The sequence below is a fragment of the Roseibium sp. MMSF_3412 genome, assembly GCF_030733265.1.
Lineage (GTDB): Bacteria > Pseudomonadota > Alphaproteobacteria > Rhizobiales > Stappiaceae > Roseibium.
The window spans coordinates 1-56,347 of record NZ_JASHJI010000023.1 but is presented as its reverse complement, the minus strand read 5'-3'; the positions used below and the strand labels follow the sequence as shown (position 1 = coordinate 56,347).

The 56,347-nt window shown below is 59.3% G+C and carries 59 protein-coding genes (1 of these 59 cut by a window edge); 31 read left to right on the top strand and 28 right to left on the bottom strand.

Annotation, left to right across the window (positions count from 1 at the left end; translation table 11 throughout):
- Together RBB49_RS26650 and RBB49_RS26645 are read left to right on the top strand one after the other, a co-directional pair.
- Positions 1-668: the 3' portion of a metallophosphoesterase gene (locus RBB49_RS26650; protein ID WP_306146003.1), read on the top strand. Its footprint begins 82 nt before the window's first position; only the last 668 of its 750 coding nucleotides appear in the window; its start codon lies off the left edge, out of view; it ends in the stop codon at positions 666-668.
- 25 nt (positions 669-693) lie between these two features.
- Positions 694-1,248, top strand: coding sequence for an alpha/beta hydrolase (locus RBB49_RS26645; RefSeq protein ID WP_306146002.1), 555 nt, complete (start codon positions 694-696; stop codon positions 1,246-1,248).
- Between the two features lie 39 nt (positions 1,249-1,287).
- On the opposite strand, the gene RBB49_RS26640 is transcribed toward RBB49_RS26645, so the two are convergent.
- The gene (locus tag RBB49_RS26640; RefSeq protein WP_306146000.1) at positions 1,288-2,097 is read right to left on the bottom strand and encodes an HpcH/HpaI aldolase/citrate lyase family protein; all 810 of its coding nucleotides are present in this window, start codon (positions 2,095-2,097) and stop codon (positions 1,288-1,290) included.
- A gap of 265 nt (positions 2,098-2,362) precedes the next feature.
- Here RBB49_RS26640 and RBB49_RS26635 point away from each other — a divergent pair, with 265 nt between their 5' ends.
- Entirely contained in the window at positions 2,363-2,680 is a 318-nt protein-coding gene (locus tag RBB49_RS26635; protein ID WP_306145999.1) for a hypothetical protein, read from the top strand.
- Between the two features lie 180 nt (positions 2,681-2,860).
- Here the strand turns inward: RBB49_RS26635 and RBB49_RS26630 are convergent, their stop codons facing one another.
- Positions 2,861-3,184, bottom strand: coding sequence for a DUF1476 domain-containing protein (locus tag RBB49_RS26630; RefSeq protein ID WP_306145998.1), 324 nt, complete (start codon positions 3,182-3,184; stop codon positions 2,861-2,863).
- 324 nt (positions 3,185-3,508) lie between these two features.
- On the opposite strand from RBB49_RS26630, the gene purC reads away from it, so the two are divergent.
- From purC to RBB49_RS26600, 6 genes are all read left to right on the top strand, one after another.
- Positions 3,509-4,273, top strand: a complete 765-nt coding sequence (gene purC / locus RBB49_RS26625) for a phosphoribosylaminoimidazolesuccinocarboxamide synthase (protein ID WP_306145997.1) — start codon at positions 3,509-3,511, stop codon at positions 4,271-4,273.
- 182 nt (positions 4,274-4,455) lie between these two features.
- A complete protein-coding gene (locus RBB49_RS26620) occupies positions 4,456-4,911 on the top strand; it encodes a hypothetical protein (RefSeq protein ID WP_306145996.1) in 456 nt (151 codons plus the stop codon).
- Positions 4,912-5,006: 95 nt separating this feature from the next.
- Positions 5,007-5,249, top strand: a complete 243-nt coding sequence (purS, locus tag RBB49_RS26615) for a phosphoribosylformylglycinamidine synthase subunit PurS (protein ID WP_306146046.1) — start codon at positions 5,007-5,009, stop codon at positions 5,247-5,249.
- 15 nt (positions 5,250-5,264) lie between these two features.
- Positions 5,265-5,372 (top strand): phosphoribosylformylglycinamidine synthase-associated small membrane protein, encoded by a 108-nt coding sequence (locus RBB49_RS26610; protein WP_306145994.1) that lies wholly within the window; start codon positions 5,265-5,267, stop codon positions 5,370-5,372.
- A 17-nt stretch (positions 5,373-5,389) separates the two neighbouring features.
- Positions 5,390-6,058: a phosphoribosylformylglycinamidine synthase subunit PurQ gene (purQ, locus tag RBB49_RS26605; protein ID WP_306145993.1), complete on the top strand. Its 669-nt coding sequence runs from the start codon at positions 5,390-5,392 to the stop codon at positions 6,056-6,058.
- A gap of 23 nt (positions 6,059-6,081) precedes the next feature.
- On the top strand, positions 6,082-6,336 hold the full coding sequence (locus tag RBB49_RS26600; protein WP_306145992.1) for a DUF2164 domain-containing protein: 255 nt from the start codon (positions 6,082-6,084) through the stop codon (positions 6,334-6,336).
- 95 nt (positions 6,337-6,431) lie between these two features.
- Here RBB49_RS26600 and RBB49_RS26595 read toward each other — a convergent pair whose 3' ends face one another.
- From RBB49_RS26595 to RBB49_RS26570, 6 genes are all read right to left on the bottom strand, one after another.
- Entirely contained in the window at positions 6,432-7,865 is a 1,434-nt protein-coding gene (locus tag RBB49_RS26595) for an MmgE/PrpD family protein (protein ID WP_306145991.1), read from the bottom strand.
- Positions 7,866-7,924: 59 nt separating this feature from the next.
- Positions 7,925-9,436, bottom strand: a complete 1,512-nt coding sequence (locus tag RBB49_RS26590) for a tripartite tricarboxylate transporter permease (RefSeq protein ID WP_306145990.1) — start codon at positions 9,434-9,436, stop codon at positions 7,925-7,927.
- A gap of 11 nt (positions 9,437-9,447) precedes the next feature.
- The gene (locus tag RBB49_RS26585; protein WP_306145989.1) at positions 9,448-9,906 is read right to left on the bottom strand and encodes a tripartite tricarboxylate transporter TctB family protein; all 459 of its coding nucleotides are present in this window, start codon (positions 9,904-9,906) and stop codon (positions 9,448-9,450) included.
- A 64-nt stretch (positions 9,907-9,970) separates the two neighbouring features.
- Positions 9,971-10,927, bottom strand: a complete 957-nt coding sequence (locus RBB49_RS26580) for a tripartite tricarboxylate transporter substrate binding protein (protein ID WP_306145988.1) — start codon at positions 10,925-10,927, stop codon at positions 9,971-9,973.
- 165 nt (positions 10,928-11,092) lie between these two features.
- Entirely contained in the window at positions 11,093-11,776 is a 684-nt protein-coding gene (locus tag RBB49_RS26575; RefSeq protein ID WP_306145987.1) for a GntR family transcriptional regulator, read from the bottom strand.
- Positions 11,777-11,832: 56 nt separating this feature from the next.
- The gene (locus RBB49_RS26570; protein WP_306145986.1) at positions 11,833-12,636 is read right to left on the bottom strand and encodes an AraC family transcriptional regulator; all 804 of its coding nucleotides are present in this window, start codon (positions 12,634-12,636) and stop codon (positions 11,833-11,835) included.
- A 109-nt stretch (positions 12,637-12,745) separates the two neighbouring features.
- On the opposite strand from RBB49_RS26570, the gene RBB49_RS26565 reads away from it, so the two are divergent.
- From RBB49_RS26565 to grxD, 6 genes are all read left to right on the top strand, one after another.
- The gene (locus RBB49_RS26565; protein WP_306145985.1) at positions 12,746-13,282 is read left to right on the top strand and encodes a peroxiredoxin-like family protein; all 537 of its coding nucleotides are present in this window, start codon (positions 12,746-12,748) and stop codon (positions 13,280-13,282) included.
- Between the two features lie 174 nt (positions 13,283-13,456).
- The gene (locus RBB49_RS26560; protein WP_306145984.1) at positions 13,457-14,269 is read left to right on the top strand and encodes a bifunctional 2-polyprenyl-6-hydroxyphenol methylase/3-demethylubiquinol 3-O-methyltransferase UbiG; all 813 of its coding nucleotides are present in this window, start codon (positions 13,457-13,459) and stop codon (positions 14,267-14,269) included.
- 188 nt (positions 14,270-14,457) lie between these two features.
- A complete protein-coding gene (locus RBB49_RS26555; RefSeq protein WP_306145983.1) occupies positions 14,458-14,748 on the top strand; it encodes a hypothetical protein in 291 nt (96 codons plus the stop codon).
- Between the two features lie 193 nt (positions 14,749-14,941).
- Positions 14,942-17,140 carry a phosphoribosylformylglycinamidine synthase subunit PurL gene (purL, locus tag RBB49_RS26550; protein WP_306145982.1) on the top strand — a complete coding sequence of 733 codons (2,199 nt, stop codon included), beginning with the start codon at positions 14,942-14,944 and terminating at the stop codon, positions 17,138-17,140.
- Positions 17,141-17,181: 41 nt separating this feature from the next.
- Positions 17,182-17,415 carry a BolA family protein gene (locus tag RBB49_RS26545; RefSeq protein ID WP_306145981.1) on the top strand — a complete coding sequence of 78 codons (234 nt, stop codon included), beginning with the start codon at positions 17,182-17,184 and terminating at the stop codon, positions 17,413-17,415.
- Positions 17,416-17,644: 229 nt separating this feature from the next.
- Complete coding sequence (gene grxD, locus RBB49_RS26540) at positions 17,645-17,980, top strand: Grx4 family monothiol glutaredoxin (RefSeq protein ID WP_306145980.1); 336 nt, start codon at positions 17,645-17,647, stop codon at positions 17,978-17,980.
- 311 nt (positions 17,981-18,291) lie between these two features.
- On the opposite strand, the gene RBB49_RS26535 is transcribed toward grxD, so the two are convergent.
- Positions 18,292-18,471 carry a hypothetical protein gene (locus RBB49_RS26535; protein WP_306145979.1) on the bottom strand — a complete coding sequence of 60 codons (180 nt, stop codon included), beginning with the start codon at positions 18,469-18,471 and terminating at the stop codon, positions 18,292-18,294.
- A 346-nt stretch (positions 18,472-18,817) separates the two neighbouring features.
- Between RBB49_RS26535 and RBB49_RS26530 the strand changes: the two genes are divergently transcribed.
- Positions 18,818-19,099 carry an antitermination protein gene (locus tag RBB49_RS26530; RefSeq protein ID WP_306145978.1) on the top strand — a complete coding sequence of 94 codons (282 nt, stop codon included), beginning with the start codon at positions 18,818-18,820 and terminating at the stop codon, positions 19,097-19,099.
- Between the two features lie 19 nt (positions 19,100-19,118).
- Here RBB49_RS26530 and RBB49_RS26525 read toward each other — a convergent pair whose 3' ends face one another.
- The 8 genes from RBB49_RS26525 to RBB49_RS26490 all read right to left on the bottom strand — a co-directional run bounded on the left by RBB49_RS26525 (position 19,119) and on the right by RBB49_RS26490 (position 26,922).
- Positions 19,119-20,687: a DUF427 domain-containing protein gene (locus RBB49_RS26525; RefSeq protein ID WP_306145977.1), complete on the bottom strand. Its 1,569-nt coding sequence runs from the start codon at positions 20,685-20,687 to the stop codon at positions 19,119-19,121.
- Between the two features lie 83 nt (positions 20,688-20,770).
- Positions 20,771-21,415 carry a GDSL-type esterase/lipase family protein gene (locus RBB49_RS26520; protein ID WP_306145976.1) on the bottom strand — a complete coding sequence of 215 codons (645 nt, stop codon included), beginning with the start codon at positions 21,413-21,415 and terminating at the stop codon, positions 20,771-20,773.
- 194 nt (positions 21,416-21,609) lie between these two features.
- Entirely contained in the window at positions 21,610-22,095 is a 486-nt protein-coding gene (locus tag RBB49_RS26515; RefSeq protein WP_306145975.1) for a DUF427 domain-containing protein, read from the bottom strand.
- A complete protein-coding gene (locus RBB49_RS26510; RefSeq protein WP_306145974.1) occupies positions 22,092-22,481 on the bottom strand; it encodes a DUF4149 domain-containing protein in 390 nt (129 codons plus the stop codon). The genes RBB49_RS26515 and RBB49_RS26510 overlap by 4 nt, the downstream gene beginning before the upstream one ends.
- Entirely contained in the window at positions 22,481-23,356 is an 876-nt protein-coding gene (locus RBB49_RS26505) for an isoprenylcysteine carboxylmethyltransferase family protein (protein WP_306145973.1), read from the bottom strand. The genes RBB49_RS26510 and RBB49_RS26505 overlap by 1 nt, the downstream gene beginning before the upstream one ends.
- Positions 23,346-24,326, bottom strand: coding sequence for an NAD(P)/FAD-dependent oxidoreductase (locus RBB49_RS26500; RefSeq protein ID WP_306145972.1), 981 nt, complete (start codon positions 24,324-24,326; stop codon positions 23,346-23,348). The genes RBB49_RS26505 and RBB49_RS26500 overlap by 11 nt, the downstream gene beginning before the upstream one ends.
- Positions 24,327-24,505: 179 nt before the next feature.
- Entirely contained in the window at positions 24,506-25,930 is a 1,425-nt protein-coding gene (locus RBB49_RS26495; RefSeq protein WP_306145971.1) for an aldehyde dehydrogenase family protein, read from the bottom strand.
- The gene (locus RBB49_RS26490) at positions 25,930-26,922 is read right to left on the bottom strand and encodes an NAD(P)-dependent oxidoreductase (protein WP_306145970.1); all 993 of its coding nucleotides are present in this window, start codon (positions 26,920-26,922) and stop codon (positions 25,930-25,932) included. Before RBB49_RS26490 ends, RBB49_RS26495 begins: the two co-directional genes overlap by 1 nt.
- A 115-nt stretch (positions 26,923-27,037) precedes the next feature.
- Here RBB49_RS26490 and RBB49_RS26485 point away from each other — a divergent pair, with 115 nt between their 5' ends.
- Positions 27,038-27,928: a LysR substrate-binding domain-containing protein gene (locus tag RBB49_RS26485; RefSeq protein WP_306145969.1), complete on the top strand. Its 891-nt coding sequence runs from the start codon at positions 27,038-27,040 to the stop codon at positions 27,926-27,928.
- 25 nt (positions 27,929-27,953) lie between these two features.
- Here the strand turns inward: RBB49_RS26485 and ttcA are convergent, their stop codons facing one another.
- The 3 genes from ttcA to RBB49_RS26470 all read right to left on the bottom strand — a co-directional run bounded on the left by ttcA (position 27,954) and on the right by RBB49_RS26470 (position 31,267).
- On the bottom strand, positions 27,954-28,895 hold the full coding sequence (ttcA, locus tag RBB49_RS26480) for a tRNA 2-thiocytidine(32) synthetase TtcA (RefSeq protein WP_306145968.1): 942 nt from the start codon (positions 28,893-28,895) through the stop codon (positions 27,954-27,956).
- A 160-nt stretch (positions 28,896-29,055) separates the two neighbouring features.
- Complete coding sequence (locus RBB49_RS26475; RefSeq protein WP_306145967.1) at positions 29,056-30,954, bottom strand: S8 family peptidase; 1,899 nt, start codon at positions 30,952-30,954, stop codon at positions 29,056-29,058.
- A 40-nt stretch (positions 30,955-30,994) separates the two neighbouring features.
- The gene (locus tag RBB49_RS26470; RefSeq protein ID WP_306145966.1) at positions 30,995-31,267 is read right to left on the bottom strand and encodes a hypothetical protein; all 273 of its coding nucleotides are present in this window, start codon (positions 31,265-31,267) and stop codon (positions 30,995-30,997) included.
- 371 nt (positions 31,268-31,638) lie between these two features.
- Between RBB49_RS26470 and RBB49_RS26465 the strand changes: the two genes are divergently transcribed.
- Complete coding sequence (locus RBB49_RS26465) at positions 31,639-32,127, top strand: LysM peptidoglycan-binding domain-containing protein (protein WP_306145965.1); 489 nt, start codon at positions 31,639-31,641, stop codon at positions 32,125-32,127.
- A gap of 268 nt (positions 32,128-32,395) precedes the next feature.
- The gene (locus RBB49_RS26460) at positions 32,396-32,923 is read left to right on the top strand and encodes an aggregation factor core (RefSeq protein ID WP_306145964.1); all 528 of its coding nucleotides are present in this window, start codon (positions 32,396-32,398) and stop codon (positions 32,921-32,923) included.
- Between the two features lie 47 nt (positions 32,924-32,970).
- Here the strand turns inward: RBB49_RS26460 and RBB49_RS26455 are convergent, their stop codons facing one another.
- Complete coding sequence (locus tag RBB49_RS26455; RefSeq protein ID WP_306145963.1) at positions 32,971-33,681, bottom strand: glutathione S-transferase family protein; 711 nt, start codon at positions 33,679-33,681, stop codon at positions 32,971-32,973.
- Between the two features lie 121 nt (positions 33,682-33,802).
- Here RBB49_RS26455 and sigZ point away from each other — a divergent pair, with 121 nt between their 5' ends.
- Together sigZ and RBB49_RS26445 are read left to right on the top strand one after the other, a co-directional pair.
- Entirely contained in the window at positions 33,803-34,396 is a 594-nt protein-coding gene (sigZ, locus tag RBB49_RS26450) for an RNA polymerase sigma factor SigZ (RefSeq protein ID WP_306145961.1), read from the top strand.
- Between the two features lie 36 nt (positions 34,397-34,432).
- Positions 34,433-35,182 (top strand): VOC family protein, encoded by a 750-nt coding sequence (locus RBB49_RS26445; RefSeq protein ID WP_306145960.1) that lies wholly within the window; start codon positions 34,433-34,435, stop codon positions 35,180-35,182.
- Positions 35,183-35,264: 82 nt separating this feature from the next.
- On the opposite strand, the gene rpsD is transcribed toward RBB49_RS26445, so the two are convergent.
- Entirely contained in the window at positions 35,265-35,882 is a 618-nt protein-coding gene (gene rpsD / locus RBB49_RS26440; RefSeq protein ID WP_306145959.1) for a 30S ribosomal protein S4, read from the bottom strand.
- 619 nt (positions 35,883-36,501) lie between these two features.
- Here rpsD and RBB49_RS26435 point away from each other — a divergent pair.
- Positions 36,502-38,298, top strand: coding sequence for an EAL domain-containing protein (locus tag RBB49_RS26435; protein WP_306145958.1), 1,797 nt, complete (start codon positions 36,502-36,504; stop codon positions 38,296-38,298).
- A gap of 12 nt (positions 38,299-38,310) precedes the next feature.
- On the opposite strand, the gene murI is transcribed toward RBB49_RS26435, so the two are convergent.
- The 3 genes from murI to RBB49_RS26420 are packed head-to-tail and all read right to left on the bottom strand — an operon-like array spanning position 38,311 to position 40,869.
- Entirely contained in the window at positions 38,311-39,132 is an 822-nt protein-coding gene (murI, locus tag RBB49_RS26430; protein WP_306145957.1) for a glutamate racemase, read from the bottom strand.
- Positions 39,122-39,934: an RNA methyltransferase gene (locus RBB49_RS26425; RefSeq protein ID WP_306145956.1), complete on the bottom strand. Its 813-nt coding sequence runs from the start codon at positions 39,932-39,934 to the stop codon at positions 39,122-39,124. The genes murI and RBB49_RS26425 overlap by 11 nt, the downstream gene beginning before the upstream one ends.
- Positions 39,935-39,987: 53 nt before the next feature.
- Positions 39,988-40,869 carry a LysR family transcriptional regulator gene (locus RBB49_RS26420; protein WP_306145955.1) on the bottom strand — a complete coding sequence of 294 codons (882 nt, stop codon included), beginning with the start codon at positions 40,867-40,869 and terminating at the stop codon, positions 39,988-39,990.
- Between the two features lie 92 nt (positions 40,870-40,961).
- Between RBB49_RS26420 and RBB49_RS26415 the strand changes: the two genes are divergently transcribed.
- The 4 genes from RBB49_RS26415 (at position 40,962) to RBB49_RS26400 (ending at position 46,630) form a co-directional block, all read left to right on the top strand.
- Positions 40,962-42,041 (top strand): L-dopachrome tautomerase-related protein, encoded by a 1,080-nt coding sequence (locus RBB49_RS26415; protein ID WP_306145954.1) that lies wholly within the window; start codon positions 40,962-40,964, stop codon positions 42,039-42,041.
- Between the two features lie 488 nt (positions 42,042-42,529).
- Positions 42,530-43,045: a lysozyme inhibitor LprI family protein gene (locus RBB49_RS26410; RefSeq protein WP_306145953.1), complete on the top strand. Its 516-nt coding sequence runs from the start codon at positions 42,530-42,532 to the stop codon at positions 43,043-43,045.
- Between the two features lie 634 nt (positions 43,046-43,679).
- Positions 43,680-44,261: a hypothetical protein gene (locus RBB49_RS26405; RefSeq protein ID WP_306145952.1), complete on the top strand. Its 582-nt coding sequence runs from the start codon at positions 43,680-43,682 to the stop codon at positions 44,259-44,261.
- A 152-nt stretch (positions 44,262-44,413) separates the two neighbouring features.
- The gene (locus RBB49_RS26400) at positions 44,414-46,630 is read left to right on the top strand and encodes an NADP-dependent isocitrate dehydrogenase (protein WP_306145951.1); all 2,217 of its coding nucleotides are present in this window, start codon (positions 44,414-44,416) and stop codon (positions 46,628-46,630) included.
- Between the two features lie 548 nt (positions 46,631-47,178).
- On the opposite strand, the gene RBB49_RS26395 is transcribed toward RBB49_RS26400, so the two are convergent.
- Positions 47,179-48,441, bottom strand: a complete 1,263-nt coding sequence (locus tag RBB49_RS26395; protein WP_306145950.1) for an OmpA family protein — start codon at positions 48,439-48,441, stop codon at positions 47,179-47,181.
- A 240-nt stretch (positions 48,442-48,681) separates the two neighbouring features.
- Entirely contained in the window at positions 48,682-49,647 is a 966-nt protein-coding gene (locus RBB49_RS26390; protein ID WP_306145949.1) for an AraC family transcriptional regulator, read from the bottom strand.
- Positions 49,648-49,826: 179 nt separating this feature from the next.
- Here RBB49_RS26390 and RBB49_RS26385 point away from each other — a divergent pair, with 179 nt between their 5' ends.
- The 5 genes from RBB49_RS26385 to RBB49_RS26365 all read left to right on the top strand — a co-directional run bounded on the left by RBB49_RS26385 (position 49,827) and on the right by RBB49_RS26365 (position 53,956).
- A complete protein-coding gene (locus tag RBB49_RS26385) occupies positions 49,827-50,198 on the top strand; it encodes a hypothetical protein (protein ID WP_306145948.1) in 372 nt (123 codons plus the stop codon).
- A 216-nt stretch (positions 50,199-50,414) separates the two neighbouring features.
- Positions 50,415-50,900, top strand: coding sequence for a YHS domain-containing (seleno)protein (locus tag RBB49_RS26380; RefSeq protein ID WP_306145947.1), 486 nt, complete (start codon positions 50,415-50,417; stop codon positions 50,898-50,900).
- Positions 50,901-51,273: 373 nt separating this feature from the next.
- Positions 51,274-52,470: an RNA ligase RtcB family protein gene (locus tag RBB49_RS26375; RefSeq protein ID WP_306145946.1), complete on the top strand. Its 1,197-nt coding sequence runs from the start codon at positions 51,274-51,276 to the stop codon at positions 52,468-52,470.
- Positions 52,467-53,159 carry a peptide chain release factor H gene (gene prfH / locus RBB49_RS26370; protein WP_306145945.1) on the top strand — a complete coding sequence of 231 codons (693 nt, stop codon included), beginning with the start codon at positions 52,467-52,469 and terminating at the stop codon, positions 53,157-53,159. Before RBB49_RS26375 ends, prfH begins: the two co-directional genes overlap by 4 nt.
- A 68-nt stretch (positions 53,160-53,227) precedes the next feature.
- Positions 53,228-53,956, top strand: coding sequence for an HAD family hydrolase (locus RBB49_RS26365; protein ID WP_306145944.1), 729 nt, complete (start codon positions 53,228-53,230; stop codon positions 53,954-53,956).
- Positions 53,957-54,007: 51 nt separating this feature from the next.
- Here the strand turns inward: RBB49_RS26365 and RBB49_RS26360 are convergent.
- On the bottom strand, positions 54,008-56,347 hold a 2,340-nt coding region (locus RBB49_RS26360), incomplete at its 5' end, for an Ig-like domain-containing protein (RefSeq protein ID WP_306145943.1).

The window sequence follows — 56,347 nt, the reverse complement described above, 5'->3', positions numbered from 1 at the left end:
CGGACATGATCGTCAATCTCGGCGACTGCGTTTCCGGGCCGCTCTGGCCCGAGGAGACGGCTACCATTCTGCGTGAGACGGACTGGCCGACGGTGCGCGGCAATCACGACAGGTTTCTTCTCGAGGATCCCTTTGAGAAAATGGGGCCGACCGACGCCTTTGCAGCCGAGCGCCTGAGCAGCGAGAACCTTGACTGGCTCAGGACGACCCGGGCGACGATCCGCCTAAGCGGCGACATCTTCCTTTGCCACGGCACACCGGATGACGACAACAGGTACCTCACTGAAAAGGTCGAAGGCCCGAAGGGTCATTTGCCGGACGAAGAGACGCTGCTTGCGGATATCGGCACCGAACGTGCACCCGTCATCTGTTGCGGCCATACCCATATTCCCCGGGTGATTCATCTGAGCGCGACAGGCCAGACGATCCTGAACCCCGGCAGCGTCGGCCTGCCCACTTATGAAGACGATCATCCGCACAGGCACAAAATGGAGGTCGGCAGTCCCCACGCGCGCTACGCAGTGATGACAAAGGCGGGCGAGGACTGGAATTTTCAGGAACGAATCCTCAGCTATGACTGGGACGCCGCCAGCGCGGAAGCGGACAAAAACGGCCGGCCGGGCTGGGCACGCGCACTGAAACACGGCTTCTACGGCCCTCTATCCTAACGGGAACGAACACCGGGATTCGGCAATGAAAATATCAGAGACGGACATCCTGCTTATACCGGGATACGGCAAGACCCTGCCGGGGCACTGGCTGCTGCGCTGGCGTGACAAGATGGCGACGGCGCGTGTCGTCAAACAGGCCGAACTCCACGCCCCGACAAAAAAGGACTGGCTCGACACGCTGGTCCGCGAGGTTGACGGGTGCGATCGTCCGGTTGTTCTGGTGGCCCATTCACTCGGCTGCATTCTGGTGGCGCACGGTGCCCATGTCCTCAAGGACAAGGTCAGGGGCGCTTACCTTGTCGCGCCTTCGGACTGGGACCGGGACGGTCTGGTCGAGGAGTTTGACGGTGGCGACTTCAGGCCGATCCCCCGCGATCCCCTGCCCTTTCCGTCGCATCTCGTTGCAAGCCGAAACGACCCCTATTGCGGCTATGACCGCGCCGAAGAGCTGGCGAATGCCTGGGGTGCGACGTTTCAGGACGCCGGCGAAGCCGGGCACATCAACGTGGAAAGCGGCCACGGCCCCTGGCCGGAAGGCATGATGTCCTTTGCCCACTTCATGAAACGGCTCGGTTAGGCCGGGCCGGTCCTGCAGACCGATCGAACGCAGCCCGGATCAGTATCCGGCCCCGGTTTTCCCCTCAACCCGGTCTTTCAGCCAGCTCACTTCGCCAAGAGCGTTGCGGGCCGCGCCGTCGACAAACAGCGTATCAATGCCGTGGGAGATCAACTGATATCCCATTGAGACGGCCTCTTCGACCTTTTCGCCGCTGAGGCAGAAAATCCCGGCGAGCTTGCCTGCCGCGCGCGCCTTTTCGGCGATCCGGGCACACGCCTCGGCCGTCGCCGCTCCATTCGGATCAAGAGCAGCACCGTTTGATAGCGAAAGGGAAAGATCGCTGGGACCGACGAAAATGCCGTCCAGTTCCGGCACAGACAGAATGTCGTCCAACGCGTCGATGGCATCCTGTGTCTCGACCATGGCAAGCCCGATTGTCTGGGCATTGGACGCCTTCAGATACTCTTCGTTTGACTGACCCGTCAGCATGACTGCGCGCCGGGGTGACCAGCTGCGGTCGCCGAGCGGCGGGTATTTCAGTGACCGCGCAAACGCTTCCGCATCCGCCCTGGAATTGATCATTGGGGCGATGATGCATTCCGCACCCATGTCGATCAGCCTTCCGGCGAGCGCATTGTCACCGACCGGAATGCGCGCGATTCGATGGGCACCGCCCAGCGCGATATGCGTGAAGGCATCCACGGTGGCGTCGAAGTCATACATCCCGTGCTGCATGTCGATCGTCACGGCATCATATCCGGCCCGCGCCAGGATTTCCGGGATCATGGCAGAGCGCAGGAAACACCAGCTGGTCACGACCGGCTTTCCGGAACGCATTTTGTCGGCAAGAAACGTAGTGTCGGTCACGGCTCAACTCCCATTTGTTGCCGCGATCAAACCGTGCGCAGGCCCGGGCTGCAAGCCCAAAGCAGGAGAAAAACGCCCAAACATCAATTTCATTTTGCCCCGGGATTGTTCTGCCAAGCGGCAGAACACAGGCATGGGCGCAGCTTCCGGCAAAAGGGACTGAATTGGTGTCAAACGATCAAAAAGCAGGCTTTTGCCACATTACCCTTGATCGGCACCATCAAGGAACTTACCTAACGTAATATTATTTATTTTTTTGGAAAAAATGTTCAATTCAGTTGCAATACTCGCTCTCATTTCGGCGTTTTTTTACAGCGTGGCAATGGTCGCAATGAAGTCCCTGGCGGAACTTCCAAGCATCGGTCTGGCACTGATCATTGGAGCCGCACTGCTCACGGCGGGCGCTTTTGAAGTGTTCGCCCTGAGACAGGAGAGACTTGGCCTGATCTATATCGGTATTCTTGGTGCCGAAGTCATTTTCATCGGTGCAATGACCCAGTTGCATTTCGGTGAAAGTTACTCGGTCCGCGAACTCACCGGCATGGGGCTGGTCCTGATCGGAACGGCCATCGCCTGGACCTGATTTTCAGGTTCGCGAAAACAAGCGCCCGATTCGTTTTGCTCGGAGCACCCGCAGAGGGCGCGTCTGAAGGGAAAGGTGCGCGCATTTGATGACGCAATCGGAAACCAACCGCCAAATAGAAAAACGCCCACCGTTCCCGGTGGGCGTTTCGCATAAATTCAGCGATTGGGTCGTCGCCGATCAGCCTTCGTTCTGAAGCTGCTCAATCGCCGTGGACATCAGCTCGTCCATGTTGCGGCGGATCTGGTGGTCGGACTGATCGATGTTGTTGGCATCGAAATCCGCGCGGATTTTGCGGAACACGTCCTCGTCGCCCGGCTCTTCAAAGTCGGCGCGAACGACCTCCTTGGCATATTCCTCGGCCTTTTCGCCTTCATAGCCCAGCAGTCCGGCGGCCCAGATGCCCAAAAGCTTGTTGCGGCGTGCGGTCGCTTTGAACCGCAGCTCCTCGTCATGCGCGAATTTGTTTTCAAATCCCTGTTCGCGCTTGTCGAAAGTGCTCATACTCTTCGTCTCCTGAACTGCGTTCATGCACTGCACCCCATATGGGGTTTGTCTGGCCTCTTGCATATCCCCGCAGGGCCTTCAAATCAACGCGATAGATACGCACATGCGCCAAAAGCGGAATAAAGCCGCGATTTCCAGTGCGCATAGGCCTGTCGGAAAAACATACGATTGTACTTTCGTCGCGCTTCGGGTAAGTTCCGCGCCGCAAATAAGGGATTGCCGCCTTGTTGGTAGCTGCCGGTCGACCGGATCAGGTCCCGCAGGACCCGTCACCAGGTGAGCAAGTCCCATCCCCAGGCTTCACAAAAAACGGTATAGCCCATGAACCGCCGTCGGCGCATATACGAAGGTAAAGGCAAGATTCTCTACGAAGGTCCGGAACCGGGTACACTGGTCCAGCACTTCAAGGACGACGCAACCGCCTTCAACAACAAGAAACACGAGATTGTTGACGGCAAGGGCGTTCTCAACAACCGCATTTCCGAGTTCATCTTCAATCATCTGAATGCGATCGGCATTCCGACTCACTTCATCCGCCGCATGAACATGCGCGAGCAGCTGATCCGCGAAGTCGAGATCATCCCGCTTGAAGTGGTCGTGCGCAACGTCGCCGCCGGATCCATCGCCAAGCGCCTCGGCCTGGAAGAAGGCACGCAGCTGCCGCGTTCCATCATCGAGTTCTACTACAAGAACGACGAACTCGACGATCCGATGGTCGCCGAAGAACACATCACCGCGTTCGGCTGGGCAACCCCGCAGGAGCTTGACGACATGATGGCGCTTGCCATCCGCGTCAACGATTTCCTGTCCGGCCTGTTCCTGGGTGTCGGCATTCGCCTTGTCGACTTCAAGATCGAATGCGGCCGCCTGTTCGAAGGCGACATGATGCGCATCGTCGTTGCCGACGAGATTTCTCCCGACAGTTGCCGCCTGTGGGACATCGAGACCAACGACAAGATGGACAAGGACCGCTTCCGCCGCGATCTCGGCGGCATGCTGGAAGCCTATCAGGAAGTCGCCAAGCGCCTCGGCATCATGATCGCCGTCGAGCGCCCGGCCAATTCCGGCCCGACACTGGTGCAATAAGGACACAGCCATCCTGCAATCAGAGGATGAGCCACTGTGTCCGGTTGCAATTCAGCCAGACGCAAACTAAACGCCTCCTTGTAATGCAAGGGGGCGTTTTTATTGTGAATATTCAATCTATTATCAAAACCACAGCCGCAATTCTGCTTTGTGGCATCTTGGCCGCATGTCAGACGACCGGGTTGAAACCGGGCAGCATCCAGACGAACTACGCACCGAGTGGCTGGACCAAGAAATCTTCAAACGGCTTTACCGGCTATGTCTGCGAAGTTCCGAAGTGCAAGTCCGACCGGCTGATCGCTCAGGGTCCGTTGAAGGTAACCGGTGATGCTGAACAGGCGATCAAGGACGGTGTGCTGTCGCGTGAACTCTTCAATGCGGTCGCAAACGTCTACAACATCGCCGCAAAAGACCAAGCCAAGCTGAATATCACCCGGCGTGTCGTCAAAAAGAACTACGCGGGCTTTGATTTCAGCGGCTACCTGAGGGATCGAAAGGGCCGTATCTGGATGACCGGCCGGTTTATCATCCAGGACAACCGGGGCTCCGTGCTCGTCTCCGCCGCGCGAAGCAGGAGCGTCGCCAACACCTATTTCAAGAGATACCTGAACCGGACGACGATCAGACGCGTGCCGTAATTCCCAGCAATTGTGCGCATTGCTCTTTCGCTTCCGGGGCTCCTCGTGTATGGGGAGCCCCAAACTGTTTGTCGCTAGTCCAGCACGGAAAGCCAATCATGAAAGCACGTGTCATCGTCACCCTGAAAAACGGCGTACTTGATCCCCAGGGAAAAGCCATTGAGGGCGCGCTCGGCGGTCTCGGTTTCGGCGATGTCGGATCGGTTCGCCAGGGCAAGGTGTTCGATGTCGAACTGACAGGCGCGAACAAGGACGCAGCCCGGGCGGAACTGGAGCAGATGTGCGAAAAGCTGCTCGCCAACACCGTCATTGAGAACTACGCGATCGAGATCGCCTGAGATCAGGTTCTGACGATGGACGAAGACACCCGCAAAGCCGTGACATTCATGGCGCTCAAGGCGGCGGTTTTCATCCTGCTACCAGCAATAGCGGCACTTATTGCCGTTTATGTCCTGCTCTAGAACTACGGGATTACAAAATGAAAACAGCCGTCATCGTTTTCCCAGGCTCCAACCGCGACCGTGACATGTTCCACGCGCTGGAACTGATAACGGGCGCACGGCCCCAGAGCGTCTGGCACACCGAGAGCACCCTGCCCGATGTCGACCTCGTTGTTGTTCCGGGCGGATTTTCCTACGGCGATTACCTGCGTTCCGGCGCCATTGCCGCCCGCTCGCCGATCCTGAACGACCTGGTCGCAAAGGCCGACAGCGGCGTCTCCGTTCTGGGTGTGTGCAACGGCTTTCAGATCCTGACCGAAGCAGGCCTCCTGCCTGGTGCGCTGATGCGCAATGCCGGACTGACTTTCGTTTGCAAGGAAGTCATGATGGAGACGGTCAACAACGCCACAAGGTTTTCGTCGAAATTCACCGAAGGCCAGGTCTGGCGCTGCCCCGTTGCGCATCACGACGGCAACTACTTCGCGGACGAGGCAACGCTCGCAAGGATCGAGGACAACGGCCAGGTCGTGTTCCGCTACGCCGACGGCACCAATCCCAACGGCTCCATCAACGATATTGCCGGTATCACCAATGACAAGGGCAACGTTCTTGGAATGATGCCGCACCCGGAAAACCTTGTTGAACCGCTGAATGGCGGCCTCGACGGCCGGCTTCTGTTTGAGAGCCTCCTTAACAAGGCAGCCTGAACCACGACCCACGGGAGACCGCCGTGAAGGAACTCAAGCTCGACAAGGAGGTCAGGACGCGACTGACCGCCCAGATCCAGAGATATCTCGACGCTGAGCTGGACCTTGAGATCGGTAACATGGACGCGGAGTTCCTGATCGATTTCCTGAGCGGCTCCCTCGGCGCCCATTTCTACAATCTCGGCCTGAAAGACGCGCAGGCGCTCTTTGCGCGCAAGGCGGACGATGTCACCGACGAGATCTACGCGATGGAGCGCAAGGTCGAAGACCGGAAGTAGTCTGCCGCGCCGCCGACGCCGTGAAACACGGTCATTTTGCGCGTGACACCCCGGCAGGATGCCGGGGTGTTTCTTTTGTCAGATGCGTCGCGAATTCAGGTATCCGGGCTGAGTACGCGAGCCAGGTCGACGGCATCTTCAAGCTTCCTGGCTTTCCAGGCTGTCGCAATCAGCCTGTCCTGCTGGGCGGTTTCCAGCAAGCCGGCGCAGCAGGATCGGACCTTCCCCTCAAGCTCCTGATCACTCAACGGATTTTCGGGACCACCCCGGTATTTTTCATCCGCCCAGCCGGCAACCTCGCTGCCATCGGTCAGCCGGATCGTGATCCGCGAACGCATGACATCGAAGCCCTGGGCTTCGATATCGCTGTCCAGCTCGGTCCGGATGCGCCGCTGCATGGCCTGCATCGGCGCGCTGCGCACGAATTCGTCGGAGAACTCGCGCTTTCCGGCCTGCCGTGCAAGCGCGATCATCGCCAGCGCTGCCGGAAGCGAGAATTTCGCCTGCAGGTGATTGACGGCAATCGGATAGCGGATGGGTTTCAGGATGTTTGTTCCCGCATGAACCGTCACGCTTTGGATCGCGTCCGGCTGAATGTCCGCATCGGTGACAAGCCGAAGCATCAGGTCGATGGTCGGATGGGTGAGAACACCGCAGGGATACGGCTTGATGGATACACCCGGTTCGACAATCGTCCAGGTCCTGCCGAAACCCTGCCCGACTTTCTCCGCACTCACACCGCCGCCCTGCACGGCAAAGAAACCCCAGGGACCGTCCAGCGCCTGCGGATCGGCCGTGTAGCCGCGCTCGGCCAGAAGAGCGGCCGTGATGCCGTTCTCACAGGCCCGCCCGACATGCAGCGGCTTGGTCATCGTGCCGAAATTGCAGCGGATACCTGCAGCCAGTGAAGCAGCGATGCCGAAGCCGGATCTGAGTCGCTCTCCGCTCAGACCCAGAAGCCTGGCAGCCGCGGCGTAGGCGCCGAAGGTGCCGACTGTGCCGCTGGAATGCATGCCGCGCATGTAGTGTTGCGGCAGCATCCATTCGGAAATCTTGCACTCCACCTCAAACCCGGTGAGGAAGGCGAGCATGAAGGCCTTGCCGTCGATCCCGCCAAGTTTCTGGGCCATGACCAGCGACGCCGTCAGCGGCGGGATCGTCGGATGCGTCAGAAGGCCGTAGATATGCGCCGGGTCGGTGCTGACCTGGCTGTCATCCCAGTCATGTGCATGGCCCGAAGTTCCCAGAACCCGTGCCGCCATCGCGGCCGGCACATGCTCAGAATGCCCGAGCAACCGTGCGTCGGGACGCCCGCCGGTCTCCGCTGCCTCGGCCCTCAATATGTCGACCATCTCGTGATCCGAACCGGCCACGAACAGCCCAAGTCCATCCAACACGCATCGCGTTCCGATCCTCAGGGCCTCTTCCGGCAGGTCCTCGTAGCAGACGGTTTCAACGAACTCCGCCGCTGCGGCCGTAACAGCCGTGTCCTCCGGGATATCCGCGTAAATGTTCCTTGCAACGGACATGGGTTGTTTCCTTCTGTTCAAAAAATCCTGACGGGTTTCCGGGGCAAGTGACACCCCGGCTATTCGTTTCCATGGGCGAGTTTGTCCGCGTCCTCGCGTTTGCGCGTCTTGATCAGGCGCCCGATCGGCGTCGAAAACACGCTGACGATGGCAAGCACGAAGAAGAAGACGGCAATCGGCCGGGTGAAGAACTTCCAGGCGTCCTGATCGAACAGGATCATCGACTGCGCGAGCGAGTTTTCCACCAGGTGGCCTAGCACCAGCCCCATGATGATCGGTGCGGGCGAGAAGCCTGCCCGATTCAGGAAGTAGCCGATGAAACCCGCGACCAGCATGATGTAGACATCATTGAGCGATTGACCGACACCGAACGCACCGACGACACACAGGCAGAACACTGTCGGCCACAGGAATTGCCGCGGGATCAGCGAGATCCGGGAGAAGTAACGCGCTCCGACAAGGCCGAATGCGAGGAACACGAAATTCGCCAACAGCATCGCGAAGAAGATCGCGTAGAGCAGGTTCGGCTGGTTTTCGAAGAGATAGGGTCCGGGCCGCAAGCCGTGGATCTGAAGGCCGCCCAGGATGACCGCGGCCGTTGCCGATCCCGGGATGCCGAGCGCAAGCGTCGGCACCATTGCCCCGCCGGTCGCGGCATTGTTGGCAGCCTCGGGGCCCGCGACACCTTCGATTTCGCCCTTGCCGAAGTTGTCCTTGTTGGGAGACCAGCGCTTGGCCTCGTTGTAACCGATCATGGCGGCAACGGTGCTGCCCTCGGCGGGCAGAATGCCGACAAAGGTGCCGATGCCCGAGGACCGCAGGATCGTCTTCCAGACCCGCTTGAAGTCCTCCACGGTCGGCAGCTTCAGCGCCGACATGGCAAATCGCTCCAGCGGCCTGTCTTTCTGTGTCGCCTGGTCGAGCAGTTCGGCCATGGCGAACAGGCCGATCAGAACCGGAATGAAGCTGATGCCTTCGTAAAGCTCCGGCACGCCGAAGGTAAAGCGTTCAACCCCGGTGGTAAGGTCAACTCCCACGGTCGCGATCAGCACGCCGAAAGCACCGCCGATCAGGTTCTTGACCGCGGACTTGCCGCTGATCGACGCCAGCATGGAAAGCCCGAAGACGGTCAGCGCGAAATACTCGGGAGGCCCGAAACGGTAGGCGATTGTTGCCAGGAACGGCGCGGCAAAGATCAGCACGAAGAGCGAAAAGATCCCGCCGGCAACACTTGAGGCGGCAGCCATGCCGAGCGCCCGGCCCGCCTGACCGTTTTTCGCCAGCGGATAGCCGTCGAAAGCAGTCGCGGCTGCGGGCGGCGCGCCCGGCGCATTGATCAGGATCGCCGTGATTGATCCACCGAAGGTTCCGGCGCAGTAAAGTGCCGCCAGCATTGCAATTGCCGGGATCGGGTCGAGATAGATCGTGAAGGGCAGCAGCAACGCCACGGCCATCGAGCTCGACAACCCGGGCAACGCCCCGACCAGAACCCCGACAAGGGTTCCTGCGCAGATCAAAAGCAGTGTTTGCGGCTGAAGGATCTCCATCAAGCCGCCGAGGAGCATTTCCATGATGGCCTCCCTCAGCTCAGGAATGTCAGCGGTCCGAGCGGCAGGCGCAGACCGAGCAGAATTTGGAAAACGACATAGATCGCAGCGGGAACAGCAAGCGCGAAGGCGGCGATGATCCTGACATCACGTGCCCCCCAAAGAAGCGGTAGAACCGCGCAAACGATGAAAAACGCAATCGGTACGCCGAGGACGGGCGCTGCCATTGCAGCCAGGCCAAGAAGCCCGACGGTTGCCCACATCGGCCACGGCGGCATATGGAGCGTTCCCTTTTCGCCGCTGCGGAGCCCTTGCAGGATCATGAGCAGGGCCAGCGCGGAAATCACGCCAAGAACGAGACGCGGCATGTGAGTTGCCGGCATGCCTTGCGCGGCCCCGAGCGGGTCGCTGTCGAATGTTGTTGTTACAAAGTAGAGGGCGGCGCACAGAAGCAGGATCAGGCATCCAGGCACCAGGTCTTTCGGCAGGCTCATGTCAATTCCTCCCTCCCGATGTGGCGCCTGTCGAACAGGCAAGCGCCACCGGATATCCCGTTGATTATTTTCTGAGACCGAGGTCGCCGAGCGTCTGGTAGATATTGGCGTACATGGACCGGATCTGGGCGTCCCATTCCTCGGAGCCGCCGATGGAGGTCGGATCAAGACCGATGCCTTCCAGATAGGCCTGATAGGTGCCATGGTTCATTGCCTTGAGGAGCTTTGCCTCGAGCGCCGCCACACGCTCTGCTGGCGTATCCGCCATCACGACGATGCCACGCACGGTCGAGAAGTTGACATCCTCCACACCGAGCTCGGCAAGCGTCGGCGTGTCCGGCAAGGCCGTCAGGCGCTTTTCGGCCATGACGCCGAGCGGAATGAAGTCACCCGATTCAATGCCGTCCACCGCTTCGCCGTAGTTCAGACCGGCCGCCTGGATGTTCCCGCCCATCAGGTTGGTGATCATGGCCCCACCGCCGTCAAACGGCACGTAGGCTATCTTGACACCCGACTTGTTCGAAAAGGTGATCGCGGCGATATGGTCGATGCCGCCGGCCTGCGTGCCGCCCCATTTGATCGGCGCCTGTTTGGAAACCTCCTTCAGGTCCTTAAACGACGTGATTCCCGAACTCTTGGATACCACAAGAATGATCGGATCGTCCGTTGAACGCACGACGCCCTTAATGTCTTCCAGTTCGATCGGTGCGCGTCCGCGGGCCATCGTGATCAGGTGCGTCGGCGTGATCGCCATCAGCGTATGACCGTCGGCCGGCTTGCCCGACACATAAGACATGGCCACCGTGCCGCCCCCGCCCTTCTTGATCTGGACAAAGGCGTCGGTTCCAAGTTCGCGGCGCGCCCGGATCAGCATCGTGCGCGCCGTCGTGTCTGTACCGCCGCCGGCCGAGGCATGGGTTACCACCTCGACCGGTTGAGACGGAAAGTCGTTCGCCGTGACACTTCCAGCTGTCAGGGCCAGGGTCGCAGCCGCAAACGCTGCTGTTTTCAGAAAAGTCATTCGGTCCTCCCTCAAATTGCGGCACGACACCACGGTCGAGCACCAAGGATGCGGCAACCTAAATCGCTAACTGTAAACTGTCAACAGTTTTCAATAAATCAATCTGGCGATGCCAAAGCCTCTGCGTTTCGGGCGAATTCAGATCAGGTTGGAGCGAAGCTCAGATCAGGAGGGCGCAGACATCCGAACCCAGCCGCCGGCCACGTGCTGTCGCATGGCGCTATCGGCTGCATCCGCATCGCGGCTCAGGAGCGCATCGGTGATGGCGCGGTGCTCCTTGTTGGAGACCAGGAGATTTCCCTTCTGGACAAGGCCGCGGCGGCGGAACAGATGTAGCTGGTTCACGATCCAGCGGTAGCTCCTCTCAAGCGCCGGGTTCTTCGACGCCTCGACAAGAAGATCGTGGAATTCGAGGTTGAGTGAATAGTAGCGGGACAGGTCGCTGTCATTGGCCGCCACATCCATTTTTTCAACGAGTTCCTGCAGTTTTTTCAGCGTGTCATCACTCGCCCGCTCCACAATCAAGCGGCCGGTCAGACCTGCGAGCGCACCGCGCACCTCATAAAGATCCCGCGCTTCGTCAAGCGTCATTTCGCGCACATACATGCCGTGATTGGTGGCGCTGACCAGCAAACCGGCCTGTTCCAGACTTCTGCAGGCTTCCCGGATCGGGCCTCGGCTCACGCCAAGCTTGCCTGCGAGCGCACTCTCATTGATACGGTCACCGGCTTCCAGCTCTCCGGAGATGATCATCTCCTCGATGGCCTCGCAGACAATCGTGCTGAGCGTTTTCGACCGGCGTTGGCTGATCTGCTCCAGCGTCGAGTTTTTCGATGTTTCCTTAGACATGCTCTCAAGGATAGGTGTCAGTTGAAAACTGTCAACAAAGTTGCAGCGGCGGGCAGCTACGCAGCCTGGTTCCGCTTCTGTTTTGGCGGATAGCCGAAACGCCGTGAAAAAGCCCGTGAAAACGCAGCAGGGCTGGAGAACCCGCACAGCGTCGCGACCGACTTGACCTGCCGGCCCGATTCAAGCTCCGCGCGCGCAATGTCCAGCCGCCAGTTGGAGAGATAACCCATGGGTGTTGCGCCGACGAGTTCCTTGAACGTCACGGCAAACTGCGTCCGCGACATGCCAGCCGTTTCCGCCAGCCGCTCAAGTGTCCAAGATTCTTCCGGTGCTTCGTGGATCGCGACCAGCGCCGCTGCGATCCGTGGATGCGCCAGTCCGTTCAGCAGCCCTGTATCCGCCTTGCCTTCCTCCATGGCATGGCGCAGCAACCGGATGACCACCACCTCGCACAGGCGCTGGAAAGCCGCCTGACCTCCGCATCGTGGCGTCGTCGCCTCTTCGATCAGAGGTGTCACGACCGCGGTCAGGTAAGGCTCTTCGGAAAGCGGTACGGAAATGCAGGCCGGCAATGCATTGATCAGCTGTTTGCCGATCCCCGAAATGGAAATATGCGCGGCAACCAACGGCGTCTCCGCTTCCATTGGTGCGATGTCCGGATAAACTGTCTGCTCCTCTTCCATCGACGGACAGAAGACCAGCCGGTTGGCACCGCCGGGATCGGAGTAGATCACGAGATTGGCGAAACCATTTTGGGGCTGATCGGTAAGCGCATTTTCAACGTGAACCCTCAGACGATCTATCAGCGAAGACAGCCGATCGAGCTTTCCGCTGAACGAAGTTCGATAGACAACCGGCAAATTCGTACTCCTGATCATCTTTTTAGGATGTTTATTCTCGTTGCGTTCGCTATTTTAAGCCCATCAAAAGGCAAAAGTGAAGCCTTGCCACCAAAGTCATGAGGAAAAAATGCTAATTCCACGTCAACAGGTCCCGGCCCTGACGGTCGAAACGCTTGGCTCGGGCACTTTCGATCTTGCAGGTGACGCAGCCGAATTTGCAACGCTCGTCGTGTTTTACCGCGGCCTCCACTGCCCGATCTGCGCAACCTACCTGAAAGAGCTTGGGCGCCTCACCCCGGACTTCGCGGAAAAAGGTGTCAAAACCATCGCGATTTCGTCCGACGAAAAGGACAGGGCGCAGCAGATGGCCGACAAGGTCGGTCACGAAGCCCTTCGTTTCGGATATGGCCTGCCGCTGACCGTGGCGAAGGACTGGGGGCTTTACGTTTCCACCAGCCGCGGCACCACGTCGATCGGGATCGAGGAGCCGGCTCTCTTCTCAGAACCCGGCGTATTTCTCGTGAAAGGCGATGGAAGCCTCTATTTTGCGTCCGTTCAGACAATGCCGTTCGTACGCCCGCATTTCCAGGAAATGATCGGTGCGCTCGATTTCGTGCAGAAGAACGACTACCCGGCCCGCGGCGAATATACCGGCGCGGTCTGAGGGTCGTGCTTCCGGGCCGGGATCCCACTCCCGGCCTGGGGCAATCCCCTTTGCGTTTCACCGCCGGACACGGCAATATTCCCTGCGACCTCGTTCCCGGCGCAAGGAGAAAGATATACGGAACGCAACACCCCTCCTTTCAATCCTAAAACCGCAGATCGCGATGCATCGGGCATGAGCGAAATCGACCGCGTCCGCGACTTTTACGATCGCACCGTCGAGGACGAATGGCTGCGGCTGGAGAGAAACTGGCTTGAGTTCGGCGTCACCAAGGCTTTCCTGAACCGGTTTCTGCCACCCTCCGCGACCATATTGGACATCGGCTCCGGTCCTGGCCGATATGCTCTTGATCTGACGGCAGCCGGACACGCTGTCGACCTTCGCGATCTCTCCGGGCAAAATGTCGCCTTCGCAAAAAAAGAGGCGCAAAGGCGGGGTCTGAGGCTGAACTCGGCAAGACCGGGCGATGCGCGCGACCTGTCCGATTTACCGGACGCCAGCTATGACGCTGTTCTGGCACTTGGCCCTCTCTATCATCTGACGTCAGAAGACGACAGACGGCGCGTTGTCTCCGAGGCGGTCAGGGTCATGAAACCCGGCGGCATCGGCGTGTTCGCCTTTATTTCGAGATTTGCGGCAGCCCACTACCAGCTCAAGACCGACCCGGCCGCCATTGAGACGCGTCGTGCCGTGATCGATGATTTCCTTTACGAGGGCCGGCACCGGCTGAAACCCGAGACGGATTTCTTCGTTGACGCGCATTTCGTCGACCCGGCGGAGGTCTCAGCAATCTTCAGCGGCACAGGCCTTGAGCAACGCGCCCTTTTCGGTGCCGAGAGCATGATGGCACAAAGCGAGTGGCGGCTCGCCGCCCTTCCCGCTGCCGCGCGCCAGCAATGGCTCGACTTTGCGGTTTCCGTCGCCGAAACACCCGCCGCGCTTTACGGCAGTGAACACCTTGTTTTTGTCGGCACGAAACACGGCTGAACCGGGCGCGCGCTTCAACCGCGCCCCGCGGAATTAACCCTGAAAACACGTACGCCCCGCAACAGTTAAACTTTTAGTTATATTGTCATTGTTTTTCTTTACAACCCAAACACAACCGATTACTCTACGCGAAGTTGTTTCAAATTTCCTATTTAGCCGACAAATATCAGTAAAAACGCGTGATTCCGATGGAACTAAACGATGAAGTAGTTGTTGTTTTCAAAAAAATTCTTGAGTCGCAAGGAATTAGCCCTAGAAAGCACGAATACATTATGCAGACAGACAGCCACATTGATACGAGTAAAGAGTTGACGGCTGAGCGTTTACTTATGCGCATCATGAAACTTGAGCATACGGTCCAGGAACTCAGACAGGAAAACTCGTTCAAGGACAAGGAAATCAAGCGGCTTGAAGGCCAGATGCGCGATTGGCAGCAAGTCACACTGAAACTCCAGTCCAGGGTCGCCAAGCGCATCTGAAAACCGGTCTGTTTCCGGGTTTCACCGCTGCAGGCCTGCCGTGTCGTTTCGGGCAGTCGGATGTGCCCCTTTCCCTGACAACAAAGTTTGTCGTTCCTCTCCCCTTTCCGGACGCAATCTGCTACACGGCGGCAACATTGCGCGACCGCGGCTGCCAGGCCCTACGGCGGCGGCCCCAAAGAACTGGAACGACATGATCCCGAACGACATTAAGATCACGCCCGACCTGATTGCCTCTCACGGGCTGAAGCCGGATGAATATGAGCGTATCCTTGAATTGATCGGGCGCGAGCCGACCTTTACCGAACTCGGTATTTTCTCGGCCATGTGGAACGAGCACTGCTCGTATAAATCTTCGAAAAAATGGCTAAAAACCTTGCCTACCGAAGGCCCGCGCGTTCTGCAGGGTCCCGGTGAAAACGCCGGCGTGGTCGACATCGGCGACGGCCAGACTGTGGTCTTCAAGATGGAAAGCCACAACCACCCGTCCTACATCGAACCCTATCAGGGAGCCGCAACGGGTGTCGGCGGCATCCTGCGCGATGTCTTCACGATGGGCGCGCGTCCGGTTGCAGCCATGAATGCGTTGCGATTCGGCGAGCCGGATCATGCCCGCACCCGCCATCTCGTCTCCGGTGTCGTGTCCGGTGTCGGTGGCTACGGCAACTCCTTCGGTGTTCCGACAGTTGGCGGCGAGGTTGAATTTCATGCCCGCTACAACGGCAATTGCCTCGTCAATGCCTTTGCTGCCGGCCTCGCGAATTCGGATGCGATCTTCCTTTCCAAGGCCGAGGGCGTAGGCCTGCCGGTTGTCTATCTCGGTGCGAAGACCGGACGCGACGGCGTCGGCGGCGCAACCATGGCATCTGCGGAATTCGACGACACGATCGAGGAAAAGCGTCCGACTGTTCAGGTTGGCGACCCCTTCACCGAAAAGTGCCTTCTGGAAGCCTGCCTGGAGCTGATGGACACCGGCGCGGTGATCGCCATTCAGGACATGGGCGCGGCCGGCCTGACCTGCTCTGCCGTCGAGATGGGAGCAAAGGGCGATCTTGGCATTGAACTCGATCTCGACAGGGTGCCTGTTCGCGAAGAGCGCATGAGCGCCTACGAAATGATGCTCTCCGAAAGCCAGGAGCGCATGCTGATGGTCCTGCGCCCGGCCATGGAAAAGGAAGCCGAGGCGATCTTCCGCAAATGGGGACTGGATTTTGCAATCGTCGGCGTCACCACCGATACGTTGCGGTTCGTCGTCAGGCATCAGGGCGACGTGGTTGCCGACCTGCCGATCAAGGAACTCGGTGACGAAGCCCCGGAATACGACCGGCCCTGGAGCGAACCGGTAAAATTGCCCGTGCTGTCCGCGTCGGAGGTCGAGGAGCCGGATGACTACGCTGCCGCGCTTACAACATTGCTGGGTGGCGCAAACGGCTCTTCGCGCCGCTGGGTCTACGAGCAGTACGACACCCTGATCCAGGGCAATACGGCGGCCTCTCCAGGTGGCGACGCCGGGGTTATCCGTGTCGAGGGCACGCGCAAGGGTCTCGCCTTTTCCGTGGATGTCACGCCCCGCTATTGCGAAGCCGACCCGTTCGAAGGCGGCAAGCAGGCTGTCGCCGAAGTCTGGCGCAATCTGACCGCGGTCGGCTCGGAACCGCTGGCAGCCACGGACAACCTGAATTTCGGCAACCCGGAAAAGCCGGAAATCATGGGGCAGTTTGTCGGCTGCATCAAAGGGATCGGCGAAGCATGTCGCGCACTCGACTTCCCGATCGTCTCCGGAAACGTCTCTCTCTACAACGAAACGCACGGTGAAGCGATCCTGCCGACACCCGCCATCGGCGGGGTCGGGCTGCTTCCGGACGTGACCGTCCGCGCCGGTGCCTCATTTGCAAATGAAGGCGATGCCGTGCTGCTCGTCGGCGGACACGGCACCCATCTGGGTGCCTCGCAGTATCTCGCCGAGGTCCTCGGCCGAGAGGAAGGCGCACCGCCCCCTGTGGATCTGGCGGCTGAGAAACGCCGCGGTACGATCGTGCGCCAGCTCATTGGCGCAGCGCGCCTGACCGGTGTCCACGATGTCTCTTCGGGCGGCCTCGCCGTTGCTCTCGCCGAAATGGCCATTGCCGGCGGAATTGGTGCAACAGTCAAGGTCGACGGCCCGGCGCATGCCGCGCTTTTCGGCGAAGATCAGGGCCGCTATATCCTGACCGTTTCGCGGGACAGGCTCGACGCGGTTCTTGAAGACCTTCTTGACGCCGGCATTGAGGCACAGCAGATCGGCAAAACGGGTGGTAAGGATTTGACTGTTGAGGGCATTCTCACCATATCCGTTGCAAACTTGAAAAAAGCACACGAAGATTGGTTTCCGAACTATATGGCAGGCGCTTGAGCCGTTTGCCTTTCAGGAACCCGACAGAGGACTGATGCACGATGCCGATGAACGCGAACGAGATCGAAACCCTGATAAAGGAGGCGCTGCCCGACGCTCAGGTGGAGATCCGGGATTTGGCCGGCGATGGAGATCACTACGCGGCGAATGTCGTCTCGGAGCATTTCCGCGGCAAAAGCCGCGTCCAGCAGCATCAGATGGTTTATGAAGCCTTGAAGGGCAACATGGGTGGAGCGCTGCACGCACTGGCATTGCAGACGAAGGCACCCGATTGAGCGTAGAGGTGTTGGCATCTCGGAGCATATCTTGCCCGAACACTTGAATTCGCGGCGTTGCGAAACACATATGCGGACAAGTTAAGGAAAATCGAATGGTTTGGCTTCTTCTCTCAGTTTTGCTGCTTATGCTCGTGATGGAGCTGCGCGTCTGGAGAGCGGTGGCAAGACAGATCTATCGGACTGGCCGTGACCGCTTCACGCCCGCCAATCAAAAGGACTGACATCCATGAGCATCCAGGACTGGATTAAGAACGAAGTCGACACCAACGATGTGGTGCTTTTCATGAAGGGCACGCCGAATTTCCCGCAATGCGGGTTCTCCGGTCAGGTCGTGCAGATCCTCGACTATGTCGGTGCGCCTTATAAGGGCATCAACGTGCTGGAAGACGACGAACTGCGTAACGGGATCAAGGAATTCACCAACTGGCCGACAATCCCGCAGCTTTACATCAAGGGTGAGTTCATCGGCGGCTGCGACATCATCCGCGAAATGTTCCAGAACCAGGAACTTCAGGGCATGTTCTCCGAAAAAGGCATCGAGACGACTCAGCAGCCCGCCTGAGCCGGATTCAATTTCTGAGCCGATTTGTTCAAGGGGCGGTTTTTCCGCCCCTTTTTCGTTTCCGGACGGTCAAGAGGCACATGCCTTACCAGATCTCCGGAACACTCGGTCCGGGTCTGTTTCCCGGTGGTCCCGGATCAGGTCCGGGACGGCGCAGCTGCAGGGCCGTCATCATACTGCAGACGAAATTGTATCAACGCTTGCCGCCCCGGCCCTGAGCCGGGGCCTTCCGTCCAGCCGTGCTCAGGTCCCGGGTCAGGTCCGGGACGGCGCAGGTCGCGGGGCCGTCATCAGATACAGACGGAATTGTATCAACGCTTGCCGCCCTGGCCCTGAGCCGGGGCCTTCTGCCAAACGCTGTTCTGGTCCCGGCTTTGCGCGGCGCTTGGCCGGGACGGCAACCGGCTGGAAACATCCGTCATTCCGGACAAGTGCAGCGCTGGCTGCGCGCCGATCCGGAACCCAGATATCTGCGTGAGCGGAGCGAACACGAAATCTCCTTTCTTGAAAGCAGACGCGCCTTTAGCGCCAGCGTATCTCTGGATTCCAGATCAGCGTTCGGCTTTGCCTCACCTGTCTGGAACGATGGTGACGGAAGGGATACGACGCGCCGTTTGAACAAACCTGTTCAAAACCACCTGCGGTTACAGGTTATCCAAAGCAAACCCGAATCAAATCGGGCCGAAATGGGGCGCGGGCTCGGCAAAACCAGGCGAATCGCCTAACATGAATGCTAGGTGAATGCGGATTTCAGGGTAAGTACAGGTGCGTTCCGCCATTCTCCGTCCATATCGAAAGGTCCGGCATGATGCCGGCCGGGAAATGGGACCGGGGACAATGAACAAGTTTGCAATCGCAACCACCTCTACTTTCGTAATTGCTTTGGCTGGACTTGGTATCGTCTTGTCCGACAGTCCGGCGACCGACCAGGAATTGCGTCGCGTCGATTGCCAGGCGATCACGATGTTCACGCCCGCACAGAACAAAAGTCCGGAAGACCTTTGTGCCAATTACGGTGGTGTTGCCGAGACGGGAACCGAGCCGAGCAAGTCCGGCCTTGTGATACTGGTTCGAAATCAGCCGATGGGCGGCTTCGCGGGCGAAAACACGGTACGCTGACCACCGACTTCGAAACCGCTTAGTCCTTTGACCCCGAACCGGTCTTTATCGCGAAGGACTCAAGGGGCTCTGCAACATTGTGCAGGTTCAGGCTCCCAAGCGCTTCCAGCGGAAACCCTGATTCACGCGCGACATCTCCCGATGCCACGATTTCCTTGCCGTTGACCTTGCCATGTTCGCCAAGCCGCGCAGCAAGGTTGGCCGCACTGCCGATGACTGTGAAATCCAGGCGTTCCTTTGATCCCACATTGCCATAGGTCACATCGCCATAGGCAATGCCGATGGCGCAGGAGAGCGGCATGCCGCCGTTTTCCTCGCACGGCTCGGCCAGGGCCTTAACGATCTCATCAGCGCTGACCGCTGCCTGCCGGCACGCCTGAGCGTGGCCCGACCCAGCCGGAAAGATCGCCAGAACCGCGTCCCCGATGAATTTGAGCACCTCTCCGTCATGGGCATTGACGATATCAGTCGCGGTTTCAAAAAACTGGTTCAGCACGGAGACGTAGTCATCGCGGCCAAGTTCGGTTTCGAGCCGCGTCGAATGCCTGAGGTCGCAGAAGAGAATAGCGGCGTCGATGACATCGCCGTCGCCGCGGCGGATTTCGCCACCCAGAACGCGTGCTCCGGTGCGCTTGCCGAGATAGGTTTCGAGCAGCGTCGTCGCGTTCGAAGTCAGGGCAAACACCTCGAACAGGCGGCTGATGAGCGCGGAACACTCGAAGATAAGGCCCAGATTTGCAGTCGTGAATCCGTTCGGGTGATCGGAGGCGAGCGTCAGCACATTGATACGGCCGTCGGAGAACGGCAGTGGCATCGCGACGTAATCCGTCACACCCTGCTCCTTGAGATCCTCCATGATCGGGAAGTCGAACTCGTCCGGGTTTGTGTCGAGTTTCTGGCGGATTCCGCCGAGCCCGTTGGCCACGTGCTGAAACGGACTGTCCTTGAATACAGGGCTTTCCAGAATTTCGTAGGACGGGTAACGGCTGGCCACCTCGTCTTCGCCCCGCACCCAGATGCAGTTCTGACCGGCCACCATCGGATGCAGCGACCAGATCAGGATGCTCATCCGGCTCACGGCTATGCCGTCGGCCACCAGCTTGTTGCCGAGCGCAGCGAGCAACTCTTCGGGCGTTTTGGCGAGCCAGGCCTCGCGCAGCAGCCAGTCGACAACCGGTCCGGAGATGTTCCCGGTCGGCATTTCCGCGATCGGCTCTCCCTCATGCTCGATGCTCGTCGTCACACCGGGCATGAACCCGACGCAACCATCGACCGCCTGCCCCTCTGGCAAAGCTTTTGGGTAGTGCCAGGCCCCGTATTCGACCGTCTCGCCACCGACTGTCACGTGACTGTAGGAGGCTGTCCCCTTGAAGGGACAGAAGGTCTTGTGCGCCGGTGCAGGTTCGAGCCCGGCCAGCACGTCTTCAAAGGGGAAATAGACCACCGGAGACAGCCGGGTCTCATACATCACCCGCGCCTTGTTCGAACGCGCGACGACATGCTCACCCCGCCGGGCGACCACCTCGCCGGAAAGCTGCTCGACCACGATGCCGTAGTCGTTCGAAGTCTGTTGAACGCGAACCGTCATTGAGCATGAGATAGGTGAGCAGACGGGAACTGTCCAGACGCTCGTGGCAGACTGGCCTTCCGCAGGAGCTCCACAGCGCCGGTCTATTGGTCCTCGAACCAGGCGTTCCACGCTGGCCAATTGTCGATCAGGTTCGCGATCATGGCGTAGCCGGTCCCGTCGCAATGCATCCTGTCGCCTCGCGTCAGACTGGCCATGTAGTCGCGATTGGCGAGCAACGGTGTCTGCAGGTCGAAATAGGGAACGTCAAGCGTTTCCGCCAGCGTCTTGAACCGCGCATTGAGTGCTTCGGCGTCCTTCTGAAAGAACGATACCTCAAGGCCTTCGCTCGGGTGCATGGGCGAACAGGCCTCATTTGCAGGCGGCAGGCCGACCCACAGCGTCGGATAAGCGTCGGCCACTTCCCTTACGAACGCCTCTGCTTCCTCGACGGAGGCATCTTCCTCGACCTGACGGCCGGTACCGGTGATGTTGCCGATGTCGTTGATCCCGAATTGGAGCACCACCCGATTGTCCGCGCCCTCCGGTAACCGGGCTTCGCAGTCTCGCCGCCAGCGCGCGCGGACCTGGGATATCGTTTCACCGCGAATACCGAGATCATAGAAGGACAGCTGAAAATCCCTGGTGAACCGCCGTTCGCACAAGCGCCCGATCCATCCCAGACAGCGTTCGTCGCCGGTGCCGTTGACATAGCTGTCACCGACGAAGCAGATACGCAGATCGCGCATGAAGTCCTCCCAGAATTCAGAAAGACTAACCTCGCCTGATAACAGCGGCAGGTCCAGCCTGTTTCCTAAAGTAAACCACGCGCGAACAACGACACTTCGCCACGTGATTCAGGCTGTCAGGATTTCCGGGCAGTTTGACGAAACCAAGGTGATCGTCCGCAAAATGATACCGGGCCATATCGTCCTGCGTCGGATCACCAATGCTCCGTGCCAGGTGCGCCCTTCGGCATCCCCTTGAGATTTGCCGTAATCCAGCCACCGTAAAAGTCGCCCGCCTGGGCATCGACGGTCATCTCACCGACGAGGCAGCGGTCCATCTTGTCGGCGTAAAAAGCCAGGTGGTGCCGGATAACCGAAAACGTATGTGACGGATCGTCATAGCACCAGGCTGCCCTCTTGCTGGTCAGGCCGCCAACCCGCACATCGAAATACCGCGCAAACCCTTTCCATTCACAAAAACTCCTGCCGGCGGCGGGCAACAATTCACATGTCACGTCATCTGGAGGAATGTAGTAGGTCGGCGGATGATGCGTTTCCAGGACCCGGTATGCCCGGGTGCTGTCCACGATCAGCGTATCAGCAAGGAACACGCAGATCCGCTGCGGCACGGCCTCCACGACCGGCGGACGCGGATAGGACTGCACGTTTTCGACAGGCAGTGGAGGAGACACTTCGCTCATACGAACCTCGCCAGCACATAGGCTGCCCCTGCGATATGGGCGAGCGTGATCAAGACGGACAGCCCGTGCAAGACCTTGAATTGCGTCTTTCTTCCCTCATCCGTCGCCCTGTTGATCGCCGGCATCAGAACCTGACGCGTCGGGATCGTTGAAAGCGCAATCACCGCCATCACTGACGCCGACACCAGATCTCCGGCCAGGAGCAGAAGCGCCGCAAGCGCCGAGACGCCAAGCACGAACAGATAGAAATAGGGAAAGGCGCGCCTGATTGTGGGACTGGCGACATCCGCCGGCAACGCCGTAAAAACGAAGGCCGCGAACCCGAAGGCATAAAGAACCATGCCACCGAACAGCAGCGCGGATACAAGAAGTGCAAGGGTCTCCATCAGTCAGCTTCCCTTTGTCTCGAGGTTCGTTCACCCTTGAAAAACAAGCCGTTGCGTCGCTCGCGCACAGCCAGGCCATGCCGGGTGGGCCGCGGCAGCATATAGGGCACCTGGGTGCGGTAAGCCTCGAAGCGCGTACCGTAAGCAGCTTTGAACCTGCGCTCCTTCAAAAGTGGAGCGAAGACGCAATAGGCTGTCAGAAGAAGCGCAAGCGCCAGTTGATCCGGCGTCCAGACAGGCACGGTCCAGAGCGTCAGCGCGAAGGCCAGATAGATCGGTTGGCGTATCAGCCGGAACAACCCCTTGTCCGGCATGTCGGGAAACACCGGTTTGACTTTCGCCATCAGCGACATCCAGCCGAGCGCACCGGACTGAACCTCTGCTCCGGCATCGAAACTCGCCTTGATCAGAAGCAGCCAGGCAGCGCCATACGCAGCGCAGAGCAGCCAGAAGACAGTTCCCTCCGCCTGCCACCAAACGACCCCGGACGGTGTCCAGAGCGCGAACAGGGCGAGCAACTGCGCCGCGGCGATCGTGGCATAGGTGGTCGTTGACAGGACGGCACCATGAGGACTCGGGATGAACCCCGCCAGCATCCGGCGGCCCGTCCCTGTCAGAAGAGCGGAATGAACAACGGGGAACTGCAGGATCAAGAGCAGGTTGACCGCGGCAGCCCACGGCCAGGGAACCGAGCCAAGGCTGCGCTGCATGCCGAAGAACATGGCGCTCATCATCGCGATAACCGCAAGCGCAAAGACGAGATGACAGACAACGCCTGATGCAAGTGCGAGCAAAATCCGTCCACGGCCGGGCGCGGGCCTGAATACCCCCGGGACAAGCCGCAAGAGACCGGCAATGCGCGGATCATCGAGCATCGATCTCTCCCAGCAAGTCATCGGCAATCGCCTTGCCGCTTGTCCACGCCGCTTCCACGCGGGCACCAAGACACCAGTCACCGCCGAGGTAAAGCGTACCTGCATCATTGCGGCAGAACGGGGTGCCGAGCGGTTCCTCAACCCTTGCATAGCGCCAGCGATGTGCACTTGCATGCACCGCGTTGGACGGTTCGATACGCAAGATCCCGCAAAGGCGCAGCAGCATTTCCTGCGCAACATCGTCCGCCTCGCGCTCCAGGTTTCTTGCGCTCCAGTCGGCGCTGGCCTGAACAACCCAGCTGTTCGTGTCCGGACGCCCCGGTTTGGAACTGTTGAGCGCGATCCATGCGAGATAGCTGTCGGGAGCCGAGCGGCTTGTGAAAGGGATCTCCTGCTGATCCGCAAAGGTTGCCATCAACGTCCAGCAGGGCGACATGCGCACCGCGGAGATCGCATTTGCCAGCGGATGCTCAACGCCCAGCAGACCGACCGTCTGCGGTTGCGGTGCCGTGACAACGAGCCGGTCGAACTGAAACACGCTGTCTGCCGTTGCGGCGCGCCAACCGTTCTCTTCGGCACGCAGGTCCGTCACGCGGGTCTTGCGTCTGATATCAAGCCCGCCGGCAAGCACCTTCGCCATGGCATTCATCGACGGTGTTCCGACAATGACCTCCCGGTCCGCACCTGACCACGTGCCTGCCGCGCCTTTACCAATCAGACGTGCCACCGCATTGCGGAAGTCGGGTGTTCTTGCCGTGATGTATTGGGCGCCGTGATCAAACTGGAAACCGGCATCGGTCCGCCGCGTGGCGAGCCGTCCGCCAACTCCGCGCCCCTTCTCCAGGAGAACGGGTGTATAGCCGCGCTTCTGAAGGATGCTCGCACAGCAAAGACCCGCGAGACCCGCGCCGATAATGCCGATCGCGTTTCTTTCCATCAGCGCACCGCCGATGGTGATGCCTGGGCGCATCCACCGCACAAAGAAACGGTAAACCCGGGCAAATCAGGGCGCACGCATCGTTTTGAAGAGGTCATGGCAACACCGGTCAACGCAATGGATCGTACTGGTGTTACGCTGTTCGCGCCTTTTTGGATGGCGGCAATCGGACGCAGAAATGCCTGCGCCTCAAGCGCAGCAGCCGGGCGGGTTCAGCCGGTGATCGCTTTCAGCTCCAGAAAGTCCTCGAGGCCGAATTCGCCGTATTCGCGGCCATTGCCGGATTGCTTGTAGCCGCCGAAGGGGACATCCCAGTCCGGACTTGCCCCATTGATATAGACGCTGCCTGCCCTGAGCTTGCGGGAAACGCGTTTTGCCCGTTCGGGATCACCGGTCTGGACATAGGCTGCAAGACCATAGGGCGTGTCATTGGCCATCCGGATGGCCTCATCCTCCGTTTCGAACGGGATCATTACCAGGACCGGTCCGAAGATCTCATTTCGGGCAATCGACATCTGGTTGGTGACGCCGGCAAACACCGTGGGCTTGACGTAGTACCCAGTCTCATAACCTTCGGGTTTGCCTGGACCTCCGGCCACCAGCCGCGCACCGTCTGCAACACCGCGTTCGATATGTCCCTGGATGCGCTCATACTGAAGTTCGCTGATGACCGGCCCGATATGGCCGCCAGGCTTGGCCGGATCGCCGACTGTGGTTTCCGGCGCGATGTTTCCGGCAAGAGCCACAACCTGCTCATAGACGCCGTTTTCAACAAGAAGCCGCGTCGGGGCATCGCAGGACTGTCCGGTGTTGGAAAAGCAGCTTTCAAGCGAGAAACGCACCGCCGTCTCCAGATCCGCATCGGCAAAGATGAGATTGGGCGACTTTCCGCCGAGTTCCAGCGCGACCCGTTTGACGGTGGGTGCAGCGCTCTGCGTCACCGCGACACCGGCCCGGGTCGACCCGGTAAAGGACATCATGTCGATATCGGGATGCGCGGACATGGCCGCTCCGACGCCGGGTCCGTCACCATTGACGAGATTGAAGACCCCGGCCGGACAGCCGGCTTCATCCAGGATCTCTGCAAACAGCAAGCCGGAAAGAGGTGCGATTTCGCTGGGCTTCAGGACCATCGTGCAGCCCGCCGCCAACGCCGGGGCAACCTTCGCGGCAATCTGGTTGATCGGCCAGTTCCACGGAGTGATCAGGCCGCAAACACCGATGGGCTCATGTCTGAGTACGCTGCCACCCCGCGGGCTCGGGCGCTCGAACTGGTGTGATTTCAAAGCCTCGAGTGTCGCCTGAAGGTGCCCCGTCCCGGCCGGGGTCTGCTGTTCACGTGTGAAATCCGCCGGGGCGCCCATCTCCAGGCGGATGGCTTCGTCCATCTCAGCTGAGCGGCGCTCATAAATCTCGATAGTCCGTTCCAGCAACGCTGCCCGCTCCTGGACGCTCGTTTCGGACCAGGACAGGAAGGCCCGTTTTGCCGCCTCAACGGCACGGTCGACATCCGCCGCGGTTCCGAGCGAGATGACAGCAACAGCTTTCTCCGTTGCCGGATTGATCACCTCAAGGTCCCTCGCCTCTGCCGGATCGACCCATGCACCATCGATAAAGAACTGCCGCTTTTCCATCATCAGCCTGCTGCTTTCCGCAAAATTGCCTCGGTCTCGGTGCCGCGAGTCGGCACGACTTCATATCCGGCCTCTTCCGGCTCGTCGTCAAGCATTTCTGCCGGAAAACCCGGAGCGGTAACGTCCAGTCCCGTTGCCTCCTCAAGCCGCCGGATGATGTTGGGCGAGAGTTCCCTCGGCCCATAGCGCCCGATGGCATCGGCAAAGAGCCTGTTGAGCAGGGGCGACAGGTCCAGCGGAACGTCGTGCGCATCGGCAATCGACTGGAACAGGCCGATATCCTTGGCAACCAGATCCATCGTGAAGGAGATGTCTCGGGAACCGTTCAGGATCACCTGGCTTTCCGTCTCGTGGACGAAGGAATTTCCGGATGAAATACGGATCGCCTCGTAGGAGGTGTTCAGATCCATGCCCGCCGCCTTGCATGTCACAAGCGCTTCGGCGAGCGAAACAAGGTTGGCGGTGGCGAGGTAGTTGGTCACCACCTTCAGGACAGAGGCGGTGCCGATGTCGCCCGTATGGAGAACGCGCCGTCCGAGCACCGTGAGAAGCGGAAGAACCTTTTCAAACGTGCCGCGGGCGCAGCCGGCAAAGATGGAGATGTTCCCGGTCGCGGCACGGTGGCACCCGCCCGAAACCGGGCATTCGATCGCCTCCCCGCCCCTTGCGATCACAAGATCGGCGAGACGCCGGGTTTCACCGGCATCTGTGGTCGACATCTCGGCCCAGACCGTGCCCGGTCCGATCCCTTCAAGGATCCCGTCCGGCCCCTCGACAACGGCAGAACAGGCCGCCGGACTTGGCAGGCAGGTAATGACAATATCGCAGGTTTTCGCCAGCTGTTTCGGGCTGTCCCCCTTGGTTGCGCCGGAAGCCACGAACCGATCCACAAGGTCACCGTTCAGATCAAGAACCGTCAGATCGTGGCCGTTGCGCAGGATGCTTCCCGCAAGCTTTCCGCCGACATTTCCCAGACCGATGAAGCCAATATGCATGTTCCGCTCCTTGCCGTGTTGACGTGCATTCAAGGATCAGATTGCGCCGCGCCCAACCAAAAGAGAAACGATATAATCATTGGACATTGCCTGATTTTTTTTATCAAATGAACCGATGCAAGCCCTCCCGAACCTGCTCTGGCTCAGAAGTTTCGAAGCCGCCAGCCGTTTGCGCAGCTTCACCGCTGCGGGCAACGAGCTTGGGTTGACGCAGGCTGCGATCAGCACGCATATCAGCGCCCTCGAATCCCAGCTCGGGCACCAGTTGCTGGAGCGCACGACACGCAAGATCGAGTTGACCGCCAGCGGTCGGGCCTATTTGCCTGCCGTCCGCAAGGCGCTTCAGGAACTGGCCGTCTCGACCGAAGGACTGTTCGGCAACCGGACGGCAGGTTCCGTGACGATCCGCGCACCCATTTCCGAGTGCGTTCTGCTGATCGCTCCTGCGCTGCCCGCCTTTCGGGATATGTACCCCGACATCGAGATCCGCCTGCTTTCGGCGATATGGGCGGACACGGTGCTCGAAACCGGCATCGATATCGAGATCCGCCTCGGCGACGGTAACTGGCCGGGCGTACGGGCCGAGCCCCTGGGAACGGAATTCATCGTTCCCGTCTGCCACCCGAACCTGGTAAAAAGCTTGAAGAAACCGTCAGATTTATCGGATTTTGACAGAATTCATACGCTTGGTTTTGATGATCACTGGTCACGCTATTGCGACGCGATCGGGCTCAAGACCCGGCCGGAGACATCGAAGATCACGGTCGATACGTCGCTGGCTGCAGTGGAACTGGCCGCGGCACAGAGCGGCGTTGCACTGCTGCTGGAGCGCGTCGCCATGAACCTTGTTGCTGCTGGTCGTCTGGCTGTTCCGTTCGAAGAAAAGATCCCCTCGGTTCAGACGCACTATCTCTTGCACCGCGACACGGACCAGTCCCAAAGTCCGGCAGCCCGCACTGTCGAGACCTGGCTGCGCGGGCTTTTTGCCGGCAGCGACCAACGCTAACCGTGAAAACGACGGGAATGTTTGCTCACTCGGCAGCGAAGAGCTTTGCCGTCATCGCGAGGCTGGCACCACAGGGCTCTTCAGCCTCTCCCGTGTTGTCGCCGGCAGAACCTTCTGACGGACGCAGATTGACAAAGTCGTAAAGCGCGCGATCCAGCAGGTGAGACGGGCGCGTATGACCGAGCGCCCTCGCCATGACACCGAGACGGCCCGGAGACTGCTTTTCCCAGCCCTGCAGCATGCGTTTGACCTCTTCGCGCTGCAGCCCGTCCTGCGAGCCGCACAGGTTGCACGGAATGATCGGGAACTGCATGGCGGATGCGAATTTTGCAATGTCACGCTCCGCGGCGTAGGCGAGCGGGCGCAGAACCAGCAGATCGCCCTCATCGTTGACGAGCTTCGGCGGCATTGATGCCAGCCGCCCTCCATGGAAGAGGTTCATGAAGAAGGTTTCCAGAATGTCTTCCCGGTGGTGCCCCAGAACAATCGCCTCGCAGCCCTGTTCCCGCGCGATCCGGTAGAGAATTCCCCGGCGCAGACGCGAGCACAGCGAACAATAGGTCCGGTGCTCGGGGATCTTGTCGGTCACGATGGAATAGGTGTCCTCGCGCACGATGATGTTCCTGATCCCGTTGTCCTCGAAGAACTTCGGCAGAATATCGGTCGGGAACCCCGGCTGTGCCTGATCCAGATTGCAGGCAACCAGGTCCACCGGCAGCAAACCACGCCAGTTGAGCTCGATCAGGACCGCCAGCAGCGTATAGCTGTCCTTGCCTCCGGACAGGCAGACCAGCCATTTCGGCCTTTTCTGCTGAGAGGCTTCCCTCGGCAGCATGCCGAAGTCGTCCATTGCCTCGCGCGCCTGACGCAACAGGCGTTTGCGCAATTTCTTGAACTCCACGCTGGATGGCGTGTTCCGCAGCAGTGCCGGGACATCCGTAGTGTTGGTCTCGGTTATGTCATTCATCTTCGATTGCCCAGGCTGCATGACGTCTCGGGTGTCGCGCTGATGTAGCCGAACAGGCCGGAATTGAAAAGACCTGCCCGAAGACAGGTCCTTGCTGTTGCGCCTCAAGTCCGGGCGGCGCTGACCTGATTGATGATCTCAGCCAGCGCCGCCCGTCGTGTCAGACCGCGCGGTAACGCTGTGCCACGGTGTCGAAGGCAAAGCGTGTATCGACACCCCTTATCTCGGCGATCAGGTCAAAATTGTCGCTGCCAGTCGATGAATAGCCTTCATCGACGAAGACACGGCCGAGACCGTCCGAAGCAATGCTGCCCCACCAGCGATACCGGGACCCGCCAACGGGACCCGCGATCTCGACCGCCTGCCCGGCAAGAGACGAGATGCGGAACAGGATCGCCATCTTCGACAGGATGCCGTCTGCATCCGCGCGCAGCGGCTGTGCCGAAACAAGCGCCTGCTGCAGGACGAAGGTCGAGTGCGCCGCCACCAGTTGCGGGCTGATATCGATCATCGCCCGGACTTCCAGAGGCCGCCAGCGCTCCACCTCGCGGCGGAAGGCGACGGAGCGGCGGTTGCCGCCGACGCCGAAGAGCGCGCCTGCGAGCGCCGGAATATCGGGCCGGTTCCCGATACGCTGCGTCGCCGGACGGCCGGGCGCATCCTGCTGCGGACTGCCGGTCGTGCGAAGCGCATTTCTCAGCTCGTCCGGCGTAAACACCGGTCGGTTGCGCGCACGTGCCATGCCCTGGACACAGGCAAGCGCCCCCGTGACGATCGGCGATGCGCTGGACGTTCCTGAGAACGTGTCGGTGTACCAGAGGTCTTCGTCGGCGCCGCCTTGCAGATCACCGTAGCCGCAGGTCGTGACTTCCCGGCCCCAGCCCTGGGCGTCCACCAGAGCACCATAGTTGGAAAACCCGAGCCGCGACCTGTCAGGCCCGTGATTGCGGCCATGGGTGCCGGGAGGCGGTGCGCCCGCGCCCACGACAATTGCTCCCGAATCGCGGTTGGTCCTGCGGAACGGGTTGGTCCATCCGGCGGGGAAACCGAAACCCGGTGTTTCGTAGAGGGCATCATCGAGATCTTCCGCGCCGTTGCCGGCAGCTTCCACGACAATGATCCCCCGGCGCGCGGCGTTGAGGATGGCGGCAAAATCATCCGGCCACCATTCAACGGCGATGTAGCCGCGCTGGTCCGGTCTGAGCTGAAAGTTGTGCCGTGGTCCGGGCCGGTGCATCTCAAGGAGCAGGATATCGCCCGCGCCGAGCCTTGCGGCCGCATGATTGATCGCCCCGGCCGACCCGAGCGTCCGGTGCGAGACTGCCGTACAGATCGCCTCGGGAGAAATCCCGGTGACGCCGAACGGGTTCTCGTCGCCGCCATACTCGCCCAGCACGGCCGTGCCGTGATTGCGCCAGCCCACATCGTTGAACTCAACGCCGCCGACAACACCGCCCTGACGCTCGATCAGGTCTTCGTGGCTGAAGCGCCAGGCACCTTCAATATCAGTGATATGGATGCCGGTACCGCGTCCACCGGCCTGGCTCCACGCCCAGCGCGCATCGACACCGGCCGGGGCCGGATCCAGATAAATCTGGCGGGCGATGAAATCGGGTGTCGCCGGCGGCGGCACATCAGGCATTGCAACCATCGCATTCATGGCACCGGAGACATCAGCTGCTTCTTCCGGCAGTTCGGCTGGTGGTTTGATATAGACAGCTTCGAAGATGTCGTTTTCCAGTAGCTCTTTTTGAAGGTCTTCCAGATCGGCTTCCGGTGCATACAGCTTGTAGAAGCCGGAGAGGCTTTCCAGCGGCGCCATCGCAGATGGTGCCTGCGCTGCGACGGCGGCGTCCACACGTTCTTCGGAGGGGCCGAACAGCGGTGTTGCAACGCAATTGTGTTTCTTGAAGGCCTTTTCCGCCTTCGCGGTCTTTGATCCACCGAGGGAACGCAGCGATGCGCCCGCGACGCGCAGCCCGACGTCAGGCTTGGCAAGCGCGATCAGCTCGGGTTGACGCCCTTGCGGTGCAGATACTTTTCGTGTCTTCCTGGCCATGGTTTTCCTCCTGCATGGAAGACGAACCCGCCGGCTTGAATTACGGAAGTCCCAAATCGGGCTTCACATAGACGGATAAAACTCCGTCGAATTTCTTGATGCTTTCAGCAAAATCACCGGCCTGTTCGTCCAGAAAAAATGTGACGAAATAGCTGTCACCCGCCTCCGGATTGGGCGTTGCCAGATCAAAATTGGAACGCGCGTTGCGTTGTTTGCTCTCTGACGCGATTTCAATCGCGTCAGCTCCGGTCGGCTTCCCTCTCCGCAAATCCGAGAGAAGCAAGTCAGACATCAGCACAACGACTTCAGCCAAGGAAGCAACCCGCAACATCAACAAGTGACAAATAAACGATATCAGGCTATGGCTAAAACTTGACGAAAACAACGGCCAAACACAACAAAGACAAATTCAACCCCCTCAACAACCAGAAGATGACCTAAGGTTATTTATTTAAATAAACAAAATAATTAAGATAATTTTGCAATTCATCAAGTGATCTATAAATTTCGGCATCCAAGCTTCTAAGGAATTTGGTAAATTTGATTTTTCCTGTCTGATTTCTATTCTAAGTAGCAAATTGAGTTGCACCTGTTCAGGTCACGCAATGCCGGTGTACGCTTTTCCAAGCCTGCCCATGAAGACAAAATCCTGGTTCGGGCAGCGCGGCATGGGAGGGTTTCGAAATGACGGTCACACTCGACATTCAGCAGCCACAGCCGTTCGATCTGGTTGGTTCGACGATCATGATAGCCGGCAACGCCGCCGCTTTCGAAGGCACACTGACGATCCGTGTGTCGGAAGGGCATGATGAATATTCGTCCTTCACCAATGTCGGCTCGCTCGGCCTGCGGCAGTTTCAGGCGTCGATCGACATCCCGGACACAAACACGTTCCAGCTCAACAGGCTCTTCCTGACGCTGGCGGACGACACCGGGAATGAAAACGGTCCCTCCGTCGTCATCCCGGTCCTTTTCGGACCGAAGATCCTGCCCGGCTACGGCGGCTGGCAGCCCTATACGGTCCAGCCGGGCGACACGCTCTCCCAGATTGCGCAGCAGCAATACGGGAACTCGAATTTCCAGCCGATCTTCGAAGCGAACCGGCACATCTTAAGCGACCCGAACGTGATCTTTCCCGGCCAGCTCTTGCGAATACCGCGCAACGACATCTGAGGGCACGCGGCAACCGGTTCCGGATTGCCTGTCCAGTTGCCGTTGGCATCTTTGCAACAGCGCGTGGCGGGCAGCGCGCCCGCCGTTTTTCGTGCAGACCGGCGCGGCATTCACGATGCACGAGTTTTGTAACGCCCTAAGATGCTGACTTCTTTGATTTTTCATCCAGACCTTTCGGTTTTCACGAATTCTCGAACCATCGGCGGCTCAGTTGCGTAACAGGAGGGAGTTTCAATCGCACAGAGCAAATCGAAGGAGAAGGGATAACATGGCACCCAGAGTGACGATCGACCGGGCCGCAGGCTGCGCCGCCGCATTCATGTTCATGGCGATCTTGGCAACATCCGCAAATGCGGACATATCCGTGCGCTTTGACGAAGGCGCACCGAAGGACAGATTCACCTTCGAGAATGTCGGCAGTTGCCCGATCGGCGCATCGGAGCTTGTCCTCGACATTTCCGGCTCAAAGGCGGGCCTGATTTTCGACACGACCGGCGCCGGTGCCGGTGTCGAGGTTTTCCAGCCTCTTGAGATTGTCAGCGGTGCCCAGTCGCTTGCCGCCATCACGAAGGTCAGGGACGGCGACAACGCGGTCACGCTTTCCATAGCCGAGCTGCAGCCGGGCGCAAAAATCGCGTTCACGATCGATGTCGACGACACCGCTGGCGGACGCGAAATCACCGTTTCCGGATCGGAGATCGAGGGGGCGTCGGTTACATTCAGCAACAACGGGAAGTCGGTGACCGCGGCTCTTTCTTCCGGCGCGACCGCACTGGTGAAGACGGGCGCTTGCTGACAGCTGACCCGGCCGATACATATCGGCCGGGTGTAGCCGGCTCGGCATCAGCCGCAGCCACCGCCGGCGTTACCGCTTGGAGCTTCCGGCGGCCGCTCGTTCTCGTTCGCCCCCCTCCCCAGCCAGGTCCGATCTGAAAGATAAAAATCCGAGAACTTCCGGACGAAATCTCCCGGAACGGACTTTTCCGGGATTCCGGTATTCATGAGAACACGTTGCCAGGCTTTGACCTTTGGAAACGCACTCAACATATCGTAGCCGCTCACCTGTTCAACGATCGAAGCGCGGTGCAGAAGAGGCAACCACGCCATATCGACATTGCCGAGCCTGTCTCCGGCGAAATACGGGCCATGACCCAGCCGGTTTTCGGCACGTGCAAATGACTTGCCGAGCTTTGCGACGCGTTCATCCAAAACGTTTTTGTCCGGTGCTTGCATAGTGCTGCACTGAACCAGGTAGTGTTTCGAGGCTAGATAACTCCAGGCACGATTGACCGCACGCTCTTCCGCTGAAAGATCTTCCAGCAAGGGCGGTGCGATTTCATCTATGTATTCAACGATCGCATCCGATTCAAAAAGAGCGGTTCCATCTGCTGCAATAAGAACCGGAACCTGTCCGACGGGGGAAACTTCCAGGAACCAGTCGGGCTTGTTTTTCAGGTCTATGTATTCAATCTCATACGCCATATTCTTTGCTTCGAGCATGGCGGTGACGCGTTGCACAAACGGACAGATCTTAAAACTGACAATCTTGATCATGGTGTCGATCCTTTTCTATTGATGTTCGACCTGTTAGACGTTGGCCGCGCGAAAAAGACGAACCAATCCGACGAAAATTTCGCAAATCATTGAAAATGTACGATTTTTTCAGGCGAAAATTATGGTGACACCAACCTCGAACGACAAGCACACGACCCCGCATCGGGACCTTGCAACCGTTTGGACCGAATATCGCGCCGCGCTGTCCGCATTTCTAAACTCCAGGATTTCAAATCCTGCTGATGCGGAAGAAGTGCTGCAGGACATTCTCCTGAAGACCCACAGGAACCTGGACACGCTCAAGGACGTCAAAAGTCTCAGGGCATGGCTTTTTCAGATCGCCAACAACGCCATCATTGATTTTTACCGCCGAAAGAAGGTCGATGTTCCGGTAAGTCAGACTGATCTGTGGTACGAGCAGGACAACGAATACGGGAAACACATTCTTGAAGACTGCGTGGCAACCTTTATCAACGCGTTGCCGGAAGAAGCAGCTTATCTGCTGCGAAAGATCGAACTGGAGGGTGCGTCCCAGAAAGTAACAGCCGAACAACTCGGCATCAGCTACTCAACGCTCAAGTCGCGCGTGCAGAGCAGTCGCGCCAAGCTGCTGCGGCTCTTTCAGGATTGCTGCGATTTTTCCCTGGATAGCCGCGGCAACGTCATGGCTTATCAAAGCAAGGCAGCCAGCTGTAACGACTGCAAACCGGACTGACGTCAACCAGCCAAACCTTCCCGGGAATCTCGCCCCATGCCACTCCCGAAAATCGCCGCTCTTGCACTGACCGTTTCAGACCCGGACGGCCTCGCCGCATTTTACTGCGACATCCTTGGCATGCGGAGCATGGAGGATACCTCCGCTGTCGCTGTTGGCTATGGCGGCGAGAATGCCCGGCTTGAATTCGCGGCCAGCACCGATTCTGCGCCCTATCGGACAGACAGGAACGACCGCTACTGGAAAATCGCCATCACCCTCCCCGACCTCGACTGCGCACACCGGCAACTGCGCGCCAGAGGGATAGAGGTTACCGCTCCGAACCAGTTTCGCGACATTGCCTATATGAGCCATCTGGCAGATCCGCAAGGCAACACAATTGAGCTGATCCAGCATACGTTCGGCGGCAACCCGCTCACCCGCAAGGGCGACGAAGCCCAGCCTCTTGGCGGCGGTGCACGTCTTGGCCTGATCACGCTGCGCACCGATGATCTGGACGCAGAGTTCAGAACCTGCCGGGATGAACTCGGCATGCGGTATCTGTCACGCCAGGATGTGCCCGATTTCGATTTCTGCCTGTATTTCTTCGCATTTACCGACGAGGCCACCCCCGTTCCGGAGGTCAATGCGGTTGAAAACCGCGAATGGCTCTGGCAGCGGCCCTATACGGTGCTCGAATTCCAGCACAGGAAAGCGGGACGAATTGCCCGCCGCTCAAGCGGGCAAAAGGGCGCTGCAGCCGTTTTGATTGAAAATCCTGGCGCACACCGGACCGTGTTGCGGTGATGCTCGCCAGGTAAGCACCCGACCAGACAAACGAAAAGGCCCGCCAATGGGCGGGCCTCTCCAGAACCATATTCGGCGCTGATTAGCGCGAATAGAACTCGACAACCAGGTTCGGTTCCATCTGTACCGGGTACGGTACGTCGGCGAACGAGGGAACGCGGCTGTAGGTAGCGGTCATCTTGGAATGATCGGCATCGACATAGTCCGGAACGTCGCGCTCAGCGGACTGAACGGCTTCCAGAACCAGCGCGAGCTGCTTGGAACGCTCACGCACTTCGACGACGTCGCCCGGGCGCAACTGGTAGCTCGGGATGTTGACGCGCTTGCCATTGACCTTGATGTGGCCATGGTTGATGAACTGACGGGCCGCAAAGACGGTCGGAACGAACTTGGCGCGGTAGATGATCGCATCAAGACGGCGCTCCAGAAGGCCGATCAGGTTTTCCGAGGTGTCGCCCTTCAGACGGGACGCTTCGGCATAAACCTTGCGGAACTGCTTTTCGGAGATGTTGCCGTAGTAGCCTTTCAGCTTCTGCTTTGCGCGGAGCTGAACACCGAAGTCGGACAGTTTGCCCTTGCGGCGCTGACCGTGCTGGCCGGGGCCATATTCACGCTTGTTGGCCGGGCTCTTCGGACGACCCCAGATGTTTTCGCCCATCCGGCGGTCGAGTTTGTATTTAACGCTGTGGCGCTTTGACATCGCGGTTTCCTTTGAATTCGCGTTGTTGTTCTAAAAGGAAACGCGCCCTCCTTTATCCGTTCCCAAGGCGACTGCCTCCAAGCCCGGATCGACAGGGGTTCAACAAGCGGCGCCGGCTGAACACCCACGGGTGCGTAGATCCGGAAGACAAAAGCCCGCCGGACCGCGCGGAGATACAGCGATCGCCCCGAAATGTCAACGCCGGTTGTCCACTTGCGCCTCATGCAGGGGAACCAAGGCCTTCTGACGTGTGCGCGCGGCCGCCGGCCGAATGCTTTCCGACCACCCATTCGAAGCACCTGGGGCTGCTGAAAACAGCATCCAGCTGGCAAATTTTCCACAAGTCCGCCTGCAAGAGCTCCATAAACATGCATTGCAAGCAGCCTCAACAGACAAAAATAAGTGACCGAAAGACAATCGATATCAGATGCTTGATAAGCGGTCTCGTGATCGAAAACGGCCGTAACGGAAAAACAATGCATACATTTAGGAAAAATTAATTGCAATTTTTCACTATGCAATCGACCCTGCAACCATGGATATTAATATCAGTGGCAATTGAGGTCATAGATTACGTAAGTCGGGCTCTTGCGCCCCTGGCTTGTTTCCAGGATCCAACATGCACGCCAATATCAATCCTCCGCAGGATACGGGCCCGGATAGCTCGCTGACCGAATTGCGGTCTGCCGACGCCTGTTGCAACCAGGTTGATTTCGAGCTGCAGCCGATTGCCGACATAGGAACCGGCGTTGTCTACGGTTACGATGCCCAGCCGCAGATCGCCGACGGAACCACAACCGGCACATTCGAAATGATGACCGAGATCGCCTTCGAGCGGGGTTTTCTGGCCGAATTGAATGTCCTGCTCTTTGAGAAGGTCCTCTCCAGCTTCAAGAAACTCCGCATCGCCCAGGGTACGAAGCTCTTTTTCAAACTGGACGGGCGGGACCTCGGACAGCAGCCTCATCCGGGGTCGGTGTTTGCGGCGAAGGTCGCTGATGCCGGCCTTAAGACCCACCAGATCTGCTTCGCATTTTCAGAGCGCTACAGGCACACCGTCGCCGACGGTGTTGATGTTGCCGTGGATGACTTGCGCGACGCGGGCTTCATGATCGCACTCGTGGAGTTCGGGCAAGCGTCCTCTGAACTGAGAATGCTGCACGATCTTTCGCCCGACTACGTCAAGATAGACCGGTTCTTCCTCGCCAATGTGGACAGCGATCCGCGCCGGAAGCTTTTCGTGACGACGGTGGCAAATCTTGCCCACGTTCTCGGCGCCCGCGTGATTGCGCAAGGCACTGAAACAGAGCGGGAATTCAAGGCCTGCAGGGATATCGGCTGCGATCTTGTACAGGGTGCGTTCGTCGCCGCGCCGATCTCCAGACCGGCCTCGGTGAAGCTGTTCTACGACCATTTGCGACGGCCGGATTCCGGTTTGAACCGTCGCAGTGAACAGGACAGGATACGCGGCGAACTGATCCAGCTGCCGACGATCAGTCTTCAGGCCTCCATGGGAGAGCTTCTGGACATGGTCGTGCACAACCAGGAGGGAAATGCCATCCCGGTTGTCGACGACAATCAGGAACCGCGCGGTTTTGTCCATGAACGGGATCTGAAAAAGTATCTCTATTCGGGCACAAACACCGATGAGAAGCCGCATCTGGATCCGGACGCCCCGATAAGGCCGTTCGTGCGCGCATGCCCGATCGCCGACATCAATTCCAATGCCGACATGCTGCTGGTGACATTTGCCTCGTCGATCAACTCCGACGGAATCATCCTCACCGAGAACTTTCACTACGCAGGTTTTCTGTCTGCAACCTCGCTTTTGAAGATCATTCACGAAAAGCGTCTTCAGGAGGCCCAGGACCAGAATCCCCTGTCCCGTCTCCCCGGCAACAGCGCTGTCACGCGCTACATCGCGGAAGCCGCCCGCAAGGGCTCCCATGAGCGTCATCTGTGTTACCTCGACTTCGACAATTTCAAACCCTTCAACGACACTTACGGCTACAAGCAGGGCGACCGCGCCATCATTCTGTTCAGCGAATTGCTGCAACGGCATGTCTCCGGAACAGGCACATTTCACGGCCACATCGGCGGGGATGACTTTTTCGCCGGATTTCAGCAAATGGACCAGACAGACGTCGCCGCCCGCATGCTTGCACTAAAGCGCGCCTTCCGCGACGACGTGGAGAGCTTTTACGAACCGGTCCACCGCGAACAGGGCTACATGGAAGCTCAGGACCGCTTCGGCACGACCCGCCAGTTTCCGCTGCTGCAGTGTTCCATTTCAATCCTCAGCCTGTCCAGGGGACTGACACTGCGCCCGGATGCGCTCAACGACGAGATCAGCAGTCTCAAGCTCGCGGCCAAACGCTCCGACGACGGCATAGTCGTCAGAAGCCTCGCCGCATAGAACGCTTTCCGGTCAACCGGTGCGAACAAGCGTCAGCCCGAAGCCCACCAGAAGCCGCGACAATCCTGGATCCTGCGGATCGGACGTGAACAGGGCACGGTCCGCTTCACCAGACGGCGCGCGCGCCGCGTTGCCTTCCAAAACACGGACCAGCTGGCGCGCGATCGCTTCGGCCGGGTCCAGCCAGTCGACCGGCCAAGGTGCGATTTTCCGGAAACGGTTTGCCAGGAACGGGTAGTGCGTGCACGCAAGCACCACGATATCGGTGCGCCTGTCGTCCTGCTCCAGGAAACAGTCGGTGATCTCGGCGAGCAGCGCTTCGTCAGTGACATCCTCACCGCGCAGGTGCTGTTCGGAGAGTTCTGCCAGCATGTCGGACCCGACCAGGCGCACATGGCACTGGCTGGCAAAGCTGTCGATCAGGCTGCGCGTATAGGTTCTGCGCACAGTCCCGGGCGTTGCCAGGACCGAAATCAGTCCCGAGGATGTCTGTTCCGCCGCCGGCTTGATTGCCGGAACCGTTCCGACGAAGGGCGTTTTTTGATGGGCCTTGCGCAGCGCCTCGCCGGCCAGCGTAAACGCCGTGTTGCAGGCAATCACCACCGCCTTCGGGCGGTGTTTTGCGATCAGGTTCGCAAACAGCGACAGCAGGTGGGCCTTGAGATCTTCCTCGGCCCAGCGGCCGATTGGAAAAGCGGCGTCGTCTGCCACGTAAAGCAGGGTTTCGTAGGGCAGCAGATAGCGCGCCTCGCGCAGGACTGTAAGGCCGCCAAGACCGGAATCGAAGATCAACACCGGCCCGTCGCCGAGTGTCTTGTCGCTCTCAGTCCCCACGTCCCTCACCGCCACGATCCTTGCGCGGCCGAGGCTCGCGCTTTTCCAGCGAGGCGACGATGCCGCGCAGCGCACGCACCTCCTGCTCGGTCAGTTCTGCCTTCTGGAAAATGTTGCGAAGCGTGCGCACCATGTGTGGCCGGCGCTCCGGTGGACGGAAGAACGTCACCTCATCAAGCGCGCCTTCCAGATGTTCGAAAAAGCGCAGGACATCTTCCTTCTTCGCCGGGGGATGCTCTTCTTCCGAGAGGATGAAGGGAAGCGCGCCGGATGTTGCGGTCTTGCGCCATTCATAGGCGCAGACAAGCACTGCCTGGGCAATGTTCAAAGAGGCAAAGTCCGGGTCAACCGGCAAGGTGACGATTTCGTCGGCCAGTGCGACTTCGTCATTGTTGAGGCCCCAGCGTTCACGGCCGAAAAGATACCCGGTCGCATGCCCCTTTTCGCCGAGTTCAACGGACTTCAGCGCCGCCTCGCCGGGCCCGCGCACGGGCTTGGGAACCTCGCGCGAACGCGCGGTCGTTGCATAGACGAATTGGAGATCGGCAATGGCCGCCTCCACACTGTCGAAGACCTGGACATTGTCGATCACGTGGTCGGCCCGGCTCGCGGCGGCCCGCGCCTTTTCACTCGGCCACCCGTCGCGCGGGTTGACGATCCGCAAATCGACCAACCCGAAATTCGCCATGGCCCGCGCCGCCGTGCCGATGTTTTCCCCGAGCTGCGGCTCGCACAGGATGACGGCGGGCGGCCTGGCTGTTACGGCCCGGGCTTCGTCTCTGATTTTTGCATTCTTGCTCATGACGCGGGGTTTAGCGCTTCCATTGAAAAATGAAAAGCGCAAGCCAACAAAGATCACCGGCGAAACGCACGCCTGGCCACCTCGTGAAAGGCCTTGGTCTTGCGGCCGGACCGGCTTTCGGCCGCAAAAACGAACCAGACGGGTGCCTCCGGCGCATGCAGGCAACCCGGCAAGACTTCAACCAGCGCGCCGTTCTCCAGTTCTTCCTTGACGGCCATGCGAGATTTCACGGCAATGCCGAGCCCCTCCACCGCCCCTGCTGTCAGCATGTCGGAGTTTGACACCGCGATGCTTCTGCTGACCGCGAACGGACGCTTGCGGCCCGCGGCGTCATTCATGTCGAAACGGGTCTGCCATGGCAGGCAAACCCAGGGGCAGTCCCTCAGGTCGTCCAAGGTTTCCGGTTCGCCGTGGCTTTCCAAAAGAGACGGCGATGCGCAGATGATCCTGTCATTGTCGCTCAGTTTCTGCGCAACAAGCGCGCTGTCGGCAAGCTGACCGACCCGGATTGCACAGTCCTGCGCCTCCTCCACCAGCGGCACGAAGCGGTCGACAGCCAGGAATTCGATTGTGAGATCGGGATTGGCCTGCCGGAACTCGCCAAGAACGGGCATGATGAACCGCGACAGGATCCAGGGAGACATCGTGACGCGCAGATGACCACGCAGGCGCGCCGTGCCGCTGCCGACCTCCATTTCCGCTTGCTGCAGATCATCGAGGATGACATCGACGCGCTCCAGAAAGACCTGTCCCTCGTCCGTCAGCCGGAAGGTCCGGCTGTTGCGGTGGAACAGGGTGACGCCGAGCGCCTGTTCCAGTTTCGCGATCCTGTGACTGGTGGTCGCCGTCGAAATCCCGAGCTGGCTGGCCGAAGAGGTAATGCCGCTGTTTCTGGCGACAGTGACAAAGGTTTGCAGGTCCACAATGCTATACATTCGATTTTTTCTAACGCTGCTTTAGAAATTCAAGGAGTTCTGTTCGAAATCTAGAACAATTAAACCCTCCCCATCAACATATGGAGGAGCTCATGAAACGCTTTTTGGCAGCTGCAGGTCTCAGCGTCGCCCTGATACTTCCTGCCGCCGCAGACGGCATCGAGACCTATCTCGACTTCGACAAGTCCATGCCCCCGGGCAACCTGGCCATCGGGCCGGATGGCCGCATGTTCATGTCTGTTCATGAATTTTATGGTCCGGAACTGCGTGTCGTTGAAGTGATGAAGGACGGTTCGACGAAGCCTTATCCGAGCGAGGCCTGGGCCCGAGCGCCACAGGACGACGGTGATGGCCTGAAAGGGGTACTCGGATTGCGCGCCGACCGGGACGGTATCCTGTGGATGCTGGACGGTCAGGGCGACAACCAGACCGGCCGCGTTGTCGGCTGGAACACGAAAACGGAACAGCTGCACGCGATCCATTATATCGGCGCCCCGGTCGCGCGGCCGACCTCGTTCCTGAACGATCTCGCCGTCGACCGCGATCACGAGGCCATCTACATCTCCGATACAGGAGATGGTGCGAACTCGGCACTGATCATCGTGGATCTGGAAACAGGCCGGTCGCGCCGCGTCCTGGAAGGCTCGAAATTCACCACGCCGGAAGACACGCCCATGGTGATCGACGGGCGCGAGATCCTGCTCGGCGGCAATCCGGCCAAGATTGGCGTGAACCCGATCACGGTCGATCCGACCAACACCTGGGTCTATTTCGCCCCGATGACGGCCAGCGCCATGTACCGGGTCCGCACCGCCGACCTTCTGAATGAAGACCTCACCGATGAAGACCTTGCCGAGCGCGTGGAACGCTACGGCGACAAGCCGATCTCGGACGGTTCGACGGTCGACACGGGCGGCAACGTCTACATCACCGCGATGACGGACAATGCGATCGGTGTCACCCGGCCCGACGGCAGCTACGAGGTTCTGTTCCAGTCCGATGAAGACCTGCCGTGGCCGGATGGCTTTTCGATCGGTGCGGACGGTTATGTCTATGCGACCATCAACGAACTGCACCGCTCGCCGGTCCTGAACGGCGGTGAGGATGCCTCTCTCGGCACCTACAAGATCGTGCGTTTCCCGGCCCTCGCCGACGCCGTCAGCGGCCGCTAGTAGCGCCCTCCGTCACAACAATCTGAAGCCCGGCAGGACACGCAGCCGTCCTGCCGGGCCTCCTTTTTTTGCGGGGTGGCAGAAGCGTCTGGACCTAAAGCATGGCACTCCGTCATTCCGGACAAAGTCATATTTCTGTTGCCGATCCTTCGAGACAGGCCTGCGGCCTTCCTCAGGATGAGGTCGTATGACTTTGCGGCGCTTGATCGGGACCTGTGTCAGGCTCCCTCATCCTGAGGAGGACCGGAAGGTCCGTCTCGAAGGATGGCCACGCGTTCCTGACGGCTTGCGCAGCCCAAACCGATAAGCTGCGGAATACTGGGTCCCGGATCTCCTCTGCGCTCAGCCCGGGATGACGTAGAGGCTCCGGGACTAAGAAGACAACGGGACTTCCCAACTCGGTGCTATGCTCCTTAGACTGAAGTCCCCTGTATCTGTCGGGCGAAGCGCTAGACAGATCCCTGGCAGAACCGTTCCGGAGGCCTAGCATGTTCAGACCGCAGATTATGGCTCTTCTATTGCTGAGCACGTCGTGGGCTTTGTCCGCTAACGCGCAGGAGGTCAACTACTCGAGCCAACCGCTTGATGCCTGTCTTCAAACGGCAAAAACGGCACTTGAAGAACAGGGCTGTATCGGCCTCGCCTCGCAAGTCTGCCAGAACGCCAATGACCTTGGCGGCACGACGGTCGGCATGGTTGCCTGCGGGAGCAAGGAGGCCGAGTTCTGGGACAAAAAGCTCAACGAAATCTACGGATCACTGGTCAAGAAAGCCGAGGCCAGTGACAGGGAAATGCAGGAAATCGGTGCGACCGTCCCCCAGATCCTCCCGGCCCTGCGCGACATGCAAAGGGCATGGATCACCTATCGCGACAGGACCTGCGACTACGAGTACTCACAATGGGGCGGCGGCACAGGAGGCGGTCCGGCGATCGTTGCCTGCCAGTCCAGAATGACGGCACTTCAATATATCTATCTGAAACACTCCTGGCCTTTCGACAACTGACGTCAGGCTCCGCGCGCGCCGCGTATCGTCCTTGTCATCCCTGCGCAGGCAGGGATCCGGTAAGCGCGGATCCTTGCCAGGAGCTGAAGCGCTGCAGTTTACAGGGTCGCGGATCTTCGCTGCGCTCCGTCCGGGAGGACAAAAGGAGTGGCCGTCATTCCGGACAAGTGAGGCGCAGCCGAACGCCGATCCGGAAACCAGGCATCAGCGTGAGCGGAGCGAACTCGAACTCTTTCATGAAATGAACATGTTCGTGACGCGCCCTGGCGACAGAGCAGCGTCTTGTTTTTGCGGCCGATCCTTCGAGACAGGCCTGCGGCCTTCCTCAGGATGAGGTCGCTGAATTTTGCGGCGCCCGGATGGCGTGTATTTCAGGCAACCTCATCCTGAGGAGGACCGGAAGGTCCGTCTCGAAGGATGGCCACCCGTTCTTCACGCATTGCATAGCCAACGCCTGTGGACTGCGGCGTACCGAGTCATGAACAGACCAGTTGCCCTGTCTGCGGCGAAGGCGAAATCCCGTCATTCCGGACCAGTGAGGCAGAGCCGAACACCGATCCGATGTCATAACGCCTTCTTAAAACCTGAGGTTTAAGAAGGCGAAATCTCCATCAACCGGTTTCTCCTAAAAACGATGGAATTCGATCCGGACAAGACGATCAAGATCAGACGTTCAGTACCACCGCTGGTTCTGTGGTTCATTGTTTCCTCACTCCTGGCGGTTTTTGGCGGTTTCACTACGTTGAAAGTGATCGCGTCTGGCGGCATTGCCGTTGAAATCGCCCTAACCGGTTTTGCTGCTTTGTTTGGTGGTGGCGCGGTCGCGTTTTTGAACCTGAAGAGAATTTGGAATGCGGTGGACCCCGTTGTCCTGATTGGGCCCGACGGGTTTCATGACACGCGTTTTTTCAGCGAGCCGATCCCGTGGAACGTCGTTCAGAACATCTATGTCAGGAAGATCGATTTGCAGAACGTCCTGTTCATTGAAGTCACCGAATTCAAGTATGTCATACCCAAATATCTGAACTGGATGAAACGCTGGCGAAAGCTTGAGGAGGAGGCAGAATTCCATTACCCCATCACTGGCCTTGCGTTCGAAACGCGTTTTCTCGCACCGCTTCTGAGGGCATATGCCATCACATGGAATAGTCGAAGCGACAAGAAGCAGCCATCCGCACTGACGCTTGTCGATAGACATTTCCCCCCTGTTTGCTAGAACGTGGCCGATCAACAGTCTTTGTCTTTCGAAGGGCTGGCTTTTGATTGCGTACAATTGTATACGCTAGGCGAAATTCCGATCCCGGGGGCCAGATCCCGCCCCTGGTGAGCACCCGTCGAACACATCGAACACTGGGAAATGTAAGCACCATGGCCGATATCATCTACACCAAGGTCGACGAAGCGCCCGAGCTGGCAAGCGCCTCGTTTCTTCCTATCATCCGCACCTTCACGAAGGCGGCAGGGCTTACCATCGGCACCAGGGACATTTCGCTCGCAGCCCGCGTCCTGGCGAATTTCCCCGAATACCTGACCGACGAACAAAAGCAGTCTGACGACCTCGCCGAACTCGGCCAGATGGTCAAGCAGCCGGACGCCAACGTCATTAAGCTGCCGAACATCTCTGCCTCCCAGCCGCAGCTCAATGCAGCGATCGCGGAGCTGCAGGCGCAGGGCTACAAGCTGCCCGACTATCCGGCGGAACCGGCAAACGCTGAAGAAAAGACCGTCAAGGCAAAGTACGACGCCATCAAGGGCTCCGCTGTGAACCCGGTTCTGCGCGAAGGCAACTCGGATCGTCGCGCTCCCAAGGCCGTCAAGGAATATGCCAAGAAGAACCCGCATCGCATGGGCGCATGGTCCAACGCGTCGAAAACCCACGTGGCAACGATGGGTAAGAACGATTTCTTCTCCAATGAGAAGTCGGTCACAGTCCCGGCGGTTTCCACCGGAACAGCAAAGATCGAGTTTGACGCCAAAGGTGGCGACCTCACTGTTCTGAAAGCCGACTGGCCGCTGGAAGAAGGCGACGTCATCGACGCGACCTTCATGAGCGTCAGGGCGCTGAAAACATTCCTGGAAAAGGAAATTGCGGACGCCAAGTCCAAGGGTGTGCTGTTCTCGCTGCACCTGAAAGCCACGATGATGAAGGTCTCCGACCCGATCCTGTTTGGCCACTGCGTCAAGGCATTCCTGAAAGACGTCTTTGCAAAGCATGCCGCAACCTTCGCGGAACTCGGCGTCAACCCGGATCTCGGTTTCGGCGACCTGGAAGCCAAGGTCGCAACGCTGCCGGCGGACAAGCGTGCGGAAGTGGAAGCCGACATCAAGGCGGCTCTGGACACCGGCCCGGACCTCTACATGGTGAACTCCGACAAGGGCATCACCAACCTGCATGTCTCATCGGACGTTATCATCGACGCCTCCATGCCTGCCCTGATCCGTGCGGGCGGCAAGGGTTGGGGTCCGGACGGCAAGGAACACGATTCCAAATGCGTCATTCCGGACAGCTCCTACGCAGGAGTCTATTCAGCGGTGATCGACTTCTGTCGTGAGAACGGCGCGCTGGACCCCGCCAAGATGGGCACCGTGCCGAATGTCGGCCTGATGGCGCAGAAAGCCGAGGAATACGGCTCTCACCCGCAGACATTCAAGGCCCCGGCCGCCGGCGTCATGCGGATTGTCGACGAGGCGGGCAACACGCTGATCTCGCACGAGGTCGAGGAAGGTGACATTTGGCGCGCCTGCCGCACAAAGGACGCGCCGATCCGCGACTGGGTCAAGCTCGGTGTTACGCGTGCACGTCTCTCCGGCATGCCGGGTGTCTTCTGGCTGAACGAGAAGCGCGCCCACGATGCGGAGCTGATCAAGAAGGTCAACGCCTACCTGCCCGAGCATGACACGTCCGGTCTCGACCTGAAGATCATGGCGCCGACCGAAGCAGCCAAATACACCACCGAGCGAATTGCCCGCGGCGAAGACACCATCGCGATCACCGGCAACGTGCTGCGCGATTACCTGACCGACCTTTACCCGATCCTGGAAGTCGGCACGTCGGCCAAGATGCTGTCCATCGTCCCGCTGATGAATGGCGGCGGCCTGTTCGAGACCGGTGCAGGCGGCTCCGCCCCGAAGCACGTTCAGCAGCTTCAGGAGGAAAACTACCTGCGTTGGGATTCGCTCGGCGAATTCTGCGCGCTCGGAGCGTCGCTGGAGCATCTTGCCAACGCCAAGGACAATGCCAAGGCACAGATCCTGGCCGATGCACTCGACACGGCCATTGAAGGTCTGCTCGACAACGACAAGTCTCCTGCGCGGCGCGTCGGCGGCCTCGACAACCGCGGCAGCCACTTCTACATCGCGCTCTATTGGGCACAGGCCTTGGCCGCCCAGGACAAAGACGCGGACCTGAAAGCTCACTTCACGCCGATTGCCGAGGCGCTGTCCACCAATGAAGACAAGATCGTCGGTGAACTCAACGGCGTTCAGGGCGCACCGGCCGACACGGGCGGCTACTACCATGCCCCGCAGGCCAAGGTTGACGCCGTCATGCGCCCAAGCGCAACCCTGAACGGCATCATCGGCTAGCCGGCCGGCCACGACGAGGATCTTGAGGGGCGGATTTTTCCGCCCCTTTGCTTTTCGTGACGCCTACTAACTCTTCACTGTTGGACATTTTCTAACGACGTCATTCCGGACAAGTGAGGCACAGCCGAACACCGATCGGGAATCCAGACATGAGCGTGAGCGAAGCGAACCCGGAAAGCCATTTTTTCGAAAAATGCCGCGCCCAAGGCGCGAAATGATTTCAGGATTCCGGATCGGCGCGCAGCTTTCCCTGCGCTTGTCCGGAATGACGAAACCATGGCAAAGCTGAAAATCACAAATTTAAAAGCAACTGCGTTACGAACGCCTGAAAACCGGCGCGGCACAAGCCGCTCAATCTGATCCGCTGCCTAGGCAGTCCCGCGCGCCGCATTTGACCGGGTGTCCGCTTTAACCGGCGCTTGAAATCCTGGTCTCTTGCCAATCACCGTGCGGGCTGTTCGTTCCATCGATGCTGAGACTGATTGTTTGTGCTCACCAACCGGTCTCTGATCTTCAATTCGAGTAGACAAACCCTTTGGATTCCGCACCTAGTTCAGAACCTTCATTTCCACCCGCCGGTTCAGGCTTCTGCCGTTCTCGGTGCTGTTGTCGGCAACCGGAAGTGCCTCGCCATATCCCGTGTGTGAAAGGCGGTTCATGTCGATACCGTTTGCGCTGAGCCAAAAGACAACGGCGGCGGCACGCTTGGCGGAAAGAGTCTGATTATAGTCGTCGCTTCCTTTGGCATCGGTGTGACCTTCAAACACAACTGTTTTTCCCGGATTTGACGCAAGCCACGCTTTCACGTCCGCAAGCGTTTTGGCCGAGGCTGGCTTGATGGCGTCTGAATCGAAATCAAAATAAATACCGTAAAGTTTCGCGACACCATAAGTGTCCAGTGCCGCAGCTACCTGAGTTTTTTTCTCTTCAACGAGAGAAACGGCGCAGGCCGGTTTCGACAACTGGTCGGTCGACAAGACGCCGGCCCAGGTACCCTGCAGCTGCGCATTTTCATACCAGAGTCCGCTAAAACTGGTTCCATCATCAGTTATGGCAAGTGCCGCGCTTCCGGATTGGTCTCCCGTTTCTCGCCACTCGATGTTCATCAGACCGTCGACCTGTTTTCCGCTGAAGGTTCCAGAGTCGTGATCGTAACATCCATCAAGTTCGCCATCCCGGTGCTTGAGAAAGAAGCGCCCCCAATTGGTGTCATAGACACCTGAAAAATTCTGGCTGGGAGCACGCTCTTCCAGCGGCGTGCCGAATGCGGAAAACTCCATCAGTTCCGTATATTCCTGATGACCACCATTGCCCGCAATGACCAGCTTTACCCAACGCGCCGCGACAGGCTCCGGCAACGCAACCTCGGAAACCTTCCCGACGGCAATTTCTCCGGAAACTACTTTCTGATAAGGGCCTGTTTCGCTGTCTGCCGACACATGGACCTCTATTGACTTGGCGGAAATTCCCGGATGGGTCGGCTCGTCCGTGCGTGTGTTGTCGAAGGAAAAGGACTTCAGTGAAAAGTCCCTTTCCAGCTCGAAAAGAAATTCGTTTGGCGCACTCTTGAACTGCTCGCTCGACCATCCGACAGCCGGGTTTCCGTCGATGAGTGCAAGAGCAATCCATTCCGAACTGCCGCGTCCGCCATACTCCGATGTATAGGATTTCAATACGGCACCGTTCGAAAGTGCCAAGGCATTCATTTCTTGCGCACTGGCAGTGACGTTCATGGTGCCCAGGCAAAACAAACCGGCCATGACAGTGCAAGCGACGCTAAAATTCCCAATAGTCAAAGGCATATAATTCATTCCTGCAATTTTCTAGACTGAACGAGCCGTCGCTCAGTCGACCAGGCCGGATTGGCCGCGGCAAAACAATGCCAACAAGTTTTTCAATTGAACGGCATTTCTGCTTCCTCAGCCGCATGCCCGTTCCTGACAAAGACAAAGCCAAAATAGGCAACCGGGAAAGACGGTCTGTGGTGGAAGTCACACTATGAAAAACTATCGACAGATTACTCAATTCACAAAATAGATAGCGGCTTCAAATCAGATTTCACTTGTCGCGTTACCCGTATGAGCTAAAGCCATGCGCCGCATCTGACCGGGGGTCTGGTTGAACTGGCGCTTGAACGCGCGGTTGAACGCGGCCTCGGAGCTGTAGCCGATGTTCTCCGCGATATCGATCAGCGGCAGGTCCGTATCGCGTAGATCCCGGCGCGCCTTTTCCATGCGCCAGTGCGTGACATAGGCGAGCGGTGTCATGCCGACCAGATCGGTAAAGCGTTCCGCAAAAACGGTACGCGACATGCCCGCCTCCCGTGCCAGCGTCTCCACGGTCCATTGCTGCTCAGGCGCTGAATGTATCCGGGACATGGAGCGCCCCAGCTTCGGATTGAGAACGGCGGCCAGGCACCCTGCCCTGTCACCCTCCTGATCGACAAAGGTGCGCACCACCTGGATGAAGATAATCTCCGTGAGCCGGTGCACGATGGCATCGGCTCCCGGCAGGTTTGCGCGTACTTCGCTGGCAACAAAGCGCATGACCGTTTCCAGCCAGTGGGCGTTCAGCGTTTCGGTATTGGGAACATGGATGACCGGCGGCAACGCGTCGAGGATCGGATGCACGGAACCATCCTCGAATTCGAAATGCCCGCAAAACAGCTTGCAGCTTTGCTCCTCTTCCGGTCCGCCGTAATAGAGCGCGCCTTCGCCCGTGTATCCGGTTTCCTGCAGAACACGGTCGACACTCGTCGCCTCGCGCCCGAGTTCGTCACACAGTACATGGGCAGCTCCATGCGGGATCACCACCAGATCGCCGGTTGCCAGATAGATGGGCGCCGCGTAGCCCGCGACCTTCAGCCAGCAGGAGCCGCGCATGGCCATGTGAAAGCGGGCGACATGGCCGAAGGCCGGAACAGCCACCGCCCAGGGCGGCGAGAAATTCGTGTGAAAGTAGATAGATCCGCGCAGCTTCAGGGCATCCAGGATCTGACTAAGGGCATCGTTTTTCATGTCTGGTCTTCTCGAATATCGACCTGCACCTTTTTGCGGCTTCTGTTGTTGCAGCGCAAGCCCGGCGGACGATCAGTCAATTTTGAGGGACTTTCGTGCATGGAACAATCGACATGGGCGGATCATCTTGAGGCTCATGGGGCACACGCCTCCCACCCGTCTCAACGAAGGAGCACGACATGAACATCCGCTTTGTCACGAAGACCATCCACGCCTATCTCGACTATCCGGTCGCCATTGGCCTCATCGCACTGCCCATGCTGCTGGGTCTCGGACAGTCCAATCCGCTCGCCTTCTGGCTCTCGGTCACAACCGGCGTTGCAGCGCTGATCCTGACCATCCTGACCGACCACGAAACCGGCCTCATCCGGGTCCTGCCGTATTCGTTCCACCTGATCGTCGATTTCGCGGTTGGTGTGGTCTTTCTGGCAGCACCATTCGTGCTCGGTTTCAAGGGCATCGACCTTGCCTATTATGTCGTCAACGCGCTCGCTGTCCTGACGGTCGTTACCCTGCACAAACCCGAGACCGGCGCACCACAGGCGGCGTGAAGACGACACAAACAAGCTGCGCCTCCCCTTCCAGACCTGTCGCAAGAAAAACACCGGCCTTCGGCCGGTGTTTTTCGTTTTCCGGCATGGTCCGGACGATCTGCAAATTCAGGCGATGTTTCGCGCATGGATCTCTCGCCCTTCTGAACGCAAGGTGATCTCGGCTGGTAAAAAAAAACGCCAGCAGACCTCAGATCCAGACCAGGAGAAATCAACATGTCCTTCTCAAAAACACTCATCGCCGCAGCGTTGCTTGGCGTCGCCACCCTCTCCAGCCCGGGCTTTGCAGCGGACGAGTACAACACATCCAACGGCCTGACCGCCGCCGGAGCTCCGCTCGGCATGCACGGCGTCGACCCTGTCGCCTTCGTCGATCTCGGCAACCGGATCGATGGTGCGGCCAATCACACCGCGGTTCACGACGGTGTTGCCTACTACTTCTCGTCGAAGGAAACCATGGACACATTCACCGCCGATCCGGCGGCCTATCTGCCCCAGAACGGTGGCTTCTGCACATTCGGTGTCTCCGTTGGCAAGAAATTCGATGGCGATCCGCAATACGCCGCCATTGTCGACGACAAGCTGTACCTGTTCCTGAACGAGGAGATCTTCCGCGCGTTCCAGAAGGATGAGGCCGGTACCATCGCCAAGGCTGAGGAGAACTGGAAGAAGATCCGCACGACCGCCGCGAAGGATCTCTGACGGAACTGTCCGGAACCGGACACGAGCGGACTGAAAGGCATCAGGCGCATCCAAGGGTGCGCCTGATTTGCATTTCGGCCGGGCGGGAAAACCTGGCTTGCGGGCGCGTTGCAGGCCGGCAACAGGGACAGGCAAAACCCCTGATAATGCGTCTTGCCGCTTGCGAACGGACTCAGGCGCGCTTATCTAGCTCGCATCGCACCAGACTGTGCGACAGTTTTTGAAAACGGGACCAGGACACATGACGACCATGTTGCGCGCGCCCAAGAAGGCGGCAAACCTGTACTGATCCGCGTATGCGGTGCGGTTGAGGCACTCCGGGGCAAGCTGGACTTGCACCCGAAACGCACCCTGTTTTCAAAAAGGTTCCCAAATGGGCACTTCTCAAACGGAGGGGCCGTCGCCATCAATTGATGCTGCGCCCGTCCATCGATTTTATTCAAGCAAGACCTGGATCGAAGGCGCCGCCGAAGAGCAGCTCGACCACGTGTCTGAAATGGCCGGCGTCTCTCAGGTCGCTGCGTTTCCGGATTTGCATCCGGGCAAATACGGGCCGGTTGGCAGCGCAATCCTGGCAGATCGCATCTATCCTCAGCTGATCGGCAACGATATCGGCTGCGGCATGTGCCTCTTTGCGCTCGACCTGCCGGCCCGAAAGCTGCGGATTGACAAGGCGGCGCAGAAGTTCCGCATGCTTGAAGGGCCGTGGAGCGGAGACGCAAGCGAACGCCTTGCCGCTCAAGGTCTTGCGCACGACCTCCATCCCAAGGCTCTCGGCACCATTGGGGGCGGCAACCATTTTTGCGAATTGCAGATGGTGGACGAGGCAAACGAGAGCTTCCTTCCGGCGGATCTGGATCTGAAGAAGGGAGACCTGGTGCTGCTGGTGCATTCCGGGTCCCGGTCGCTTGGCACGGCGGTGTTCGGGTCTGCGCTGAACGGGTTTTCCGGGCTTGATCCGGAGGGGCCTGCAGGCAAGGCCTATCTTTCCGCGCATGGTGACGCGGTGCGTTGGGCCAGCCTCAACAGGCTGTTGATCGCCGAGAGGGCCGCCGGGGCACTGCGCGCCGACCTGCGCCTGATCTGTGATGCACCTCACAACCTGATCGAAGGCTACCGGGGCTTGCTGCTGCACAGGAAGGGAGCCGCGAAAGCCGACGGCCCTCTGGTTCCGCTTGCCGGGTCGAGGGACGCATTCAGTTATCTGCTGGCTCCCCGGATGGACAAGCTCGAAGCGCTTGCCTCGCTGGCCCACGGCTCGGGGCGCAAATACGATCGCCGGTCGATGACCGGGCGCGCGGGCGCAACCCGGTCGGAACGGGAGGGCCTCGTGCGCACATCGTTCGGCGGGCAGGTGATTTGCGAGGACCGTCAGCTTCTGGTTGAGGAGGCACCGGGCGCCTATAAGGACCCCGGCCAGGTACTGGAAGATTTGCGCTCCAACAGGCTTGCCGATTGTGCGGCGACATTGAAACCGCTTCTGACCTTCAAGAAGGCGATCAGCGAGGACCTTTTGACCGCCAGGCGGGAAAAGCGGAACCGGATGACCAGACGAAGGGGCGAAAGATGACGGCTTCCCTTCGCAAACATCTGCTCGTGACAAGCGGAGACGGGCCGCGCGAATGCCAGCGGGCCGTCGCGCACGTCCTGCGCCGGATGAAAGCCGAAGCAGATCAGGCAGAACTGCGCTTTGCGGCAGAAGTCGCAATACGCACCCGTGGCAAAGACCCCTCCTCTGCCTTGGTGACAGTAATCGGTTCCGGCGCCGCTCAATTCGCCGAAAACTGGTTGGGCACGATAAAATGGGTCTCAAAAAGCCCGTTCCGTCCGCATCACAAGCGGCAGAACTGGTTCATCGGTGTCTTCGAGGTGGAGTGGTCCGATGCACCGGAATTTGAACTGGACACCGGGTCACTCAGGATTGAGACATTCCGCTCTGGCGGACCTGGCGGTCAGCACCAGAACACCACCGACAGTGGCGTCCGGATCACGCATCTGCCGAGCGGCCTTGCCGCCGCCTCGACCGATGAACGCTCACAGCACAGGAACCGCCAAGTTGCGCTCGACCGGCTCAGGATGCTTTTCGTGCTGAGGCAGGAGGGAAGCCGTGCCAATGACCGGTCAGCGCAAAACCGCTTGCACCGCCGATTGGAGCGCGGCAATCCCCTGCGTGTCTTCAAGGGCGATGGGTTCGCGGAAGTCCCGCGTCGCATGGGAAATTTGGCACGAATACAGATCATGCGGAGAAAACACGGGTAGCATCGCCGCCGGAACTTGTGCGACTAAGCTTGAGCCACACAAACTTACAAGGAGATCAAGACCAGCCAATGACGTCAGAAGATTTGCACAGAAGGAAAGCGGAAATCACCGCAGTCCTCTTTGACAAGGACGGCACCTTGCTCGATTTCGATGCAACCTGGGGACCGGTCTACCGGCAAGCCGCAAGCATCGCCGCCAGGGATGAACCATCGGACACCGAGCGCTTTCTTCTGGCCTCCGGCCTCGACCCGGCAACAGGCAAACCGGCAGCAGGCTCGTTGCTTGCCGCCGGCAACACGGAGGAGATCGCCGAGGCCTGGATCGCCGGCGGCGCCAGTTTCGGGCTTGAGGAACTGACAGCGAAGCTTGATCGACTGTTCATCGACAGGATGCATGATTCAGAGCCCTTGCCTGGGATACGTGAGGCTGTCGACACACTCCGGGCACGCAACTACACACTCGGTGTTGCCTCCAGCGACAGCGAGGCAGCGATCCGCGCGTTTCTCGCCGGCACCGGACTGGAGCCACGTTTTTCCTTCGTCACCGGCTACGACACAGGTCACGGCCCAAAGCCCGAACCTGGAATGGTGCACGGATTTTCGGCTGCGATTGATCTTCCCGCCTCACGAATTGCCGTCATCGGCGACAACATGCACGACATTGACATGGCGCGCGCAGCCGGTGCCGGCCTGACGATCGGCGTCCTGACAGGCACCAGCCGGCGTGAAGATCTCGAACCGCATGCGGACATCGTGCTGGAAAGCGCTGCCGATCTTCCCGGTTTCCTGATCGGTTGACGGATAACGGCAACGGTACGCGGAGGCGAACCGGGTCGGTTGCCTCGCGGATCAGACGAGCAGCGTCATGTCATCGAGAATGACACCATACTTGGACGTTACGACAACCTCGTCGACCTCATCGAATATCTCGTCCGACAACGATAGCATTTTTTCCTTGTTGGCACGGAAACGGAAGTCTTCCGCGCCGACGAGTTCGCCATCCAGGTAGCCTTCGATTGTCACCGTTGTCTTGCCCCGTCCGATCAGCGTAAAGACGGCCTCCTCGAAATCGAAGCTCTCGCCGTCGGAACGCGCAAAGGACAGACTGTCACCGTAACTGCGTCCTGCAAGATCACCCTCCGCGACGCCGCGCGAACGGTTCGTCACATAGGTGTTGGCAAAAACAAACTCGTCTTCTTCATCGAACCAGCGGCAGGGCGACCCGTCTTCGAAGCCGATATGCGTTTCAACGGGCGCGGCACCTTCGCCTTCAATCGTGATCTCGACCTCCGCCGTGTCGGTGCCTCCGTTGCCGTCTGACATTTCGTAGACGAAGACATCGGTTGCCGTTTCGCCCTCGTAAAGTCGATCGAACGCGCCGTTCGGATCATAGGTGAACGTGCCGTCGCTCGCGAATGTGACAACCGCACCGGACGCAAGCATTGCTGTCCCGTCGGAACGGCCAGCCAGGGTCTGCAGGGTGATTTCTCCACCGTCGGCATCGCTGTCATTGTCGAGAAGGCGTCCGCTGACCACGCCGGTCTCGCTGGTCGCATAGATGTCATTGGCGGCGACCGGATCCGCATTGCCACCGACGGCTCCCCCGGCCTCCAACACCAGCGACACGTCATCGATATAGAAAGGCTTGTCCCGGCGCGACGTCACCACGACCTCGTCGACACTGTCAAACCTCTCGTCGAGTTCGAGTTCAAACACACCTTTCGAATTGATCCGGGCCTTCACACTGCCAACGAGTTCTCCATCGTCATAGGCTTCGATCTTAACCCGCGCGCGGCGAGTTTCCGACTGAAGCAGAAGACTGTCGAGATCGAAATCCGAACCGCCGGCCGTGATCGTGAAACCGGTGGTGGCGCCGGAAAGGTTCCCGGAAAGTTGTCCTTCTGTGGCGACGTCGACACCCGTCAATGAAAACCCTGCTTCTCCGGTGTAGGCGCCGGGCGCCAGACCTTCGAAATCAATCACGACAGGCTTGTCCGTCCCGGGGATCGGATCTGGAAGCGGTTCTTCGACTGGAGGCTTGTCCGGAGGCGGGTCGTCGGCAGGTGGTTCATCAGCGGGAGGCGTCTCGCCGTCAATGCTCAGGTTCACCGTCGCCGTATCGAAACCACCCTGGCCATCGGAAACTTGGTAGGTGAAACTGTCAGCCCCGGTTTCGCCCGTCTCAAGCCCGTCAAATGCGCCGTTCGGGTCATAGTCGAACGTACCGTCTGCATTGACCGTGAGCCGTGCCCCGGACGCCAGAGTAATCTCGCTGCCCACGTTGGCGGCAATGCCGTTGACGTCTACGACCGTGAGGGCGTCGTTGTCGGCATCCGTATCGTTGGAAAACAGGTTGGCCGAAATGGAACCGCTTTCGGCGACACTGAACGCATCATCAACTGCGTCCGGACTTCTATTGTCGTGCGAGCCTTCAATGGTGATCGTCACCGTTGCCGGTTCGGAATTGCCCGCACCGTCGCTGGCGACATAGGTGAAGGTCTCCGTCGCGGTTTCCTCATCGCCCAGTTGATCGAACGCACCGTTCTGATCATAGGAGAACGTGCCGTCCGCATTGACCGTCAGCAGCGCACCGGACTCCAGTACAATCTGAGACCCCACCGACGCCGACGAGCCGTTGACCGAAGCAATCGAAAGTGCGTCGCCGTCCGCATCCGTGTCATTGGCCAGAAGGTTCTCGCCGGTCAGCAGACCGTCCTCGTCGACCGTATAGCCATCGTCGGCGGAAACCGGCGCGGTGTTGTCGTGCGAGCCTTCAATGGTGATCGTCACCGTTGCCGGTTCGGAATTGCCCGCACCGTCGCTGGTGACATAGGTGAAGGTCTCCGTTGCGGTTTCCTCATCGCCCAGATCGTCGAACGCACCGTTCTGGTCATAGGAGAACGTGCCGTCGGCGTTGACCGTCAGCAGCGCACCGGACTCAAGCACGATCTGAGACCCCACCGACGCCGACGAGCCGTTGACAGAAGCAATCGAAAGTGCGTCACCGTCCGCATCCGTGTCATTGGCCAGAAGGTTCTCGCCGGTCAGCAGACCGTCCTCGTCGACCGTATAGCCATCGTCGGCAGAAACCGGCGCGGTGTTGTCGTGCGAGCCTTCAATGGTGATCGTCACCGTTGCCGGTTCGGAATTGCCCGCACCGTCGCTGGCGACATAGGTGAAGGTCTCCGT

Coding starts and splice junctions, on each gene's coding strand:
- RBB49_RS26545 (WP_306145981.1), top strand. CDS start 17,182: ATGCCGATGAACGCGAACGAGATCGAAACCCTGATAAAGGAGGCGCTG.
- purQ (WP_306145993.1), top strand. CDS start 5,390: ATGAAAACAGCCGTCATCGTTTTCCCAGGCTCCAACCGCGACCGTGAC.
- RBB49_RS26405 (WP_306145952.1), top strand. CDS start 43,680: ATGGAATTCGATCCGGACAAGACGATCAAGATCAGACGTTCAGTACCA.
- RBB49_RS26560 (WP_306145984.1), top strand. CDS start 13,457: ATGAGCGAAATCGACCGCGTCCGCGACTTTTACGATCGCACCGTCGAG.
- RBB49_RS26410 (WP_306145953.1), top strand. CDS start 42,530: ATGTTCAGACCGCAGATTATGGCTCTTCTATTGCTGAGCACGTCGTGG.
- RBB49_RS26500 (WP_306145972.1), bottom strand. CDS start 24,326: ATGCGCCCAGGCATCACCATCGGCGGTGCGCTGATGGAAAGAAACGCG.
- RBB49_RS26385 (WP_306145948.1), top strand. CDS start 49,827: ATGAACATCCGCTTTGTCACGAAGACCATCCACGCCTATCTCGACTAT.
- ttcA (WP_306145968.1), bottom strand. CDS start 28,895: ATGAATGACATAACCGAGACCAACACTACGGATGTCCCGGCACTGCTG.
- RBB49_RS26395 (WP_306145950.1), bottom strand. CDS start 48,441: ATGAATTATATGCCTTTGACTATTGGGAATTTTAGCGTCGCTTGCACT.
- RBB49_RS26530 (WP_306145978.1), top strand. CDS start 18,818: ATGAACAAGTTTGCAATCGCAACCACCTCTACTTTCGTAATTGCTTTG.
- RBB49_RS26595 (WP_306145991.1), bottom strand. CDS start 7,865: ATGTCCGTTGCAAGGAACATTTACGCGGATATCCCGGAGGACACGGCT.
- RBB49_RS26475 (WP_306145967.1), bottom strand. CDS start 30,954: ATGGCCAGGAAGACACGAAAAGTATCTGCACCGCAAGGGCGTCAACCC.
- RBB49_RS26380 (WP_306145947.1), top strand. CDS start 50,415: ATGTCCTTCTCAAAAACACTCATCGCCGCAGCGTTGCTTGGCGTCGCC.
- RBB49_RS26555 (WP_306145983.1), top strand. CDS start 14,458: ATGGAACTAAACGATGAAGTAGTTGTTGTTTTCAAAAAAATTCTTGAG.
- RBB49_RS26375 (WP_306145946.1), top strand. CDS start 51,274: ATGGGCACTTCTCAAACGGAGGGGCCGTCGCCATCAATTGATGCTGCG.
- RBB49_RS26635 (WP_306145999.1), top strand. CDS start 2,363: ATGTTCAATTCAGTTGCAATACTCGCTCTCATTTCGGCGTTTTTTTAC.
- RBB49_RS26505 (WP_306145973.1), bottom strand. CDS start 23,356: ATGCTCGATGATCCGCGCATTGCCGGTCTCTTGCGGCTTGTCCCGGGG.
- RBB49_RS26515 (WP_306145975.1), bottom strand. CDS start 22,095: ATGAGCGAAGTGTCTCCTCCACTGCCTGTCGAAAACGTGCAGTCCTAT.
- RBB49_RS26390 (WP_306145949.1), bottom strand. CDS start 49,647: ATGAAAAACGATGCCCTTAGTCAGATCCTGGATGCCCTGAAGCTGCGC.
- RBB49_RS26630 (WP_306145998.1), bottom strand. CDS start 3,184: ATGAGCACTTTCGACAAGCGCGAACAGGGATTTGAAAACAAATTCGCG.
- RBB49_RS26490 (WP_306145970.1), bottom strand. CDS start 26,922: ATGCATATTGGCTTCATCGGTCTGGGAAATGTCGGCGGAAAGCTTGCG.
- RBB49_RS26420 (WP_306145955.1), bottom strand. CDS start 40,869: ATGTATAGCATTGTGGACCTGCAAACCTTTGTCACTGTCGCCAGAAAC.
- grxD (WP_306145980.1), top strand. CDS start 17,645: ATGAGCATCCAGGACTGGATTAAGAACGAAGTCGACACCAACGATGTG.
- RBB49_RS26415 (WP_306145954.1), top strand. CDS start 40,962: ATGAAACGCTTTTTGGCAGCTGCAGGTCTCAGCGTCGCCCTGATACTT.
- RBB49_RS26445 (WP_306145960.1), top strand. CDS start 34,433: ATGCCACTCCCGAAAATCGCCGCTCTTGCACTGACCGTTTCAGACCCG.
- prfH (WP_306145945.1), top strand. CDS start 52,467: ATGACGGCTTCCCTTCGCAAACATCTGCTCGTGACAAGCGGAGACGGG.
- RBB49_RS26575 (WP_306145987.1), bottom strand. CDS start 11,776: ATGTCTAAGGAAACATCGAAAAACTCGACGCTGGAGCAGATCAGCCAA.
- rpsD (WP_306145959.1), bottom strand. CDS start 35,882: ATGTCAAAGCGCCACAGCGTTAAATACAAACTCGACCGCCGGATGGGC.
- RBB49_RS26495 (WP_306145971.1), bottom strand. CDS start 25,930: ATGATGGAAAAGCGGCAGTTCTTTATCGATGGTGCATGGGTCGATCCG.
- RBB49_RS26645 (WP_306146002.1), top strand. CDS start 694: ATGAAAATATCAGAGACGGACATCCTGCTTATACCGGGATACGGCAAG.
- RBB49_RS26510 (WP_306145974.1), bottom strand. CDS start 22,481: ATGGAGACCCTTGCACTTCTTGTATCCGCGCTGCTGTTCGGTGGCATG.
- sigZ (WP_306145961.1), top strand. CDS start 33,803: ATGGTGACACCAACCTCGAACGACAAGCACACGACCCCGCATCGGGAC.
- RBB49_RS26525 (WP_306145977.1), bottom strand. CDS start 20,687: ATGACGGTTCGCGTTCAACAGACTTCGAACGACTACGGCATCGTGGTC.
- RBB49_RS26400 (WP_306145951.1), top strand. CDS start 44,414: ATGGCCGATATCATCTACACCAAGGTCGACGAAGCGCCCGAGCTGGCA.
- RBB49_RS26425 (WP_306145956.1), bottom strand. CDS start 39,934: ATGAGCAAGAATGCAAAAATCAGAGACGAAGCCCGGGCCGTAACAGCC.
- RBB49_RS26435 (WP_306145958.1), top strand. CDS start 36,502: ATGCACGCCAATATCAATCCTCCGCAGGATACGGGCCCGGATAGCTCG.
- RBB49_RS26590 (WP_306145990.1), bottom strand. CDS start 9,436: ATGGAAATGCTCCTCGGCGGCTTGATGGAGATCCTTCAGCCGCAAACA.
- RBB49_RS26565 (WP_306145985.1), top strand. CDS start 12,746: ATGCTAATTCCACGTCAACAGGTCCCGGCCCTGACGGTCGAAACGCTT.
- RBB49_RS26365 (WP_306145944.1), top strand. CDS start 53,228: ATGACGTCAGAAGATTTGCACAGAAGGAAAGCGGAAATCACCGCAGTC.
- purC (WP_306145997.1), top strand. CDS start 3,509: ATGAACCGCCGTCGGCGCATATACGAAGGTAAAGGCAAGATTCTCTAC.
- RBB49_RS26460 (WP_306145964.1), top strand. CDS start 32,396: ATGGCACCCAGAGTGACGATCGACCGGGCCGCAGGCTGCGCCGCCGCA.
- RBB49_RS26455 (WP_306145963.1), bottom strand. CDS start 33,681: ATGATCAAGATTGTCAGTTTTAAGATCTGTCCGTTTGTGCAACGCGTC.
- RBB49_RS26610 (WP_306145994.1), top strand. CDS start 5,265: ATGGACGAAGACACCCGCAAAGCCGTGACATTCATGGCGCTCAAGGCG.
- RBB49_RS26520 (WP_306145976.1), bottom strand. CDS start 21,415: ATGCGCGATCTGCGTATCTGCTTCGTCGGTGACAGCTATGTCAACGGC.
- RBB49_RS26580 (WP_306145988.1), bottom strand. CDS start 10,927: ATGACTTTTCTGAAAACAGCAGCGTTTGCGGCTGCGACCCTGGCCCTG.
- RBB49_RS26485 (WP_306145969.1), top strand. CDS start 27,038: ATGCAAGCCCTCCCGAACCTGCTCTGGCTCAGAAGTTTCGAAGCCGCC.
- RBB49_RS26585 (WP_306145989.1), bottom strand. CDS start 9,906: ATGAGCCTGCCGAAAGACCTGGTGCCTGGATGCCTGATCCTGCTTCTG.
- purL (WP_306145982.1), top strand. CDS start 14,942: ATGATCCCGAACGACATTAAGATCACGCCCGACCTGATTGCCTCTCAC.
- RBB49_RS26465 (WP_306145965.1), top strand. CDS start 31,639: ATGACGGTCACACTCGACATTCAGCAGCCACAGCCGTTCGATCTGGTT.